General features: G+C 52.4%; 47 protein-coding genes (1 of these 47 running past the window's edge). 21 read left to right on the top strand and 26 right to left on the bottom strand.

The features are described 5' to 3' along the window. On the bottom strand, positions 1-1,376 hold the 5' portion of the coding sequence (locus WFP70_RS03280; RefSeq protein ID WP_283215233.1) for a M20 family metallopeptidase. It extends 46 nt beyond the left edge of the window; the window shows 1,376 of its 1,422 coding nt (coding positions 1-1,376); it begins with the start codon at positions 1,374-1,376; the stop codon falls past the left edge of the window. Between the two features lie 148 nt (positions 1,377-1,524). Here WFP70_RS03280 and WFP70_RS03275 point away from each other — a divergent pair, with 148 nt between their 5' ends. After that, on the top strand, positions 1,525-2,451 hold the full coding sequence (locus WFP70_RS03275; RefSeq protein ID WP_160832965.1) for a LysR family transcriptional regulator: 927 nt from the start codon (positions 1,525-1,527) through the stop codon (positions 2,449-2,451). Between the two features lie 54 nt (positions 2,452-2,505). On the opposite strand, the gene WFP70_RS03270 is transcribed toward WFP70_RS03275, so the two are convergent. Then, positions 2,506-4,101 (bottom strand): ABC transporter substrate-binding protein, encoded by a 1,596-nt coding sequence (locus WFP70_RS03270; protein ID WP_182057778.1) that lies wholly within the window; start codon positions 4,099-4,101, stop codon positions 2,506-2,508. Between the two features lie 113 nt (positions 4,102-4,214). Here WFP70_RS03270 and pepT point away from each other — a divergent pair, with 113 nt between their 5' ends. Next, positions 4,215-5,441, top strand: a complete 1,227-nt coding sequence (gene pepT, locus WFP70_RS03265) for a peptidase T (RefSeq protein ID WP_337022583.1) — start codon at positions 4,215-4,217, stop codon at positions 5,439-5,441. A gap of 176 nt (positions 5,442-5,617) precedes the next feature. On the opposite strand, the gene WFP70_RS03260 is transcribed toward pepT, so the two are convergent. Then, the gene (locus WFP70_RS03260) at positions 5,618-6,397 is read right to left on the bottom strand and encodes a transporter substrate-binding domain-containing protein (protein ID WP_058962084.1); all 780 of its coding nucleotides are present in this window, start codon (positions 6,395-6,397) and stop codon (positions 5,618-5,620) included. Between the two features lie 14 nt (positions 6,398-6,411). After that, positions 6,412-7,578 carry a methionine aminotransferase gene (locus WFP70_RS03255; protein WP_337022582.1) on the bottom strand — a complete coding sequence of 389 codons (1,167 nt, stop codon included), beginning with the start codon at positions 7,576-7,578 and terminating at the stop codon, positions 6,412-6,414. 126 nt (positions 7,579-7,704) lie between these two features. Between WFP70_RS03255 and WFP70_RS03250 the strand changes: the two genes are divergently transcribed. Continuing rightward, the gene (locus WFP70_RS03250) at positions 7,705-8,586 is read left to right on the top strand and encodes a LysR substrate-binding domain-containing protein (protein WP_337022581.1); all 882 of its coding nucleotides are present in this window, start codon (positions 7,705-7,707) and stop codon (positions 8,584-8,586) included. On the opposite strand, the gene WFP70_RS03245 is transcribed toward WFP70_RS03250, so the two are convergent. Then, on the bottom strand, positions 8,544-10,220 hold the full coding sequence (locus WFP70_RS03245) for a methyl-accepting chemotaxis protein (protein ID WP_337022580.1): 1,677 nt from the start codon (positions 10,218-10,220) through the stop codon (positions 8,544-8,546). The genes WFP70_RS03250 and WFP70_RS03245 overlap by 43 nt on opposite strands. A 213-nt stretch (positions 10,221-10,433) precedes the next feature. Further along, positions 10,434-11,951, bottom strand: a complete 1,518-nt coding sequence (locus tag WFP70_RS03240) for a carboxylesterase/lipase family protein (protein ID WP_337022579.1) — start codon at positions 11,949-11,951, stop codon at positions 10,434-10,436. A 192-nt stretch (positions 11,952-12,143) separates the two neighbouring features. Between WFP70_RS03240 and WFP70_RS03235 the strand changes: the two genes are divergently transcribed. Further along, positions 12,144-12,578, top strand: coding sequence for a DoxX family protein (locus WFP70_RS03235; protein ID WP_034830906.1), 435 nt, complete (start codon positions 12,144-12,146; stop codon positions 12,576-12,578). A 69-nt stretch (positions 12,579-12,647) separates the two neighbouring features. Here WFP70_RS03235 and hglS read toward each other — a convergent pair whose 3' ends face one another. Both hglS and WFP70_RS03225 read right to left on the bottom strand, forming a co-directional pair. Further along, positions 12,648-13,985 (bottom strand): 2-oxoadipate dioxygenase/decarboxylase HglS, encoded by a 1,338-nt coding sequence (gene hglS, locus WFP70_RS03230; protein WP_337022578.1) that lies wholly within the window; start codon positions 13,983-13,985, stop codon positions 12,648-12,650. An 88-nt stretch (positions 13,986-14,073) separates the two neighbouring features. Continuing rightward, positions 14,074-15,408, bottom strand: a complete 1,335-nt coding sequence (locus WFP70_RS03225; protein WP_160867384.1) for an MFS transporter — start codon at positions 15,406-15,408, stop codon at positions 14,074-14,076. Between the two features lie 310 nt (positions 15,409-15,718). Here WFP70_RS03225 and WFP70_RS03220 point away from each other — a divergent pair, with 310 nt between their 5' ends. Beyond that, a complete protein-coding gene (locus tag WFP70_RS03220; RefSeq protein ID WP_337022730.1) occupies positions 15,719-16,639 on the top strand; it encodes a LysR substrate-binding domain-containing protein in 921 nt (306 codons plus the stop codon). Here the strand turns inward: WFP70_RS03220 and smrA are convergent, their stop codons facing one another. After that, positions 16,640-17,206 carry a DNA endonuclease SmrA gene (gene smrA / locus WFP70_RS03215; protein WP_034830911.1) on the bottom strand — a complete coding sequence of 189 codons (567 nt, stop codon included), beginning with the start codon at positions 17,204-17,206 and terminating at the stop codon, positions 16,640-16,642. Positions 17,207-17,502: 296 nt separating this feature from the next. Between smrA and WFP70_RS03210 the strand changes: the two genes are divergently transcribed. Both WFP70_RS03210 and uspE read left to right on the top strand, forming a co-directional pair. Next, on the top strand, positions 17,503-18,255 hold the full coding sequence (locus WFP70_RS03210; RefSeq protein WP_034830913.1) for an FNR family transcription factor: 753 nt from the start codon (positions 17,503-17,505) through the stop codon (positions 18,253-18,255). A gap of 118 nt (positions 18,256-18,373) precedes the next feature. Next, complete coding sequence (gene uspE / locus WFP70_RS03205) at positions 18,374-19,330, top strand: universal stress protein UspE (protein WP_337022577.1); 957 nt, start codon at positions 18,374-18,376, stop codon at positions 19,328-19,330. Between the two features lie 46 nt (positions 19,331-19,376). Here uspE and pntB read toward each other — a convergent pair whose 3' ends face one another. Then, positions 19,377-20,765 carry a Re/Si-specific NAD(P)(+) transhydrogenase subunit beta gene (pntB, locus tag WFP70_RS03200; protein ID WP_034830917.1) on the bottom strand — a complete coding sequence of 463 codons (1,389 nt, stop codon included), beginning with the start codon at positions 20,763-20,765 and terminating at the stop codon, positions 19,377-19,379. 11 nt (positions 20,766-20,776) lie between these two features. Then, entirely contained in the window at positions 20,777-22,309 is a 1,533-nt protein-coding gene (pntA, locus tag WFP70_RS03195; RefSeq protein ID WP_034830919.1) for a Re/Si-specific NAD(P)(+) transhydrogenase subunit alpha, read from the bottom strand. Positions 22,310-22,848: 539 nt separating this feature from the next. On the opposite strand from pntA, the gene ydgH reads away from it, so the two are divergent. Together ydgH and WFP70_RS03185 are read left to right on the top strand one after the other, a co-directional pair. Next, complete coding sequence (ydgH, locus tag WFP70_RS03190; RefSeq protein WP_034830921.1) at positions 22,849-23,805, top strand: DUF1471 family protein YdgH; 957 nt, start codon at positions 22,849-22,851, stop codon at positions 23,803-23,805. Between the two features lie 211 nt (positions 23,806-24,016). Beyond that, positions 24,017-25,408 carry a basic amino acid/polyamine antiporter gene (locus WFP70_RS03185; RefSeq protein WP_337022576.1) on the top strand — a complete coding sequence of 464 codons (1,392 nt, stop codon included), beginning with the start codon at positions 24,017-24,019 and terminating at the stop codon, positions 25,406-25,408. Here the strand turns inward: WFP70_RS03185 and WFP70_RS03180 are convergent, their stop codons facing one another. Further along, positions 25,409-25,822 (bottom strand): hypothetical protein, encoded by a 414-nt coding sequence (locus tag WFP70_RS03180; RefSeq protein ID WP_038646835.1) that lies wholly within the window; start codon positions 25,820-25,822, stop codon positions 25,409-25,411. Between the two features lie 176 nt (positions 25,823-25,998). On the opposite strand from WFP70_RS03180, the gene rstA reads away from it, so the two are divergent. The 5 genes from rstA to WFP70_RS03155 all read left to right on the top strand — a co-directional run bounded on the left by rstA (position 25,999) and on the right by WFP70_RS03155 (position 31,268). Continuing rightward, positions 25,999-26,724 (top strand): two-component system response regulator RstA, encoded by a 726-nt coding sequence (gene rstA / locus WFP70_RS03175; protein ID WP_034830927.1) that lies wholly within the window; start codon positions 25,999-26,001, stop codon positions 26,722-26,724. Beyond that, on the top strand, positions 26,721-28,031 hold the full coding sequence (gene rstB, locus WFP70_RS03170) for a two-component system sensor histidine kinase RstB (RefSeq protein WP_058962094.1): 1,311 nt from the start codon (positions 26,721-26,723) through the stop codon (positions 28,029-28,031). Before rstA ends, rstB begins: the two co-directional genes overlap by 4 nt. 12 nt (positions 28,032-28,043) lie before the next feature. Further along, on the top strand, positions 28,044-29,531 hold the full coding sequence (locus WFP70_RS03165) for a carboxypeptidase M32 (protein WP_337022575.1): 1,488 nt from the start codon (positions 28,044-28,046) through the stop codon (positions 29,529-29,531). A gap of 171 nt (positions 29,532-29,702) precedes the next feature. Continuing rightward, complete coding sequence (gene asr, locus WFP70_RS03160; RefSeq protein WP_160867390.1) at positions 29,703-30,182, top strand: acid resistance repetitive basic protein Asr; 480 nt, start codon at positions 29,703-29,705, stop codon at positions 30,180-30,182. A gap of 279 nt (positions 30,183-30,461) precedes the next feature. Next, a complete protein-coding gene (locus WFP70_RS03155; protein ID WP_034821307.1) occupies positions 30,462-31,268 on the top strand; it encodes a trypsin-like serine peptidase in 807 nt (268 codons plus the stop codon). 110 nt (positions 31,269-31,378) lie between these two features. Here the strand turns inward: WFP70_RS03155 and hrpA are convergent, their stop codons facing one another. Continuing rightward, positions 31,379-35,275, bottom strand: a complete 3,897-nt coding sequence (hrpA, locus tag WFP70_RS03150; protein WP_337022574.1) for an ATP-dependent RNA helicase HrpA — start codon at positions 35,273-35,275, stop codon at positions 31,379-31,381. A 255-nt stretch (positions 35,276-35,530) separates the two neighbouring features. Between hrpA and azoR the strand changes: the two genes are divergently transcribed. Beyond that, positions 35,531-36,130, top strand: coding sequence for an FMN-dependent NADH-azoreductase (gene azoR / locus WFP70_RS03145; protein ID WP_337022573.1), 600 nt, complete (start codon positions 35,531-35,533; stop codon positions 36,128-36,130). A gap of 104 nt (positions 36,131-36,234) precedes the next feature. Here the strand turns inward: azoR and WFP70_RS03140 are convergent, their stop codons facing one another. From WFP70_RS03140 to WFP70_RS03130, 3 genes are read right to left on the bottom strand one after another with little or no spacing between them, the layout of a single operon-like run. Further along, positions 36,235-36,555, bottom strand: a complete 321-nt coding sequence (locus WFP70_RS03140) for a YdbL family protein (RefSeq protein ID WP_034821318.1) — start codon at positions 36,553-36,555, stop codon at positions 36,235-36,237. Between the two features lie 11 nt (positions 36,556-36,566). After that, complete coding sequence (locus tag WFP70_RS03135; protein ID WP_013509194.1) at positions 36,567-36,755, bottom strand: YnbE family lipoprotein; 189 nt, start codon at positions 36,753-36,755, stop codon at positions 36,567-36,569. Then, positions 36,752-39,370: a YdbH family protein gene (locus WFP70_RS03130; RefSeq protein WP_337022572.1), complete on the bottom strand. Its 2,619-nt coding sequence runs from the start codon at positions 39,368-39,370 to the stop codon at positions 36,752-36,754. Before WFP70_RS03130 ends, WFP70_RS03135 begins: the two co-directional genes overlap by 4 nt. Positions 39,371-39,535: 165 nt before the next feature. On the opposite strand from WFP70_RS03130, the gene WFP70_RS03125 reads away from it, so the two are divergent. Beyond that, the gene (locus tag WFP70_RS03125) at positions 39,536-40,528 is read left to right on the top strand and encodes a 2-hydroxyacid dehydrogenase (protein ID WP_034821521.1); all 993 of its coding nucleotides are present in this window, start codon (positions 39,536-39,538) and stop codon (positions 40,526-40,528) included. Between the two features lie 16 nt (positions 40,529-40,544). On the opposite strand, the gene WFP70_RS03120 is transcribed toward WFP70_RS03125, so the two are convergent. Beyond that, positions 40,545-40,817, bottom strand: coding sequence for a putative hemolysin (locus tag WFP70_RS03120; protein WP_034821326.1), 273 nt, complete (start codon positions 40,815-40,817; stop codon positions 40,545-40,547). Between the two features lie 188 nt (positions 40,818-41,005). Here WFP70_RS03120 and WFP70_RS03115 point away from each other — a divergent pair, with 188 nt between their 5' ends. After that, complete coding sequence (locus tag WFP70_RS03115; RefSeq protein WP_034821327.1) at positions 41,006-41,662, top strand: MgtC/SapB family protein; 657 nt, start codon at positions 41,006-41,008, stop codon at positions 41,660-41,662. 136 nt (positions 41,663-41,798) lie between these two features. Then, a complete protein-coding gene (gene nifJ / locus WFP70_RS03110; RefSeq protein WP_337022571.1) occupies positions 41,799-45,326 on the top strand; it encodes a pyruvate:ferredoxin (flavodoxin) oxidoreductase in 3,528 nt (1,175 codons plus the stop codon). A 37-nt stretch (positions 45,327-45,363) separates the two neighbouring features. Here nifJ and WFP70_RS03105 read toward each other — a convergent pair whose 3' ends face one another. Beyond that, positions 45,364-45,564, bottom strand: coding sequence for a DUF2767 family protein (locus WFP70_RS03105; protein WP_034821329.1), 201 nt, complete (start codon positions 45,562-45,564; stop codon positions 45,364-45,366). Positions 45,565-46,248: 684 nt separating this feature from the next. Beyond that, complete coding sequence (locus WFP70_RS03100; protein WP_337022570.1) at positions 46,249-47,667, bottom strand: hypothetical protein; 1,419 nt, start codon at positions 47,665-47,667, stop codon at positions 46,249-46,251. Between the two features lie 670 nt (positions 47,668-48,337). On the opposite strand from WFP70_RS03100, the gene WFP70_RS03095 reads away from it, so the two are divergent. Next, on the top strand, positions 48,338-48,730 hold the full coding sequence (locus tag WFP70_RS03095) for a YgiW/YdeI family stress tolerance OB fold protein (RefSeq protein ID WP_337022729.1): 393 nt from the start codon (positions 48,338-48,340) through the stop codon (positions 48,728-48,730). Positions 48,731-48,828: 98 nt separating this feature from the next. Here WFP70_RS03095 and WFP70_RS03090 read toward each other — a convergent pair whose 3' ends face one another. The 5 genes from WFP70_RS03090 to WFP70_RS03070 form a co-directional block, all read right to left on the bottom strand. Beyond that, a complete protein-coding gene (locus tag WFP70_RS03090; protein ID WP_337022569.1) occupies positions 48,829-49,002 on the bottom strand; it encodes a hypothetical protein in 174 nt (57 codons plus the stop codon). Positions 49,003-50,696: 1,694 nt separating this feature from the next. Next, the gene (locus WFP70_RS03085; RefSeq protein ID WP_337022568.1) at positions 50,697-50,969 is read right to left on the bottom strand and encodes a hypothetical protein; all 273 of its coding nucleotides are present in this window, start codon (positions 50,967-50,969) and stop codon (positions 50,697-50,699) included. Between the two features lie 17 nt (positions 50,970-50,986). Then, positions 50,987-52,249: a translesion error-prone DNA polymerase V subunit UmuC gene (gene umuC / locus WFP70_RS03080; protein ID WP_337022567.1), complete on the bottom strand. Its 1,263-nt coding sequence runs from the start codon at positions 52,247-52,249 to the stop codon at positions 50,987-50,989. Then, complete coding sequence (gene umuD / locus WFP70_RS03075) at positions 52,249-52,671, bottom strand: translesion error-prone DNA polymerase V autoproteolytic subunit (RefSeq protein WP_337022728.1); 423 nt, start codon at positions 52,669-52,671, stop codon at positions 52,249-52,251. The genes umuC and umuD overlap by 1 nt, the downstream gene beginning before the upstream one ends. Positions 52,672-53,908: 1,237 nt before the next feature. Beyond that, the gene (locus WFP70_RS03070; RefSeq protein WP_337022566.1) at positions 53,909-54,142 is read right to left on the bottom strand and encodes a DNA polymerase V; all 234 of its coding nucleotides are present in this window, start codon (positions 54,140-54,142) and stop codon (positions 53,909-53,911) included. 378 nt (positions 54,143-54,520) lie between these two features. Here WFP70_RS03070 and WFP70_RS03065 point away from each other — a divergent pair, with 378 nt between their 5' ends. Both WFP70_RS03065 and WFP70_RS03060 read left to right on the top strand, forming a co-directional pair. Then, complete coding sequence (locus tag WFP70_RS03065) at positions 54,521-54,733, top strand: DUF2116 family Zn-ribbon domain-containing protein (protein WP_337022565.1); 213 nt, start codon at positions 54,521-54,523, stop codon at positions 54,731-54,733. A gap of 396 nt (positions 54,734-55,129) precedes the next feature. After that, positions 55,130-55,744: an Ail/Lom family outer membrane beta-barrel protein gene (locus tag WFP70_RS03060; RefSeq protein WP_337022564.1), complete on the top strand. Its 615-nt coding sequence runs from the start codon at positions 55,130-55,132 to the stop codon at positions 55,742-55,744. Between the two features lie 35 nt (positions 55,745-55,779). Here WFP70_RS03060 and WFP70_RS03055 read toward each other — a convergent pair whose 3' ends face one another. Then, positions 55,780-56,211, bottom strand: coding sequence for a tail fiber assembly protein (locus WFP70_RS03055; RefSeq protein ID WP_337022563.1), 432 nt, complete (start codon positions 56,209-56,211; stop codon positions 55,780-55,782). Further along, on the bottom strand, positions 56,211-57,623 hold the full coding sequence (locus tag WFP70_RS03050) for a gp53-like domain-containing protein (protein ID WP_337022562.1): 1,413 nt from the start codon (positions 57,621-57,623) through the stop codon (positions 56,211-56,213). Before WFP70_RS03050 ends, WFP70_RS03055 begins: the two co-directional genes overlap by 1 nt. Positions 57,624-57,671: the final 48 nt, after the last annotated feature.

Genomic DNA, 57,671 nt, shown 5'->3' with positions numbered 1-57,671 from the left:
CTGCCCTGCTCGCCCAAATCCCACAGCAGTCGGGTCATAATTTGCAGACCTTCACGCGCAATCGACTTCAGCATATGTTCGTTGACGCCATGCTGACCGCAGGCCGGGTAGGAGTGCGGCACCCACAAGGTTGGCAGGCCGAGAATGTCTGAGAACACTTCGTTGGGCAGTGAACCGCCCAGATTCGGCAGCAGCGCCGGTTTTTTGCCGCTGGTCTCTGCCATGCTCGCCAGCACCCAATCCACCAGCGGATCGGTAGGATCGAGTCGCGTCGCCGGTGAGCCGCGCATAAACTCCACTTTTACGTAGCCAAAACCGTGCTGCGCCAGGTGCTCGCTAACATGCTGTGCCAGGTTTTCCCAATCAGTACCGACCACAAAGCGCAACTGGCACACCGCCGTGGCTTCACCGGGAATGGCATTCATCGGACGCGCAGGATTGCCGGTCAGGAACGCGAGGACTTCCAGTGTATTCCAGCCGTAGAGTCTTTCTGTCGGAGAAAGCGTCGGCTCGCCCCAGGTGGGATCAATCTCTGGGTCACCTGGCATCCCGCCCACTTCGATGTCGCTGAGGATGTCGCGCACTTGCTGAGTGAGAGAGTCAGGTTTCAGCGCATCAACCTGCAGCACGCCCCTTTCGTTCACCAGACAAGCAATGGCGTTGGCGAGTTGAGTACCCGGATTGGTCAATAAGCCGCCCCAGTTACCTGAGTGATAGGCGTTGTCACGCGCGGTGACGGTGAGACGGAAGTTGACCGCACCCCGGGAGCCAAGGAACAGGGTTGGGCGCACCGCATTGAGACGCGGGCCGTCAGAAGCGATAAACAGATCGGCTTTAAGCAGTTCAGCATGATGCTGGCACAGCTGAGCCAGACCCGGAGAGCTGATCTCCTCACCCATCTCAAACAGCATTTTGCAGTTGAATCCGAGTCGTCCACCACGTGCTTTAAATACCTGCTCCAGCGCAGCAAGGTTAACGCAGTGCTGGCCTTTGTTATCCGCGCTGCCGCGTGCGTACCAACGATCGCCTTCTTCCACCAACTGCCACGGCGATAGGCCTTCGCGCCAGTTTTCGTCATCGCCGAACACCACATCGCCATGGCCGTAGCTCAGCAAGGTCGGCAGTGACGGATCTTCGATGCGCACCGCCACCAGGAACGGGCGATGAGCGGCTTCAGGGTTATCGATAAAGTGCAGCGTAAACCCCAGTGCGATCAGCTGAGGGCCAATTTCATCCTGCAAGTAACGCTGTAATTCGTTGTCGCGATCCTGGCGCTGGCTTTCGGTGCGCTGTGCCACGCGTCGGGCCAGTGTTTCCTGAAACTCCCCGCTGTCGAACCAGGCGGTGGCTTGTTGTACCGCTTCTTTAGCTGTCATGTTTGCATGTCTTTTATTGGTATTTTGGTTTTGTCATCTTTGCGGAAACCTTGCTTTGCCACAATTATCAATTTATCGAGTATGATTTGCTTTTTTGGCAAAGCTCCGCTGCCCGATTTCGAGGCATGCACCAGCATGAGGCATTCGCATGATAAGCAACGAGATCCGCTATTTTCTGGCTGTCGCCAATACCGGTTCGCTCAGCGCGGCCAGTGAACAGCTGTTTGTGGCGGTGTCGGCCATCAGCAGGCAGATCCAGCGACTGGAAAATCAGGTCGGCGTACCGCTGTTCGATCGCCATGCGCGCGGTATGGTGCTGAATGAAGCCGGTGAAATTTACGCCCATCACGTGCGCAAAAATATGCTGGAGATGGAATACGCGCTGGCAGAAATCAAAGGATTAAAGGCCGTACGACGCACGCTGATTCGCGTGGCCTGTACCGATGGGTTGGCCTTTACGCTGCTGCCGCGCATGATTGCCGCCTTCCGTGAGGATAATCCCGGCGTGCTGTTTGATATCAAAGTGGCGAGTACGCAAGGTGTCGCCGAGTTATTGCGCAGTGGTGAATGCGATCTGGCACTGCAATTTAGCCTGCACGCTGAACGCGGTGTGGAGGTGATCGGTTCCTGGCCAGCGCCGGTGCTCCTGGTGATGCATCAGAGCCATCCGCTGGCTAGCGCAACACACGTGACCCTGAACGATGTCAGCCACTATCCGCTGGCGTTGCCGCAACAAAACACCACGGTGCGCCAGCTGTTTGAGCTGGCGAGCCATATGAGCGGCAATTTGATTGAACCGGTGATCACCTGCGATACCTTCTCAACGCTGTTCCACTTCTTGCTGCGTACACCGCTGGCCCTGACCATTTGCAGCGCCTTTACCGTGCTGCAAGAGGCGGAAACGCACGGCTTGATATTACGTTCTGTGGGAATTGATCAGTTGAGTCAGCGCAACCTGCAGCTACAGGCGCAATCAGGGCGACCTCGCAGTGCCGCCCTGAATGTGTTTATGACGTTTTTACTGCAGCAAATGAACGCGCTGGAAGAGCCGTTGCGTCAACGCTGGAAGCCATAATCGCCAGTATTTTGGCAATCTAGCGGGCCGCCTTTGGATTGCCCGCTGCCATCATCAATCCTTAATATCGACCGGATAGAAAATGTGTTTGCCAAACGGATCGACGGTATATCCGCTCACCGTTTTGCGCACCGGCTCGAAAATTGTCGAATGGGCGATCATCACGGCAGGCACCTGGTCATGCATCATCTGCTGCGCTTCGCGATACAGGGTGACGCGCTTGTCATGGTTTTGCTCAGCACGTGCTTCGGTGATGATCTTCTCGAACGGCTGATAGCACCATTTGGAGGAGTTGGAGCCGCCATTGGCCGAGGTGCAGCTGTAGAGCGGGCCGAAGAAGTTATCCGGATCGCCAGTCGCCGTGGTCCAGCCCATCAGAGCCGCCTGATGCTCGCCGCCCTTCACGCGCTTCAGGTATTCACCCCACTCATAACTGACGATGTTGGCTTTAATGCCCACCTGCGCCCAATCTGCCTGAATCATCTCTGCCATTCGTCGCGCATTCGGGTTGTAAGGACGCTGTACCGGCATCGCCCACAGTGAGATTTCGGTGCCGGGTTTTATGCCCGCTTCCTGCAGCAACGCTTTGGCTTTCTGCGGATCATAATCGTAATCTTTCAGATCCTTGTCGGCGCTCCAGACATCCGGCGGCAGAATATTTTTCGCCACCGTGCCGGTGCCTTTGAAGATCGCGTCAATTATCGCCTGCTTGTTAATGGCCATCGCCAGCGCCTGGCGGACTTTAACGTTATCCAGCGGCGCTTTAGTGGTGTTGAACGACAGGAAACCGGTGTTGAGTCCCGATTTCTGTTCCAGCGTCAGGTCAGGATTGGTGCGCATTTTTTCCAGATCGGCCGGATTAGGGAACGGCATAATCTGGCACTCGTTTTTTTCCAGCTTGGCATAGCGCACTGAGGCATCTGGGGTGATGGAAAAGACAATGCGATCCAGTTTCGCTTTGCCCTGCCAGTAATCCGGGAAGGCTTTGTAGAGAATGCGGGAGTCTTTTTGATATTGCACCAGCTCAAAGGGCCCGGTGCCGATCGGCTCCATGTCCACTTTTTCTGGCGTACCGGCCTTCAGCATCTGATCGGCATACTCCGCAGAGTGAATGGAGGCGAAGTACCAGGCCAAATCCGCGAGGAACGGCGCTTCCGCATGCGCCAGCGTGATGCGCACCGTATTGTCATCCACTTTCTCTATATTCTTGATCAGCTTCGCCAGTTCCAGGCTATCGAAATTGCTGTAGTTGCCACCGGAGACGTTGTGGTAGGGGTTTTTGGGATCCATCTGACGCATAAACGAGAAGATCACATCATCGGCATTCAGGTCGCGCGAGGGTTTAAACAGTTTGTTGCTTTGGAATTTAACCCCTTTGCGTAAGTGAAACGTGTATACCGTGCCGTCCGGGCTGATATCCCAGCTTTCAGCCAGGCTTGGCACCAGTTCTGTGGTGCCGGGTTTGAAGTCTACCAGGCGATTGAAAATCGGCACTGCGCTGGCATCCACACTGGTTCCCGAGGTGTACAGCTGTGGGTTGAAATTCTCAGGCGAACCTTCAGAACAGTAAACCAGCGTTTTTGCCGATACCCCGCCTGCTACCGCTAAACACAACGCGCTGAGTGTGAACTTTGCCATCATCTTTTTCATTGTGATCCTCGTTTTTGTTGACTTCCATGAGCCCGCATCGGTATGTATTGATAAATAACACGATTTATCCGAGGTGTGTAATGCACATCGCGCAAAGCTAATAAGGAAATGTGATGACAGAACAACTCGCGCGCCAACTGACCCAACGTTTTTACCGTTATCTGGCGGTTTCCAGCCAGAGCGATGCCAAATCCACCACGCTGCCCAGCACCCCTTCACAACATGCGATGGCGGAGCTGCTGGCGCAGGAACTGCGTGAGCTTGGATTGCAGGATATCGTCATCGATCAGCATGCCACGGTGACAGCAGTAAAACCGGGTAATCGGCCTGATGCACCGCGCATTGGCTTTATTACCCATATCGACACGGTTGACGTGGGTTTATCACCGGATATCCACCCGCAAACCCTGACGTTTAACGGCGATGATTTGTGTCTGAACGCGCAGCAAGATATTTGGCTGCGCGTAGCGGAACACCCGGAGATTGCGGCCTATCACGGTCAGGAGATCATCTTTAGCGATGGCACCAGCGTGCTCGGCGCCGACAACAAAGCGGCGGTGACGGTGGTCATGACGCTGATGGAAAACCTCAAAGGCGATCATGGCGACATTGTGGTGGCATTTGTGCCGGATGAAGAGATTGGATTGCGCGGCGCCAAAGCGCTGGATTTGGAGACACGCTTTAACGTTGATTTTGCCTGGACTATCGACTGCTGTGAGCTGGGCGAAGTGGTGTATGAGAACTTCAATGCGGCGGCGGCGGAACTGGTGTTTACCGGCGTGCCGGCGCATCCGATGTCCGGTAAAGGCGTGCTGGTGAATCCGCTCCTGATGGCGCACGACTTTATTTCACGTTTCGATCGCCTGGCCACGCCAGAACATACCGAAGGACGCGAAGGCTATATCTGGTTTAACGATATCAATGCCAACGCCAGCCGTGCGGTGTTGAAAGCATCGATTCGCGACTTTGATTTACAGGGATTCGATCAGAAAAAACAGCAGTTGGTGGAAGTCGCGGATGAGATCGCCGCGCTTTATCCTACCGGGCATGTTTCACTCACCATTAACGATAACTACAGCAACATTAGTAATGCTATTGGGGAAGATCGTCGTGCGATTGACTTGATATTTGCGGCGCTCGAACAAGTGAGTGTGGAGCCGAAAGTCATCCCGATGCGCGGCGGCACAGACGGTGCGGCTTTATCGGCAAAAGGATTGCTGACACCGAACTTCTTTACCGGTGCACACAATTTCCATTCACGCTTTGAGTTTTTGCCGGTGCCCTCGTTTGTGAAATCCTATCAGGTGGCCGAAGCGCTGTGTTATCTGGCGGCGAAATAAGCAAGAACTTTACCGGCAGATCTTAATGCTGTCAGAGGCACAGGAATGGCCCGGCAACCGTTGGGAGGTAATGCCACCCACTCCGACGTAAACGAAAAAGGCTGCCATGGATGAACAATGGCAGCCTTAATTTAATCCGGTTTTAACGCCGCAGCGCGCCAGAGTGGCGCTTGATGTTATTTCGCTGCGGTCACATCAATGCCAGGGAAGAATTTCGCCGCCAGCTTGGTGATGGTGCCGTCAGCCTGCACTTTCGTGATAGCCGCATCCAGTTCACCTTTCAGCTTGGCATCACCCTTACGCAGGCCGAAACCGATACCGGAACCGAGGATGGTGTCATCTTCAACCGGCTTGCCAACAAAGGCGAAACCTTTGCCCTGTGGCTTATCGAGGAAACCAGACTGACCCGCAGCAGACATCACCAGCGTGCCGTCAAGGCGGCCCGCCACCATGTCGTTATAAACCTGGTTCTGGTCCTGATAAGAGGTCACGGTCACGCCCTGCGGCTCCCAGTGCTTCTTAGCGTAAGTTTCCTGGATTGAACCCTGCAGCACGCCGATGTTTTTGCCTTTCAGCGACTCGGCCGTTGGCAGGACTTTCTCGCCCTCTTTCACGATCAGCATGGTCGGAATACGGTAGATGGGCTTGGTGAAATCGATGCTTTTGGCACGCGCTTCGGTGATGTTCATCGCCGAGTTGATCGCATCAAACTTTTTCGCCTGCAGTGCCGGGATCAGGGCATCAAAGCTGCTTTCCACCCACTTACAGTCGAATTTGCCAACTTCGCAAATCGCTTTACCCAGTTCGATATCAAAACCTTCCAGCTCGCCCTGTGCGTTGCGGCTTTCAAACGGCGGATATTGGGATTCCAGACCGTAGCGTAAGGTTTCCTGTGCCAGTGCGTGTGCAGAAGTCAGCATACCCAGCGCCACAAACAGTGCGTTTAACTTTTTCATTATTCTTCCCCTAATTACCCTTTAACCCGGCACAGCGCTTCCGCGCCAGCCTGCAGTGTTGCGTCGTCTTTCGCGAATGACAGGCGAATTAATTTATTGTCAGTGCCGTCCATATAAAACGCCGACAACGGAATGGTGGCCACACCGTGATCGACGATGAGACGTTTTACCATTTCACTGTCGCTTTCGTCACTGAAATGTCCGTAACTGGCCAACATAAAGAAGGAACCTGCGCTTGGCAGCAGCTTAAACGGCGAATCTTGCATCAATGACAGCAGGCGATCGCGTTTTTCCTGATAGAACGGTGACAGCTGCAGATAGTTTTGCGGATTCTGCAGATAGTGCGCAAAACCCACCTGCATTGGCGTATCGGCGGCGTACATCATGAACTGATGCACCTTCACAATTTCTTCCATCAACGCGGCCGGTGCCAGCGCATAACCGACGCGCCAGCCTGTGACGTGGAAGGTTTTGCCGAATGAAGACACGATCACGCTGCGCTGTGCCAGTTCCGGATGGGTTGCCATGCCGCAGTGGGCACGGCCATCAAACAGGATGTGTTCGTACACTTCGTCGGACAGTACCACGATATCCGTGTTGCGGGTTAAGGCCGCCAGCTGCTCCAAATCGGCTGGCGTCAGCACCTGCGCACTGGGGTTGTGCGGCGTGTTGATGATGATCATGCGGGTGCGCGGCGTGATGGTGGCGCGCAGTTCATCCCAGTTGATCGCAAAATCCGGCACCTGCAACTTCAGGCCAATCGGGGTTGCGCCCTGTAAACGCACCACCGGCGAATAGCTGTCGAACGCCGGTTCAAAGAAGATCACCTCGTCACCAGGATGCACCAGCGCCGAAATCGCCATGTAAATACCCTGGCTGGCGCTGCCGGTGATCAGCACTTCGCTGCCCGCATCATAGCGCTGGCCATAAAGCGTCTCGACTTTTTCAGCCAGCGCTTCACGTAGCGCCGGTAAACCGGTCAGAGAGGCATATTGGTTATGACCTTCGCGCATGGCTTTACTGACCAGCTCCACCAGATGCGGATCGCACGGGAAGTTCGGCGCACCTTGCGACAGGTTGATGGCTTTATGTTGTGCTGACAGCTGGCCGATGACGCTGAAAATCGTCGTGCCGACATCGGGCTGTTTGGAAGAGATGTTAACACTGCTATTCAAGGTCATCGTTGCTCCACAAGGTTGCATAACCACGTAAGGAAAGTAGATTTCTATTCAACGGCGAGACGCTTGAGTCGACAAGCGAATTGTTGTCATAATAGCCATGATTAAAAATCATAGCTTGAGGTCGTTATGTCCCGCTCCGCCCTGCCGTTGAATGCCATCCATGCTTTTCTGGTCACCGCACGCCATCTCAACCTGACACGCGCCGCCAGTGAATTATGCATTACGCAGGGTGCGGTGAGCCGTAAAATCGCCACGCTGGAAAGCTGGCTGGGATTTCCCTTGTTTGCACGCCATGCGCGTGGTCTGCATCTTACCGAGCAAGGCGCGGCGCTGTTGCCCGAACTGCAACAAGGTTATGCCATGCTGGTGAATGCCACCGAGAAAGCCAGCCGCAGCAATGCCTCAATTCGCCTGAAAGCGCCCACCTGTGCCATGCGCTGGCTGGTGCCACGTTTGGTGGCGCTGGAGCAACAGCGGCCGGAAATCCATGTGGCACTGACCACCACGCTGGACCACGCTTCACAGCTGGAAAATTATGATGCGGCGATTGTGTTTGGCACGCCGCCTGCCGGTTCCATTCGTTTATTTGATGAGCGACTGACACCGGTCCTGGGCAGCAACATCACGCCACCCGTGGGCATCGGCGATTTGGCGAGGTTTACTTTTTTGCATCCCACCAATAATTCCCGCGACTGGCAAATGTGGCTGGCGGATCAAGCGGCCACTGTGCCGATGGCACGCAATCAGCACTTTGCTACTATGGATCTGGCCATCAGCGCGGCGATTCAGGGCTTTGGTGCAACGGTGGCGGATGTGACACTGGTGCAAAATGATTTGGCGAATGGTCGCTTGATTGCCCCGTTTGCCAACAGCGTGGCCACCGGGGCAGCGTACAGCCTTTTACAGTGCGCAGAACAGGATGCGCCACCGTTCCTGCCGGATCTGGTGGCGTGGTTGTGTCAGCCTCAGAATGAAACCCACTCATCGGCGCTGGCCGACTTCGATTGAGCGACAGGCGTACTGGTTAACAGCGGACGGCGCAGAACGGTGCTGGCTGGCGCGGCCTGAGCTTTATCTAACGGCGCACTGTCCGACAGACGGAATTTCGCGACAGAAGCCTGCAACTCTTCCGTTTGACGCTCCAGCGCACTGGCCGCCGCAGAAACCTGCTCTACCAGCGAGGCGTTCTGCTGAGTCACGCTGTCCATTTCCGTGACGGCGGTGCCAACTTGCGAAATGCCCTTGCTCTGCTCTTCGGAGGCGGCCGCGATGTGCTTCATAATCTCATTCACATCCTGCACCGACTTCAGAATATCGTTCATGGTGCTGCCTGCGCTGCTGACCAACGCAGAGCCCTTATCCACGCGCTGGACGGAATCTTCAATCAGCGTGGCGATCTCTTTCGCCGCCCCGGCACTGCGCTGTGCCAGATTACGCACTTCACTGGCCACGACCGCAAAACCACGGCCTTGTTCGCCCGCACGCGCGGCTTCAACGGCGGCGTTAAGCGCCAGGATGTTGGTCTGGAAAGCAATGCTGTTGATCACGTTGGTAATCTCAGCAATTTTCTTCGAACTGCCGGAAATGCCCTGCATGGTGGTGACCACTTCCCCTACCAGACGGCCGCCCTGCTGCGCGGTGCCGGTAGCCGTTTCTGCCAGTGAACTGGCCTGACGGGCGTTGTCGGCGTTGAATTTCACCGTTGCCGTGAGCTGCTCCATACTGGCCGCAGTTTGCTCCAGCGCGGCCGCTTGCTCTTCGGTACGGGAGGAGAGATCGTTGTTACCGGATGAGATTTCTGCCGCGCCGCGATAGATATTCTCGGTTCCGCTGCGAATGGCGCTCACGGCTTCACGCAGGCTGTCCTGCATCGCACGCAGCAGCGGTACCAGTTTGCCGACACAGTTGCGGCCGAAATCTTCCACGGGCTGACTAAGATCGCCTTGGGCAATCACTGCAAAATGGTTACGTACGCGCTCCAGTGGTTTCACCAGCATCGCTACCAGATAACGGTCGGTGAACAGCAAAATCACCAGACCGAACACCACAGCAACCAAAATAATCACCTTAGTAATGTTGGTGAGTTTATCGACGGTGACACGGGTTTCATCCAGCTTAATGCCTGCGGCTTTATTAAACGCCTCCGCGCTGGTGCCAAAGGCGCGGCTCAGGGCGGGCGTCACGTTATTAGCCTGTGTGCGGTAAGCTTCAACGGTGCTCTGCTGTGCCAGCGACACCTGCGGCGCAATCCCCTCATCCAGCAATTTCTGCCAGCTGGCGATAACGCTGTTAACCGTTTCACTGTCCATCGGGCCGGGTGCCATCGCTTTGAATTGCACCAGCTGCGCTTTCATACTCTCCAGCGCCTGTTGCACCGGTGCGAAGGCATCCGCGCTTACTGCCGCGCCCGATGCACGCCCTTCCATCACGCGGGATAGACGCGTCACCACACGAAAATATTGATCGTTGCCTTTACTCAGTACCGTCATCTGATTAACCAGCTCACGGTCTATCTCATTCCCTTCGCCGAGAGCATTGAGCGAGTGCACGCTAAATAACCCGACACCGCACCACAGCAGGCAGAACAGCCCGAGAATGGTCAGCATGACGGCGCGAATAGTGAAGTTTTTTAAGATTCCCATACATAATCCCTTGGTGTGAAACGCGTAGGAGGCCCGATAAAATCGGGCATATTGCGTTTATCGGCAGTGGATTGGGAAAATGTAACGGTTTAATAAGCTAATTAATTGCTGTCTGCTTAAGCCGGATAGGAAATGTTATTACTGAAAATCAATGGATTAGCCGAAAATTTGCCTTATAAATTCATTTGCGCAATTTCACTATTAGCCTGCTCATCAAAGCTTAACGTGGCTGCGCATCATCAGACGGAACAAACGCAGCCGCCCACGCATAAAACGCGCCTTCAACACCGCTTGCGGTTTACCCTGATCACCGAGGGCTAATGTCAGGTCTTCACGGGGACGCCACACCGGCCAGTCGATTTTGCCCTGCAGCCGATAGCTAAACTCACTGGCATCCCGGGCGAAGGTCACCCAATAGGTACTGACCATGTCGGCGAAGCGTTTATCTGCGTCAGTGTAATCCCGCTCAGGCAGCGGTTTCAGTGAGGTCAGTGTGTTGAATACATAGGGGATTTCGTTGCCGTGCCAGGTGCCATGTGGATAGAGGTCGCGGGCGTTCTCTGACACATAGTCGAACCAGTATCGCCAGGCAGGCATGCCAATACTGTGTTGAGACTGCGCCACCAGTAACGGGATCACGGTAAACGCCATGTCTCGCGCCACTGCCCGGCCCAGTAAGGTATCGTCGTGAATATCGTATAGCCATTTCATCAGGCCATAACTCAGGCGATTTTTGCGACGAATTTGTTGTAACACCGTTGCAGGATCAACACCAAAATAATCCAATACGCTGGCTTCATCACTGTTACTTCCCACCATCAACGGCACCCGATGCTGTTTACCGGCCATAAAGGTTTCGAGCATCGGTTTGGGGAGCACCGCATCACCGCTGATTGCCACCGGACCTAATCCCAATGGACGTTGCAGCGGCCAGAATTGATCGGCAGGTAACTGACGAAGCTGTTCGGCAGAGGCGTGATCCGGCAGGCCAAAATGCGCTGCAACCTGTTTACCGATCTGTTGCGCCCTCCTGCGCGGCACATCCGGCAAGCTGTATGCACTCTGGACAATACCTTTGTGGAACAGCCCTTCAGCCAGCGGAGAACAGCACAAAGACAACACGCTGCGCGCCCCCGATGATTCGCCAAACAGTGTGATATTTTGGCGATCGCCGCCAAAGGCAGGAATATTGCGTTGAACCCATTGCAGCGCAGCGATTTGATCCAGCAAGGCAAAGTTATTTACCACCGCTTCTTGCGGGTATTCAGCATCCAGCGCCGGATGGGCGAAAAAGCCAAAATGGCCAAGACGATAATTGAGCGTGACCACGACGACGCCCTGCGCGGCTAAGGCTTTGCCGCGATAGGGATCAAGACTACCCGCGCCGATGGTAAAGCCTCCGCCGTGCAGCCACACCATCACCGGCAAGGGACGGGAGGGCTCAACGTCTGGAGTCCAGATATTCAGGTACAGACAATCCTCATTGAACCGGCCCGGATCGCCGCCACCCACTGCCACGCAATAATCCCGGTTTTGCCAGCTGGCATCACCCCATTGCGTGGCTTCACGTACTTCTTGCCAGTGTGCAACCGGCTGTGGCGGACGCCAGCGCAGTGCGCCCACAGGTGGCGCGGCGTAAGGTATTCCCTTGAAGACAAAAAGATCATCGTCAATCAGGCCTCTGAGTTCACCCTCTGCGGTCATGATCCTCAGACGTCGTTCGTTTTTCATCTCGGGTTCCCAGATCAAGCTTGGTTCCATTATTTGCAGGCCTTGAGCGAATGTCCATGTTCTGAAAGCATTTGCAGATTAAGCCGAATATGCTTTCGATCCATTGAACATCTCCATCAAATTATTTGGCTAACCCTGGCATGGCGAATTGCATTAAGGTTACAAGTTAACCTGGCGAGACGGAGAAGCGCGATGTTTGGTGGTATCAACCAGATGTTCAATCGGATGAGCGATCACCCGGACTTCGGTAAACTGCTGTTACGTCTGACGTTTGGCGGCCTGCTGCTGTTTCATGGCGAATTCAAAGTGATGCATGGCGTCGACTGGATCGCTCATATGCTGGCCGTTAAAGGCATGCCAGGTTTCATCGCTTACGGTGCTTACATCGGGGAAATAGTGGCACCTGTCATGGTGATCATCGGTTTAATGACGCGCCCTGCGGCTTTCATTATTGCGGTGAACATGGTTGTTGCGACCTTGCTGGTAAAAATGGGCGCGGTCTGGCATCGCACAGATGTTGGTGCCTGGTCTCTGGAAACAGAGGCGCTTTATCTGCTGGGCGCACTCGCCATCATGTTCTTGGGTGCCGGGAAGTACACGCTGGTGCGTGATTCGCGCTTGCAATAAAAATCAAAAGAAATGAAGCCGGTCTGCTGAAGTGCTGATGCCACTTCACAGACCGGTTTTCTTATGCCCTTAACGTATACCGCAACGAGCCAGACTGCGCTGCTGCATCTGCTGATACAACGCCATCTCATCCTGCACCGCTGCACCTAACGCGGCTTCAAAATCCGCCCGGCTGGCATTGCCCGCGCTACGTGCGTGCGTTTCGTCGCCTAAATTAGACTGAAATATCCCCGCTGCGCTCACTGGCAGAAAATCTTCATACACTATCGGTTCTGCCAGCACGCGCCCTTCAGCAAGCAGTTGAACCAGAGTTTCTCCCGTTTGCGGAGGATGCTGGGTGCCCTTAGCGGTCAAACGATAGCGGAACCACGCCAGTTCCTGTTCGCGCAAGGTATCTTCATCATCTGGGAAATCGCGAAACACCGCGCTCAGATGCTGTTGATGATGCTGGTTATCACTGCCGGTGCCCGCTTCCGCTAACAGACGGTCGTATAGTGTGCGGCCTTTGGGGGTTAGCGCCGCGCCGCGCTGTTCGATCTCACCAAAGCGCGCAGTATGTGTGCCGGGGGTGCCGTCATTAAAATGGACTGCCTCTTCCAGCGCTTTAAAGCTGGTTTGACGTAACAGAATCGGCACCTGACGTTGGGGGGGGCCCTCGATGAGGGTTTTAGGATCGATGCCGCGCGTGGGCATTAAGGTTTGCACGCGATCTATATCCAACGTGCGTGGGGTCAGATGGTTGATGTGGCACCCCTGGAAGCACACTACATCGGCGATTAATCGATGTTGCTGACTCAGTGCGCGGTAGGTCACGCTGTCCACAGTGGTGTGGGCATGCCAGCGGAAGGTTTCCAGCGCCTCTTTGACAAAAAGCGCCGCGTCCGCAGCGTTTAAACCGCCCTGCTGTTGGTGTTGCGAGATCAATGCGCGGCAACCCGGCGTGAAAATATCGCGCGCGGCTAAAATCGCGGCGGCTTTTTCCCTTAGCGCGGCGTCATCAATAAGTTCCAGCCGTAACAGAGAGGTAAACACGCGGAACGGATTGCGGCGCAATGCGCTGTCCGTAACCGGACGAAAAGCGGTGGAGTGAACCGGCACGCCCGCCTGGGAGAGATCGTAATATCCCACCGGTTCCATCCCCATTACCGCAAACATCTGGCGCAGTGTGCTGAGTTCTTCTGCCGTTCCCACGCGAATCGCACCGTGACGTTCCACACTGAGTCGGTCCAGTTCATCGGCGGCGGCGAGACGGTTTTTTAAAGCGGGTTGTGCTTCCAGCGTACGTTCATTCACAGCCGTGACCAGTTGCGTCAGGGTGCCATATTGCGGCACTTCCTGCTGATACATACTGGACATAGCTTGTGAGAACAGCGTGCGAATCGCATCGCTGGTGAGAAAGTTTTCCATGGTCATCACCTCGGCGTTAAGGGTTGTTGCTAATGTAGATCAACCCTTTATCGCCGTGGAGGAATTTCGTGGAACTGTGATCGCCCTGTCACTCAGCCCGGTCTGACGGGTCACCAAAGCGACATTTCAGGGCCAGCATGATCGTGGTGAGCACCGCTGGAATCGCCAGCAACAGGAAGATTTGGCTGAACGACCACCCGAGCGAAAGAAGCTCTGCGCCGACAAAAGCACTCATAATCGCACCGACACGACCCACACCGTGCATCCAGCTGGAACCGGTCGCACGCGCGTGCGTAGGGTAATAGCTGGCGGACAGCGCATTCATGCCGGTATTGGCGCCGTTAAAGCAGAAGCCGCTAAAGAAGGCGATGGCACTCATTAATCCCACTTCCGCCGGGGAGAAGCCGAGCGCGACAATCGCAATGCCGCCACAGAAGTAGATCACCGCCAGCGCGATATTGGCATTAATGCGATCCATCAGCCAGCCCGCAAAGAGCGAACCTACCGTGCCACCTGCCTGGTACATCGCCGTAACGATGGCGGCTTCCGTCACCGACATTCCCAGCGTGTTGATCAGCGAGGGCATCCAGCTGCCAATCAGATAGACGAGGAACAGCCCCATAAAGTAGCCGCCCCATAACATCAGGCTGCCGAAGAGATATCGCCGGGAAACCACCGTCGCCACTGCGCCACGCCGCACGACAACCTGTTCAGTGGACTGGTAATGGCTGTTCGGCTCAACGACGCCAGGCAGCATGCGATCCAAAATGGCATGAATACGTGCAGCAGGTGCGCGACGGCTAATCAGGAAGCGCACGGATTCCGGTAAGCCGCGCAGCAGGAAAGGCAAAACAATCAGCGGCAAGACGCCACCCATCAACATCACGGAGTGCCAGTCATAGCGAGGCAACAGCCAGGAAGCTGCAAATCCGCCCGATGCGGCACCAAAGGTGAAACCGCAGAACACCACGGTGATAATGAATGAACGTCGACGCTCTGGTGCATACTCTGCTACCAGCGTTCCAACGTTTGGCATGGCTGCACCGAGGCCAAGGCCGGTGAGAAAACGGAATAACATCATTTGATCGATGTTTTGCGCCATGGCGGTGGCCAGCGTCCACAAGCCAAAAAAACCCACGCTGAGCAGTATCATCACACGCCGCCCGTAGCGATCGGCCAATGGCCCTGCCACCATGGCACCTAAGGCCAGGCCAATCAGCGCAGCGCTGATCACCATGCCAAGCTGATGATTAGTGACGCCCCAACTGGCTTTCAATGTAGGAGCGATAAAGCCCATCAGCGCGATGTCCATGCCATCCAGCGCAACAACGATGAAGCACAGCGCAATCAGGCGTTTTTGCCAACGGCTAAGCGCACTCTGATTAATCAGCTGGCGAACATCTACGGCTTCAACGGTGGTCACGGATCAACTCCTGCACATTCATCGTTTAATCATCAGTTTTGGTAAAAAAAACGGCGCTAATGATAGCTCATCGTTAACAATAACGGGCAGGATTTTTAGGTGTAAGTGAGAATTATTCAAATTATGCGAGATTAAGCGCTTGATATTGCAATAGGTGATAATTTTGCATTGGCGCTGATTTTTACTAATTCGAGTTAAAACATCAGGTTAGCAATATCAGGGCTTTTGTTAATATAATTTTGCAGTGAAGTTAACATAATTCCAGTTTTCCCATTGCCGCCATCAGGTAAAAGTCATTATGTTTGAGGCTATGGACAAAAATTCCCTTTTCAATCAGCGCATTCGCTTGCGCCATTTACACACCTTTGTTGCGGTCGCGCAGCAAGGCACGCTGGGGCGCGCGGCAGAGACACTCAATCTCAGCCAGCCTGCGCTCTCAAAAACCCTGAATGAGCTGGAAGAACTGGCTGGCGCGCGTCTGTTTGAACGTGGTCGTCTCGGTGCCCAGTTAACGACGCTCGGCGAGCAATTTCTTGTCCATGCGGTAAAAGTGCTGGATGCGCTTAACCATGCAGGCCAAAGCTTTAACGCCCCACAACCCGGCCGACCGGTCGTGATTCGCCTCGGCGCGCTCACCACAGCGGCAATGGGTATGCTGCCACAGATTCTCGATCGCTTTCACGAGCAACAACCGAACACCACGGTACAAGTGGCGACATTACATAATAATGTTCTGCTGGCCGGGTTGCGCGCGGGTGAGTTTGATATTGGCATTGGGCGCATGGCCGACAGTGAAATGATGGCGGGTCTGAGTTATGAATTGCTATTCCTTGAGTCGCTTAAACTGGTGGTACGTCCGGAACACCCGCTCCTCAGTGACAACGTCACGTTATCGCGCGCGATGCAGTGGCCGGTGGTGATATCGCCGGAGGGCACCGCCCCGCGTCGTATCGCTCAACATATGCTGGACGAGCAAAGTTGTGCGCTTCCCGCTAATTGTGTTGAAACCTCATCCACTTCGCTGGCGCGTCAGTTGGCCCTGCGTTATGACTATGTGTGGTTTGTCCCCTCAGGCGCCATCAAGGAAGACCTTAGCCACAATGCCGTTATTGCACTGCCGATTAACTCCCCTGGGCCGGGAGAGCCGGTGGGGATTATCACCCGCAGCGGCAGTCATCTCAGCCTGAGTGCCGAAGTGTTGCTGGCGACCATTCGCAAATTTCACACCTGATTAGCGACTGCGTTTGGCGTGGCGCTCACGATTATCCAGCCGCGCCTGATCCGTTTTTCTTAAACTGACATACAGTGCCCCGGCACCTCCGTGCTGGGGCTGCGCCACGCAAAAGCTTTGCACCTCGTCAAACTGCGTCAGCCAGCGAGCCAGATAACTGCGTACGATATTGGCATGGGCTTCATCATCACGGCCTTTACCGTGGATAATCAGCAGATTGCGTAGCCCCTGCTTGCGTGCCTGCAGCATGAAACTGAACAATGACTTTCGACAGGTTTCTATCGGCTGACGCAGCAGGTTCAGGCTGGCGTCCAGGGAATATTTCCCCAGCCGCAACTTGTCCAACACACCTTGTTGAATCCCTTCTGTTTTGTATTCCAGCGGAGTCGTCAGCGGGATGATGTCGAGAAAGCCCCGCGTGAGGAAATTTTCCTGTTCGTCATTGGCTTGCGTCGGGCGCGGCGCTTTGGTCGAAGGGGAACGCAACCATTGGGTATTGGCACAATCTTTCAGTGGCGTCACATCGCCCATGGCATCCCGGAAAAGGTCTTCATCGTCTAGGTTCATGGTGTTTTCTCACGCCTGGTGGTTTGCTGAGCGCAAGTTGCCGCTCAAAAACAATATAGTAGCAAAGGATTTTTGGCATCACATCTGGCACTTTTTGCACTGAGACAAGTTATGACCAGATGTAAATATGGCAACAAAACGTTCCAGGTCAAAAAATAATGTCAGGCAAACCTTGCGCAAACTCAGGTATACCCTACGTTAGTGGGGGTTTAAGGGGAATTACTGCTCGGATGAGTTCCCTTAACGCGTAAAAATGTTAAAATTGACGGCAGTCAATAATCATCGAGCGTACCTATATGATCCCGGAAAAACGCAGCATTCGACGTATTCAGTCTGGCGGTTGTGCCATTCACTGTCAGGATTGCAGTATCAGCCAGTTGTGTATCCCTTTCACACTGAACGAGCATGAGCTGGATCAGCTGGACAATATCATTGAGCGCAAAAAGCCGATTCAGAAAGGTCAGACGTTGTTCAAAGCCGGTGATGAACTGAAATCGCTTTACGCTATCCGCTCCGGCACCATCAAAAGCTATACCATTACTGAACAGGGTGACGAGCAGATTACCGGCTTCCATCTGGCAGGGGATTTAGTGGGCTTTGATGCGATTGTCGGCGCGCACCACCCGAGTTTTGCTCAGGCGCTGGAAACAGCGATGGTGTGTGAAATTCCTTTCGAAACTCTCGACGATCTCTCCGGTAAAATGCCGGCACTGCGCCAGCAGATGATGCGTCTGATGAGCGGTGAGATTAAAGGCGATCAGGATATGATCCTGCTGCTCTCCAAGAAAAACGCGGAAGAGCGTCTGGCGGCCTTTGTCTGGAATTTGTCACGCCGCTTTGGTCAACGTGGCTTCTCACAACGCGAATTCCGCCTCACCATGACGCGTGGTGACATTGGTAATTACCTGGGACTAACCGTAGAAACCATTAGCCGTCTGCTGGGCCGCTTCCAGAAAAGTGGCATGCTGGCCGTGAAAGGCAAATATATCACTATCGAGAACCATGCGTTGCTGGCAGAACTGGCGGGTCAGACTGAACAAGCTGCGTGATTCTATGCCGGGTCGATAAATGTTAGTTTATTGATCCGGCAACAACTTTTCCCCTTCTGCCCTGCGCCAACTTAGGCTATCTTTAATCCAACTTGCTTTGGTTTGAGGAGATTGCCTTATGTCCCGGTACCAAAATATTCTGGTGGCGATTGACGCCCAACAGGACGATCAACCCGCGCTGCGTCGTGCGGTGTATCTGAATCAACGTATCGGCGGAAAAATCAAAGCTTTCCTGCCTATCTACGACTTCTCCTATGAAATGACCACCTTGTTGTCGCCTGATGAGCGATCCAACATGCGTAAAGGTGTGATCAGTCAGCGTACTGAATGGATTCGTCAACAGGCCCACGCCTATCTTGAGGCCGGTGTTGATATTGAAATTAAAGTGGTGTGGCATAACCGTCCGTACGAAGCGATCATTCAGGAAGTGATGGCGCACCAGCACGACCTGGTGTTGAAAATGGCCCATCAGTACGATCGCCTGGAAGCAGTGATTTTTACCCCGACAGACTGGCATCTGTTACGCAAATGCCCCTGCCCGGTGTGGATGGTGAAAGATCAGCCGTGGCCGGAAGGTGGCAGAGCCGTTGTGGCGGTCAATCTGGCTAGTGAAGAGCCCCATCACGATGAATTAAACCAAAAGCTGATTCGTGAAACCGTGCTGTTGGCCGATATGGTCAATCACACAGAAGTGCACCTTGTCGGTGCTTATCCCATCACGCCCATCAATATCGCCATTGAACTCCCCGACTTTGACCCCAGCGTGTATAACGATGCGATTCGCGGACAACATCTGGTGGCGATGAAAGCGCTACGCCAGAAATTCTCCATCGGCGAAGAGTTTACCCATGTGGCAAAAGGCTTGCCGGAGGAAGTGATACCGGATATCGCCTCTCATCTGGAGGCGGGAATTGTGGTACTCGGCACCATCGGCCGCACTGGCCTTTCAGCCGCGTTCCTGGGGAATACCGCAGAGCAGGTTATTGATCATCTCCGTTGTGATTTGCTGGCAATCAAACCGGACGATTTCAAATCGCCGATTGATTATGACGATGAAGAAGACGAAGACGATTAAAACAACAAAGGCGACCAGATGGTCGCCTTTTTAATCGCACTTCAGGTTACAGCGCGCGCAGGATACCTTCTACACTCGCCTTCGCATCACCAAACAACATTTGCGTGTTGTCTTTGAAGAACAGCGGGTTCTGCACCCCGGCGTAACCGGTATTCATTGAACGTTTAAACACGATAACGTTCTGCGCTTTCCACACTTCCAGTACGGGCATACCAGCGATTGGGCTGCGCGGATCTTCCTGTGCCGCCGGGTTAACGGTGTCATTGGCACCGATCACCAGCACGGTATCGGTATCGCTGAAATCATCGTTAATCTCGTCCATTTCCAGCACCACGTCATATGGCACTTTGGCTTCAGCCAGTAACACGTTCATGTGGCCAGGCAAACGGCCAGCAACCGGGTGGATGCCGAAACGCACTTTGATGCCACGCGCACGCAGTTTTTCGGTAATTTCCGCCACCGGGTACTGTGCCTGCGCCACTGCCATGCCGTAGCCGGGGGTGATGATCACAGACGTTGAGCCTTTCAGCAATTCCGCCGTGTCTTCTGCCGTGATTTCGCGATGTTCACCCTCTTCTTCGCTCTCGCCACCGACACTCACATCGGTACCAAAACCACCGGCAATCACGCTAATAAACGAGCGGTTCATCGCTTTACACATAATGTAAGACAGAATGGCACCCGAAGAACCCACCAGCGCACCGGTGACGATCAGCAGGTCGTTGCTGAGCATAAAGCCCGCAGCCGCTGCCGCCCAACCGGAGTAGGAGTTGAGCATCGACACCACAACCGGCATATCCGCACCGCCAATCGACGCCACCAGATGCCAGCCGAACACCAGTGCAATCACCGTCATCAACAACAGCGCGACGACTTGTGAACCGGTGCTATTCGTCTGTACAAACCACAGCATCAGCAAGAAGGAAACCACCAGCGCTGCCAGGTTCATTTTATGACGATGTGGCAACATCAGCGCTTTCGACGAAATCTTGCCGCGCAGTTTACCAAACGCCACGATGGAACCGGTGAAGGTCACCGCGCCGATAAAGATGCCGAGGAACACTTCCGTCAGATGGATATTTTCCATCACCGGCGCCAGGCCTGGTGCATGATCGATGTAGCTGTTGAAACCCACCAGCACCGCAGCCAAACCGACAAAGCTGTGCAGAATCGCTACCAGCTCTGGCATTTCAGTCATTTCGACTTTCTTCGCCAGACGCACACCGATTGCACCCCCGATCACCATCGCCAGTAGGATCCACGCCACGTTGCCGCTGTTGGGGCCGAAGATGGTCGCCAGCAGCGCAATCGCCATGCCGCTGACACCAAAGATGTTACCCTGCTTTGACGTCTCGTGTTTTGAGAGGCCAGCCAGGCTGAAAATAAAAAGAATTGCGGCAACAATGTATGCTGCAGTCACTAATCCGCCAGACATGTTGTTACCCCTTAATTCTTACGAAACATTTTCAGCATGCGCTGGGTGACGGTGAATCCACCGAAGATATTGATGCTGGCAATCAGTACCGCGACGAAGGCAAGGAAAGTCACCCACCCGCCGTGTCCCATCTGCAGCACCGCACCCACCACAATAATGCCGGAAATGGCGTTAGTGACGGACATCAATGGCGTATGCAAAGCGTGACTGACGTTCCACACCACGTAGTAACCGACGACACAGGAGAGTGCGAAGACAGTAAAGTGGGAGAGGAATTCAGGCGGTGCCACGTTAGCGAGGCAGGCAAACAGCACCACAGCCAATGCCAGCAGCAGATATTTGCGCCACGGTGAAACCGGCTTGGCTTCCACTTTTGCTTTTGGCTCAATGGCCGCCTGCGCCGCTTTCGGTGCAGCAGATACCTGAATCGGTGGTGCTGGCCAGGTGACTTCGCCGTCACGAATCACGGTGACGCCACGTACCACAACGTCTTCGAAGTCGACGGTGATTTCGCCGTTCTTCTCTTTGCACAGCAGTTTCAGCAGGTTGACCAGATTGGTACCGTAAAGCTGAGAGGACTGTGTTGGCAGACGGCTAGGCAGATCGGTATAACCAATGATCTTCACACCGTTGCTGGTTAGAGTCACCTGATCAGCTACCGTGAGATCACAGTTACCGCCGGTTGCTGCCGCCAGATCGACAATCACGCTACCTGGCTTCATGCTGGCAACCATTTCAGCGGTAATCAGCTTCGGTGCCGGTTTGCCCGGGATTAAAGCGGTAGTGACGATGATATCGACTTCTTTCGCCTGCGCGGCAAACAGCTCCATCTCTGCCTTAATAAAGGCTTCTGACATCACTTTGGCATAGCCATCGCCACTTCCGGCTTCTTCTTCGAAATCCAGCTCAAGGAACTCGGCGCCCATACTCTGCACCTGTTCTTTCACTTCTGGACGGGTATCAAACGCACGAACGATAGCCCCAAGGCTGCCCGCTGCACCGATTGCCGCCAGACCCGCCACGCCCGCACCGATGATCATCACTTTGGCGGGTGGTACTTTACCCGCTGCGGTGATTTGGCCGGTAAAGAAGCGACCAAATTCGTGAGCCGCTTCTACAATCGCACGGTAACCCGCGATGTTCGCCATGGAACTCAGCGCATCCAGTGCCTGGGCACGAGAAATACGTGGCACAGAATCCATCGCCATGACGGTAACCTGACGTGCCGCCAGTTTTTCCAGCAGTGCCGGATTTTGTGCGGGCCAGATAAAGCTAACTAAAGTGCTGCCCGCGCGTGTCAGTTCGATCTCCTGATCGTCTGGCGCATTCACTTTTAACACGATGTCAGACTGCCAGACACTTTCGGTGGTGCTGACAGTGGCACCAGCGGCGATAAAGCTCTCATCGTCAAAACTTGCGCGAATACCTGCGCCCTGCTCGACCGTGACGCTGAATCCCAGCTTGATCAGTTGCTCAACGGTCTTTGGCGTTGCAGCAACGCGCGACTCATTGGCTAACCGCTCTTTGGGTATCCCAATTAACATACTGTTTCCTTTCAACAATTAAAGGATGAGGTTCTGTAAGTGGCACAAGCCCATAAGGCTGAAACAGCGTTTCAGCTTTTTATGAGCAAAATGCGCAATGTAACAAAGTCTTTATAACCTACTGAAAATGTGAAAAGTGATCCACAGCGATAACGCACACTTATGACATTCACACTAATATTCAGAAGCAAAGATTGAATGCCACCTTTTGCCACTAGTTTTGCGACATAATAAAAAATATTCTGCTGCGCAAAATCGTGTCATGTCGAATTTAGTATTTTTAAAAACCTTTATTTAACAATACTTTAACCATTATGATGCTATGTGTTACCAGAATAAGTGGTAAAGCGGTCAAAAAAAAGCCATAGCATAGGTAAATGACATGTCGATGAATAATTTGCGGATATTGTCAATCTTATGCGCATAAATTGGCTGAGACAGGTTGATTATTACATGCAATAATCAGCGGCTAATCTGTTATACATCAAGAGTCCAGCACGTTTTCGTACTCATTTTGCGTAAGGCGAAGGATCATTTTTATGAAGCTGAAGAACACCATTCTGGCGACCACCTTGTTATCACTGTTGGCAGCAAATGCATTTGCCGCCAAAGAGTTGACGCCAGAACAAGCGGCCGCGTTGAAACCATTCGAACGTATTAATATCAGCGGTCGTTTCAATGCCATCGGTGATGCTACCGATGCCATCTCTAAAGCAGCCGATGAAAAAGGCGCTGACTCCTTCTATGTGCAGGGTATCAACGATACCAACGGCAACGGCGGCAACTGGCGCGTCACGGCTGATTTGTACAAAGCTGATGCCCCAAAAGCGGATAACACCACCCAATACCGCACCTTTAGTGGTGTGAAAGAGTTGCCAAAAGCCGAAGCGTATCGTTTAGAGCCATTCGATACTGTTTCTGTTAGCGGTTTCTTCGCCAGCCAGCCAGATGTGAATGATGCCATTGCCAAACAGGCGAAAGACAAAGGCGCGGCATCCTTCTTTATTGTGCGTCAGGTTGATGCCAATAACGGCGGTAACCAGTACGTGACCGCTTATGTCTATAAAGCGGATGCACCAGAACGTAAGGTGCAGAATGTTTCAGATTCGATTCCTGCCGATTCTGAAGCCGGCAAAGCAGCACTGGCTGCTGGTGGCGCTGCAGCCAGCAAAGTGGCCATTCCGGGTGTTGCCTCGTCTGATAGCCCTAGCCGTAGCGTAGGCCGTTTCTTTGAAACGCAGAGTTCAACCGGTCAGCGTTATACCGTTAAGCTGGCAGATGGCCGTAGCGTGCAGGAAGTGAATGCGATTACTGCCGCACAGATGCAGCCGTTTGATACTGTGACCTTCTCCGATCACTTTGGTACACCGACTGAAGTCTCTGAAGCCGTGGCTAAACGTGCAGCAGATAAGGGTGCGAAGTACTATCACATCACCCGTCAGTGGTCGAGCCAGAGCGGTGGTAACCTGACCGTGACCGCGGATCTGTTCAAGTAATTCTCCTGCGGGGCGGCTTTTGTCGCCCTGCTCATCTATTTGCATAGTCTGTGCGCAGATCTGCATAATCCCGCATTGCCTTCCCTTTTCGCTCTCCGTAAAATCCTTCGCCTGTTTTCAGGGTATTCCGTTTTAAATCCGGCCTATTGCCACGTTACACCCCAGCGGAATCGTCACTACCCAGCATACTCTGCTGCCCAGGAATGGTGTTTTGGATAAAAAATTAGGTTTGAGCGCGCTCACTGCGCTGGTACTCAGCTCGATGCTCGGTGCGGGTGTATTTAGCCTGCCGCAAAATATGGCTGCCGTCGCCGGTCCCGCGGCTCTGTTGATTGGCTGGCTGATCACCGGTGTCGGCATCCTGTTTCTTGCGCTAGCCATGCTGCTGCTGACGCGCTTAAAACCCGAACTGGACGGTGGGATTTTTACCTATGCACGCGCGGGATTTGGTGAGTTAGTCGGATTTTGTTCCGCATGGGGTTACTGGCTCTGTGCGGTCATCGCCAACGTTTCTTATCTGGTGATTGTCTTTTCGGCGCTGAGTTTTTTCACCGATTCGCCTGACCACGTGGTATTCGGCGATGGCAATACCTGGCAAGCGATGCTCGGTGCGTCGGTACTTTTATGGCTGGTGCACTGGCTGGTGTTACGAGGTGTGCAAACGGCTGCCAGCATCAACCTGCTCGCTACCCTGGGGAAACTGGTACCGCTGCTTCTGTTTGTGGTGTTGGCTTTACTCGCATTCAACTACGATCGCTTCCACTTTGACTTCAGCGGCGCCGCGCTGGGCCAGCCACTCTGGCAGCAAGTCAAGCAGACCATGTTGATTACTTTGTGGGTCTTCATTGGTGTGGAAGGCGCCGTGGTTGTCTCCGCGCGGGCACGCCATAAGAAAGATGTGGGACGCGCCACCATGCTGGCGGTTATCGCGGCACTGCTGGTTTACTTACTGGTGACCCTGCTTGCACTGGGCTTGGTGCCGCGTGCAGAGCTGGCGCAAATGCGAAATCCCTCCATGGCCGGCTTGATGCAGCATCTGTTGGGACATTGGGGTAATACGGTGATTGCGGTGGGTCTGATTATTTCCGTGTGTGGCGCGTATTTAAGCTGGACAATTATGGCAGCAGAAGTCCCTTTTCTGGCGGCACAGCAAGGGGCTTTTCCCCGCAGCATTGCGCGACAGAATCGTCACAATTCGCCAGCCGCTTCGTTGTGGCTCACCAACGGCAGCGTGCAGGTTTGTCTGATCCTGATTGCGGCCACTGGCGCGGATTACAATACGCTGCTGACCATCGCGTCAGAGATGATTCTGGTGCCGTATCTGCTGGTGGGGCTGTATTTAATTAAAGTGGTTCGCGGACAAAAAAATCCGCTGGCATTGGCGGTAGGATTGGGTGCCAGTGCCTACGGATTCTGGCTGCTTTATGCTTCTGGCCCGCTGCACCTGCTGTTGTCTGTGGTGCTTTACGCGCCGGGATTACTGCTGTTCCTTTACGCGCGACGCGGCGGCCGTGGTAACAGAGTGTTGTCACAACTTGAGCGCATCGCGATTGGATTACTGATTGCGGCAGCACTGCCAGCGATGTGGCAGCTCACGCAGTAATTAGTGAGGCTGAACCGGGATGGAAACGCACAGCAGGTCATCCTGCTGTGTCAGATTGAGCGCTTTACGATATTCCTGATGAATCGCGTCCAGCTGATCTTCTGACAACGGATAAGGCAGTTGGATGTCAAAACGGCTGATGTGCTGTTGTTCCGCGAGGGTAATCAGTCGCGCGATATTGATCTCGTCGCTGACCTGCGTTGAAATGATTTGTAATGCTAATTCTTTCAGATGATCGTCGCTTGCCGCTAAGCCGTGTGCAGATTTACGCGTCACCATGCCAAAAATCGGCATGACACCGTAAATGGCGTCAACGAAACTCCAGCGTTTTTTGCAGGAAGCAGAGAGAAAATCGCTGTAATTGAAGCAGATGCGGTCACTGTATCCGGCTGAAGCCAGCTCTTTATCAGACACCCTCGCACTCCTCCTGGTTTTCGTTACGGTTCCGAACCTTGCGCTACAACGCGCCGCTAATAATGGCACATTTCACCGTAATTATACCAGTCAGGCAGGGATATTTCGTGCGATAGCGTAGAGCTCAAGACCAGGAAAAGTTATGCTGCTGTCATTCTCATCACTTACCGTGAAATATGAACAAAATTGTCTATGTGGAAGATGAGCCAGAAGTCGGTGAATTGATCGCCGCTTATCTTGGCCGCCACGATATTGAAGTGACTGTTGAAACGCGCGGTGACCGTGCTGAAGCGACTATTTTAGAAGCCGATCCCGATCTGGTGCTACTGGATATCATGTTGCCGGGCAAAGATGGCATGACCGTTTGCCGCGACTTGCGCGCGCACTGGTCAGGGCCGATTGTGCTGCTGACCTCGCTAGACAGTGACATGAACCACATTCTGGCGCTGGAGATGGGCGCCAACGACTACATTCTGAAAACCACGCCGCCCGCTGTTCTGCTGGCACGCTTGCGTCTGCATCTGCGCCAGGCGCAGGGTTCTCAGCCTGAAGTGGCGCCCGCTATTCAAAGTTCACAGCGGGTGTTGCGTTTTGGTTCACTGACCATCGACTCCCTCAATCGCCAGGTCACGCTGTTTGACGAGAACATCACCCTTTCCACCGCCGATTTTGATCTGCTGTGGGAGCTGGCCACGCATGCAGGCCAGATCCTGAATCGTGATGCCTTGCTGAAAACCTTGCGAGGGGTGAGCTATGACGGCATGGATCGCAGCATTGATGTGGCGATATCCCGCCTGCGCAAAAAACTGTATGACAGTGCCACCGAGCCGTTTCGTATCAAAACCATCCGCAATAAAGGTTACCTGTTCGCGCCTCAGGCCTGGGATACCCGCTCCGCATGAGAAAGCTCTTTATCCAGTTCTATCTGCTGCTGTTCGTCTGCTTTCTGGTGATGACTTTGCTGGTGGGCTTGGTGTACAAGTTCACCGCTGAGCGTGCGGGCCGCCAGTCAATGAATGATTTGATGGCGAGTTCGCTGTTTTTAATGCGCAGTGAATTGCGTGAGATCCCCCCGCGTGACTGGAATAAAACCATCCGCAATCTCGATCTCGATTTGTCTTTTGAGTTGCATATCGAACCGATGAGTAAATATCAGCTGGATGAGCCTGATATGCGCCGCCTGCGCGCCGGTGAGATCGTCGCACTCGACGATCAATACACTTTCCTGCAGCACATACCGCGCAGCCATTATGTGCTGTCAGTCGGCCCGATCCCTTATCTGTTTTATCTGCATCAGATGCGCATTCTGGATATCGCGCTGCTGGCGTTTATCGGCATGTCGTTGGCGCTGCCGGTGTTTATCTGGCTAAGACCGCACTGGCAGGAGATGCAGCGGCTGGAGAAAGCCGCGCAACGTTTTGGTCGCGGTGAGTTGGATGTGCGTACCCATTTTGAAAGTACATCGAGTCTGCACAGCCTCGGCGTGGCGTTTAACCAGATGGCGGACAATATCAATACGCTGGTTGCCAGCAAAAAGCAGCTGATTGATGGCATCGCCCATGAGTTAAGGACACCGCTGGTTCGACTGCGCTATCGCCTGGAAATGAGCGATAACCTCAGTGACGCCGAGTCGGCTGCGTTGAACCGCGATGTCGGCCAGTTGGAGAGCCTGATTGAAGAGCTGTTAACCTATGCGCGCCTCGACCGCCCGCGTGTCGATCTTAACCTTCAGTCGTTTGATTTGGCGCAGTGGTTGCGTGTGCATATCGAAGATGTGCAAACCATGAATCCTCAAGCGCATATCGCGCTGGATATTCCGCAACTTGAGAATGTGGGTTCCGCCGATACCCGTTTGATGGAACGCGTACTGGATAATCTGGTGAACAATGCGCTGCGTTATGCCCAACAGCGGCTGCGCGTCAGTCTGTGGTTTGACGGCGCCATCGGTAATTTACAGGTTGAAGATGATGGTCCAGGTATTCCACCTGAAGAGCGCGCACGCGTTTTTGAACCTTTTGTGCGTCTCGACCCTAGTCGCGATCGCGCGACCGGCGGCTGTGGGCTCGGGCTGGCGATTGTCCACTCTATTGCACAGGCACTGCAAGGACAGGTCACTATTGAGAGCAGTCCGCTCGGTGGTGCCAGCGTTCGCTTCTGCTGGCCGGTTGATCTACCCTTGCGAGATATTTCGCCCCGTTTACCGTCATAAGGAGCTTTAATTGTGACTTCTGCTTATCAGGAACTTAGCAAAACTTTCCAGCGCCTGGCACGCTTTGGCCATCTTGGGGCTATTGCCGGTGTCGATATGCAAACCACTATGCCACCCGGCGGCAGCCAGGCGCGCGGTGAAGCCATGGCGGAACTCAGTGTGTTTATGCATGAACTGTTGACCGATAAACGCCTTGGCGGCTTATTCGATGCCGCCCAGCAGGAATCGTTGAACGACGTAGAGCAAGCTAACCTGAGCGAGATGCAGCGTGCGTGGCAGCAGGCAACGATTCTGCCTGCTTCGTTGGTTGAAGCCAAATCGCTGGCCGGTTCGCGTTGTGAGCATGCCTGGCGCCAACAGCGCCCTGCCAACGACTGGCAAGGCTTCTCGGCTAACCTAAAAGAAGTGGTGAAACTCAGCCGTGAGGAAGCCCAGTTACGCGCCGAAGCGCTGGGTGTCTCTCGTTATGACGCGTTATTGGATGTGTTCGAACCGGGCATGACCAGTGCACAACTCGACAATACCTTTGGCGAATTAAAAAGCTGGCTACCCTCGCTGCTACAGAAAGCCGTCGAGAAGCAGCAGAAAACCGCCATCGCGGCGCCGGTGGGTCCCTTTGCTGTTGAAGCGCAGAAACAGCTCGGCTTAAGTGTGATGAAAACGCTGGGCTTTGATTTCAATCATGGTCGCCTGGATGTCAGTGCCCACCCCTTCTGTGGCGGCGTGCCGGAAGATGTGCGCATTACCACGCGTTACAATGAGAGCGACTTCCTCAGTGCCATGATGGGCGTGATCCACGAAACCGGTCATGCACGTTACGAGCAGAACCTACCAAAGCAATGGCGTGGACAACCGGTGGCCCACGCTCGCTCGACTGCCATGCATGAATCACAAAGCCTGTTTTTGGAGATGCAGTTGGGCCGCAGCAAGGCGTTCCTGCAGCATATTCATCCGCAGGTCGTCGCCCTAATGGGTAACCAGCCCGCATTAGCGCTGGATAACTTTGTTCGCCAGACACAACGCGTGAAGCCGGGCTTTATCCGCGTGGATGCCGATGAACTGAGCTATCCAGCTCATGTGATTCTGCGTTACGAAATCGAACGTGCGTTGATTGAAGGCGAGATTGAAGTTGATGACATCCCTGCGCTGTGGGATGAGAAAATGCAGCAGTCTCTGGGGATGGATACGAGTGGCAACTACCGTGATGGCTGCATGCAAGACATTCACTGGACTGATGGCGCCTTTGGTTACTTCCCAACATACACGCTGGGTGCCATGTACGCCGCCCAGCTGTTCCAGGCGGTAAAGCGCGCTATCCCACAAGTTGATGAGCTGATCCGTAACGGGGAGTTGCAGCCGGTGTTTGATTGGTTACAGCAGAATATCTGGCAGCACGGCAGCCGCTTCCCGACGCAGCAACTGTTGGTGAATGCCACGGGTGAAACACTGAATCCGCACTATTTCCGTCAGCACCTTGAACAACGCTATCTCTCTGAGTAAACTGCGCGGCGGCCCGACCGGCCGCCCCTTTTCGCTTCCTTAACCCGCCTTTGTACATTCCGTTACACGCCGATACCAATGCCTCACGGAAAGACCGAATTGTTTTTCTTATAGTTCTTTCACCGGCCCCGCAGTGGGCTACACATGAAAATATAGTTCGAGGATTTTGCGATGAAAAAATTAGTTGCACTGGTGATCGCCGCTGCTATGGGTATGTCTTCTGTTGCTTTCGCTGCTGAGACCACTACAGCTGCTCCGGCTGCTGCCGCTACCACTACCGCAGCACCTGTTAAGCACAAAGCAGTTCATCATAAGAAAGTTGCCCAGAAAGCTCAGGCAGCTAAGAAACACAAAAAAGTAGCGAAGAAAGCGCCAGCTGCTCAGAAAGCTCAGGCTGCTAAAAAGCACCACAAAAAAGCAACCAAGCCAGCTGCACAGAAAGCCCAGGCTGCTAAAAAGCACCACAAAAAAGCAACCAAGCCAGCTGCACAGAAAGCCCAGGCTGCTAAAAAGCACCACAAAAAAGCAACCAAGCCAGCTGCACAGAAAGCTCAGGCTGCTAAAAAGCACCACAAAAAAGTAACCAAACCAGCTGCACAGAAAGCTCAGGCTGCTAAAAAGCACCACAAAGTGAAAAAAGCGGCTAAATAATTCGGCCTCTTAGCGCCAACACCGCATTAACGATTGAAAACACCCGGTTATGCCGGGTGTTTATTTACTGGAGTAGCGAAAAATGGTGCGTCGCTATCGCTTCGAAATTATCCTGATTGTGATGATCCTGTGCGGCATTGTTGCAGCCAGCTTTTTTATCTAGTCGTTGTAGCGTGCTGATTACTCCAATATTTCTCCCTTTTTTCCCGCTCTCCGACTATAGTTATCGCTCAAGCGTGATGACAATAACCTCTTCTTATTCTCGCCATTGAGAGAACTATGCGCCTGGCTATCCTGTTACTTGTTGGAATTTTCAGTTTTAACCTCGCAGCACATGCCGATGATGAAGATGGGCCAAGCCCGGAAGACATCAAGACGCTATTTTTTGGCAAAGACCACCGCAAAGCCATTACGGATGTGAGTGCCGCTCCCTGGGATGCCATTGGCCAACTGGAGACCGAAAGTGGCAACCTCTGCACGGCCACCCTGATATCCGCCCATCTGGCATTAACCGCTGGACACTGCCTGCTCGCCCCTCCGGGTAAATTTGATAAACCGGTGGCGCTGCGTTTTATGTCAGGTGCTAAAGGCTGGCGTTACGAAATACATGATATTGATGCGCGTGTAGAACCTTCACTGGCGCGCAGGCTACAGGCCGATGGTGAGGGCTGGATCGTGCCACCAGGCGCGGCACCTTACGATTACGGGCTGGTTATTTTGCATAATCCGCCGTCGGGTATCGTACCCATCCCCTTATTTGACGGCTCACGTAGCGATTTAACCGATGCGTTGAAAACCACCGAACGCAAAGTGACACAAGCCGGTTACCCTGCTGATCACCTCGACACGCTCTATTCTCACAGCGACTGCCTGATTACCGGCTGGGCGCAACGCGCGGTGTTGTCGCATCAATGTGATACGTTGCCAGGCGACAGCGGATCGCCGCTGCTACTGAAAAGTGGTGATGGCTGGAAACTGATTGCGGTGCAAAGCTCTGCACCCGCACCGGCGGACCGTTATCGCGCGGATAACCGTGCCATCGCGGTGACGTCGTTTAAAGACAGTCTGGAAGAGCTGGCGAAATAAGATTTTCGCCAAAGAATCGCGCACCTTCTTCGCGCCAGGGAGTTTCATGCGCAGTCAGCGATGTTTCACTCACAGAGGCGCAGAAATAGCGCCTCTGTGCTTTGGGTGACTCAGCTAATTTGTTCCATCGCCTGCAGAATACGCTTATCAGAGATAGGATAAGGTGTGCCCAGCTGCTGAGCAAAATAGCTAATCCGTAACTCCTCAAGCATCCAGCGGATCGCCTGAACTTCAGCATCATCCTGACGCTGCGGGGGCAGTTTATTGCGCCATGTTTGCCACGCCTGCTCTGTGGCCTGCACCTTCAGCATGCGCGCACGATCGCTGTAAGGGTCAGTCGGCAGTTTTTCAAGGCGGCGCTCGATGCCCTGTAAATAGCGCAACGTATCGCCCAGATGCTGATAGCCATTACCGGTGACAAAGCCGCGATATACCAGGCCACTCATTTGCGCTTTAATATCAGACAGTGCCAGCGCCAGCGTCATGTCGACACGACCCTTCAGGAACTTGTTGATATTGAACACGCTGGTCAGAATCTGCTCGACCTGTTTGGCAATCGTCACCACAGTTTCGTTCAATTCAGCACGCACTTTGTCACGCAGTTGCTCGAAATTCTCCTGTTGCCATGCCGGACCGCCCGCTTCCGCCATCAGTTTGTCGACACCACAAGCGATGCAGTCATCAATCAGATCCAGCACTTTGCCGTAAGGATTGAAGTACAAGCCAAGTTTAGCTTTGTTGGGCAGTTTCTCATGCAAATACTTGATTGGCGACGGGATGTTCAGCAGCAGCAGGCGACGCTGGCCTCGCCACATCATCTTTTGCTGCTCAAGCTCGTTGTCGAACAGGCGAATGGCGACACTGTCTTTCTCGTCGACCAGTGCGGGCCAGGCTTTAACCTGATAGCTGCCGCGTTTCTGCTCGTAACTTTGCGGCAAATCACCAAAGCTCCAGATGTGCAGTCCGCTCTGCTCCAGCCCATCGTCTGCGACTTTCGACAGCGTTTCCTGCACTTTACCTTTCAATACCTGCTTTAATTGATGCAGATCTTTGCCTTCCTGCAGCTTGCGATTGTGTTCATCCACAATGCGGAAGGTCATTTTCAGGTGATCGGGCACCTGATCCCACTGCCAGGCTTCACGATCAATGGTCACCCCGGTCATGCGGCGGAACTCGCGCTCCAGCGCATCCAGCAGCGGTAACTCCATCGCTTTTACACGACCAAGGAAAGCTTCTGCGTAGTTCGGTGCAGGCACCAGATTACGGCGCGTCGGTTTTGGTAACGATTTAATCAGTGCAATCACCAACTCACGGCGGACACCGGGGATCTGCCACTCAAAACCACCCTCTTCAACCTGATTCAGCAACGGCAACGGAATGTGAACGGTAACACCATCGGCATCCGCGCCAGGCTCAAACTGATAGCTCAGTTTCAGCTTCAGATTGCCCTGATGCCAGAAGTTCGGGTAATCGAGCTGGCTGACTTTATCCGCGCCATCTTTGATCAGCATCTGCTTATCAAAACTCAGCAGGTCAGGATTGTCCTTGCTCGCCTGTTTCCACCAGGTGTCAAAGTAGCGAGCTGAGACCACATCAGCGCCAATGCGGCGGTCGTAGAAAGCAAACAGCGTTTCATCATCGACCAGAATGTCACGACGACGTGATTTGTGTTCCAGATCTTCCACTTCACTGCGCAATTTGAGGTTGTTGCGCAGAAACGCATGACGCGTCTGCCAGTCGCCTTCCACCAGCGCGTGGCGGATAAACAGCTCACGACTGAGTGGCGCATCAATGCGGCTGTAGTTGACCTTACGCGCCTGCACAATTGCCAGGCCATACAGCGTGACTTTTTCTGTCGCCATCACCGCGCCCTGGGCTTTCTCCCAGTGCGGTTCGCTGTAGCTACGTTTAATCAAATGCTGGGCCAGCGGTTCGATCCATTCGGGATCGATACGTGCGGCCACGCGGCCCCACAACCGGCTGGTCTCCACCAGTTCCGCGACCATGGTCCACTTCGGCGGCTTCTTAAACAGGCCGGAGCCAGGGAAAATGGAGAAGCGGGCATTACGCGCGCCGGTGAATTCCTGCTTCTCATTGTCTTTCTGACCAATATGCGACAGTAATCCAGTCAGTAAAGCGCAGTGCACTTCACGATAGGGCGCGGGTTCGCTGTTAACCGGCATACCCTGTTCGCGTACCACCTGACGCAACTGCGTGTAAATATCCTGCCATTCACGCACGCGCAAATAGTTGAGAAAGTCGGTTTTACACTGACGCCGGAAGTGATTGCCCGACAGCGCTTTTTGCTGCTCCTGCAGATAATTCCACAGATTCACAAATGAGAGGAAATCCGACTCTTTGTCAGCAAAACGCCGATGTTTTTCATCGGATGCATGCTGTTTATCACTTGGGCGCTCGCGCGGATCCTGAATCGATAAGGCCGCAGTGATGATCATCGCTTCACGCACACAGCCAAATTTTTGCGCTTCCAGTACCATGCGTGCCAGACGCGGATCGACTGGCAATTGCGCCAGCTGGCGGCCAGACGTCGTCAGCTTGTAGGTTTCATCCTCACTTAGCGTGATAGCGCCCAACTCTTCCAGCAAGCGCACGCCATCCTGAATATTGCGCTTGTCGGGTGCTTCGACAAACGGAAATGCGCCGATATCGCCCAGGCCGAGCGCCGTCATTTGCAAGATAACCGACGCCAGGTTGGTACGCAGAATTTCCGGATCGGTAAACGCCGGACGACTGAGGAAATCGTCCTCAGAGTAGAGACGGATACAGATCCCTTCCGACACACGTCCGCAACGCCCTTTACGTTGATTGGCGGATGCCTGAGAAATCGGCTCGATCGGCAGGCGCTGCACCTTAGTACGATAGCTGTAGCGGCTAATGCGCGCCGTACCGGGATCGATAACGTATTTAATGCCCGGTACGGTGAGTGAAGTCTCGGCCACGTTGGTGGCCAGCACGATGCGGCGTCCACTGTGTGACTGGAACACCCGGTTCTGTTCGGCATTCGACAGCCGCGCATACAGCGGTAGGATTTCGGTATGCGGGATATCGCGCTTCATCAGCGCATCGGCGGTATCGCGAATTTCACGCTCGCCACTCATAAAGATCAGGATATCGCCACGGCTCTCGTGACCTAACTCATCGACCGCGTCAAAAATCGCCTGCAGCTGATCGCGATCGGTATCATCCGCGTCTTCCACAATCGGGCGATAGCGCACTTCGACTGGATAGGTGCGACCTGAGACTTCAATCACCGGCGCATTATGGAAGTGACGCGAGAAACGCTGCGGGTCGATGGTCGCCGAGGTGATGATCACTTTCAAATCGGGACGGCGTGGCAGCAGCTCACGCAGATATCCCAGCAGAAAATCGATGTTCAGACTGCGTTCGTGCGCTTCATCGATAATGATGGTGTCATATTGCAACAACTGACGATCCTGCTGGATTTCCGCCAGCAGAATACCGTCGGTCATCAGCTTCACCTGAGTGGTGTCGCTAACCTGATCGTTAAAGCGCACTTTGTAGCCAATAGTGCCGCCGAGCGAGGTTTCCAGCTCATCGGCAATACGATTGGCAACGGTACGTGCCGCCAGACGGCGCGGCTGCGTATGACCAATCAACCCTTTGACACCACGCCCGAGCGCCAGACAAATCTTCGGTAGCTGGGTGGTTTTCCCTGAACCGGTTTCCCCGGCCACAATCACCACCTGATGATCGCGAATCGCCTCGGCTATTTCTTGCTGCTTTTGACTGACCGGCAGATTTTCCGGGAAGGTGATGCGTGGCGTGGCCGCCGTGCGCTGGGCAATGCGCAGTTCAGCGGCAGCAAATTCGGCTGCTAGTTCTGTTGCAATGCCCTGCTGCGCGGCTGGATTTTTCACCTTCGCTGCGCCATGCAAACGGCGCTGCAAGCGCTGGCGGTCGCGCAGCATCAGATTATCGAGCCGCGTCCAGAGTGGGGCCAAAGGGGAAGTGACGGATGATGACATAGTGGTGTGTTACCTGTGGTCGCGGCGAGCCTGGCAAAGTGCGCTCGATGCCGGCTGAAATTTCCCGGCGGATTCAATCAATTATTGCCCGGCATAATAGCACACTCTGGACAACCTCACCTGACCGGACGTGCGACCTTATTCAATAATTTCGAACATAGGTCTCGAAATATTGCGCTTTTACCTCTCGGAGGATCTCCGTAGAGTGTAACGCATTGAGCGGTAAGCCAACCGCGTAACGCACAGGAAAATACCATGAGCAAAGTTTTAGTTCTGAAATCAAGCATTCTGGCCGGTTACTCTCAGTCAAACCAACTGGCTGACTTCTACGCTGAAGAAGCGCGCGCCAAAGGTAATGAAGTGACTGTTCGCGATCTGGCTGCTCAGCCCATTCCGGTTCTGGATGGCGAGTTGGTTGGCGCACTGCGTCCTTCTGATGCTCCGCTGTCTCCACGTCAGCAGGAAGCCCTGGCGCTGTCTGATGAGCTGATTGCAGAACTGCAAGCGAATGACACTGTGGTTATCGCTGCGCCAATGTACAACTTCAACATCCCTACTCAGCTGAAAAACTACTTCGACCTGATTGCGCGTGCTGGCGTGACTTTCCGTTACACCGAAGCAGGCCCGGAAGGTCTGGTCACCGGTAAACGTGCCGTGATCCTGTCAAGCCGTGGCGGTATTCACAAAGATACCCCAACCGATCTGCTGACCCCATACGTGAAATTGTTCCTGGGCTTCATCGGCATCACCGATGTGAACTTCGTGTTCGCTGAAGGTATTGCTTATGGTCCAGAAGTGGCGACCAAAGCGGCTAACGACGCAAAAGACGCCATCAAGCAAATTGTTGCTGCGTAATCTTAAGAACGTGATGAATACCCGAGAATAATGGGTATGATGCCATCTTTGCCGGGCCTGAGTGCCCGGCTTTTTTATGGCTGTGACTCAGATAATGATGGGTTTTACTTACGTAACCACTGCCCGTTGATACCGCGCACATACTCACCGCTGCCCGCGCGACTCACCAGCTTTTCGCCCGCGATACGTGCCACTTCACTGGTGCTCAGATTGTTCTGCTGCGCGACGCGCTGATATTGTTGCATACGGCCATCATTAATCCGTTTCACCAGCGCCAGGGTTTCATCATCCTGTTGTCGCGCCGCCACATAGCCACTGAGTGTTTCCCCCACGCGTCCCTGCTGCCGCGCCTCGTCCAGCGTAAGCGCCCACGCTGAAGGCACCAGCAGCAGCGCCAGCAACAATGCCATCGCTTTCGATTTCATCATGCCGCTCCTCAAAACAGGCCGCTTTGGTTTTTCAGCAACGCTTCCACATCTTTATCGACCTTGATGTGGATTTCATGTTCGATCTTCACGTTCATATTGATGGTGATCGGCTCTTTCGGTGCCGCCACTTCAATGCGCGGCACGCAACCGATCAGCGGCAGCCCAGCTGCCAACACCAGCAATGCCCTGAGGCTCATGGTTGGGGATCCTTCTTCGATGGCAGGGTGGCATTTTGTTCCACCCAGGATTGCAAATTATCGCCAAAGCGCAGGCTGCGCCACAGCTGGAACAGATTTTCCTGATGCCGATAGTTGAGGTTAATCGACTGTCGTCGATTACTAAACTGACTGGTGCCTTTCACTTCGGACTGCATCGTGAGATTGCCGAAGTTATCGAGGTCCAAAGTGGCCCATGAACGGGAAATCTCCATGTAACGCAGCCAGTCCATGGCGGCTCCCGCAGCAAAGTTATTACTGACGATGGCATCCGCCATATCTTTATCCATGCGGAAGGTCAGCGGGCCGCTGTTGGCAATCCAGCCCTTTTCAATCAGCCATTGCGGATTATTCACCCACAGCGGTAGCTCGCCATTCACTTTGCCCGACATGGCGAACTGCTTGGGTTTGATCGCCGTGATCAGCTTGCTGAGGTTGATTTCACGCAGCGAAACGCGCGCGGGTTCATGCTGCGGCATGCGCAGTTCAGGCATGCTGACATGGCCGCCTAAGAGATCGAGATTCACGTTACTGAGCGTTAACGGCTGGCGCTCTTGCCATGGATAGTGGCCCTGCAGATCGGCAGTGATGTTCTGCAACGCAAACTGGTTTTTGACTTCCGCGATGCGCAGTGAAACCGGACCGCGACGCCCTAACTGCCATTGGTGATCCTTGAGGCGGAACGGTAGCGTGAAGTCGATGCCATTGATTTCACTGTCCGGCATCCACACGCTGCCCTTTTTCACTGCCCAGAAACCACCGGCTTCGAAGCCCTGTTTCGACGCCGCAGAAAACGCCATTTGCGCTCTCAGTTCACCTGACTGAATGCGCATCTTCAAATCGCTACTGAGCAACGGCTGGAACACCGTCAGTGACTGAGCTGGCCACCAGGCTTCACCGCGCAAACGTTCACCATCCCAGCGCCCGTGTACCCGCACCGGGCCGATATCCTCAGCAGTAAGTTGCCCACGCCAGATAAAGCGACTCGGATCGCTGCCTTTGGCCTCAAAACTCAGTTCTGAAGGCGGCAGCCAGCCGCCATAGCTAAACTGCGTCTGACCAGATTTCAGGGTAAAACCCCCGTTGAAAGCCGGATGCGCGACGTCTCGTTGCCAGCGCACCGGTGCGGTTAAGGTCAGGCGCGGTTTGTCGACTTGCACCATGCCATAGGCTAATTGATCAAAGCCGGTATTGAGTGTGTCCAGACTGATTAACGTATCCTGCCAGCTACCCGTGCCCTTCACATCCCATTTGGCATTGAGCGGCTGCATCATTCCATCGCCCCAGTATCGCCAGTTCCAGCGTCCGCTGTCTGGCCAAAAATCGCTGGCGCGTCCATCAAGATGCAGCGTGAAGCGACCGAAGTTGGGATCGTGAGCTTTTAGAATTGCTTGTAATCTGCCATTGATACCGCGCGAGGCAAGTGTCACGCCCGCTAACGGCCAGCGTGCTTCATCCACTTCCAGCGTCGAAAGCAAGCGTCCACGCAGGCGCAGCAGCGCACCTTGCTTAAATGTGATTTGCGGATCGGTCAACATGCCGTGCAATATGCCCGGCATGCTGCCGAACAACTGCAGGTCGGCAAACTTACTTTCGCCGGTCAGCTGGAACGGTAACGCGCTGTCGGTAAGGCTCAATGTGCCCGGCCCGACACTCAGCACCAGGTTACCCTTGCCCCCGCGTCCCTGAGTTAGCAGGTTAAACCGACCGCTGATCTGGGTGTTTTCCAGTCCCTGCTGCCAGTTGTCGAGGGTGAGCGCCAAACCACCGGACAGCGGCTGATCGGCTTGCGGCCAGCGCCAATGTCCCTGAGTGATGCGTATCTGCTGCGCATCGACCTGCCACGGCAGTTGCAGCAGCGGCTGATCGTCACCCTGCTGATTGACCGTGAGCGTGCCCTGCTGCTGCTGCCAGTTAAGCGTCAACGCCAGCGGCTGCGGCCACTGCGCCAGATTGACATCACCGCTGAGTTCGCCCGCCACCGGCAAACCGTTAGCAAAGGTGGGCAGCGTAAGATCACCGTGCAAATCGAGCGGTTTTGGTAGCAAAGGATGACTGATTTGGAGTTGTGCGATCTGCAGTTGCTGCCCCTGCAAACGTGCATCCAGTTGCAGGTTATCGCCCTGATAATGTAACTGCTGGACGCTTTTATCGAGGCTGAGATCAAAACGGCCGGCATATTGCTGCCAGGGTAAAATACTCAGTTGCTCCAGATGGATATCGGCACCCGGTAACATGTGTTGCCATTCGGCCAGACTGCGCGGCGCACCGCTGGAATCGCTCTGTGGCAGGGCTTGCAGGCATTCACTGTTGAGCTGTACGGCCTGTGCACTGAGCTGCCAGCGTTTATGTTGCCAACCCAGCGCGACATCTTTGACATTCGCCAACTCGCAGTCACCAGCCAGATAGCTTACCGCCGGAAAATGCACGCCGCCGTTATGCCAGCGCGGTGAACCATTGAGCTCAACGCGGGTATTTTCCGGCAGCCAGATGCCCGCCAGACGCGGCAACCATTGCGTCAGCGTCAGCAGTAATCCCAACAGCAGCAATATCAGCGCCAGTAGCGCAGCAAGTGTTCGACGGAGGCCCCGCGACATGGCAGTTAACTATCCTGTTCTTTACGCAATCCTGACGGAGATGATGTCATGTTATGCCCGGCAAATGAAGGTGTTAGCTATATAGCCTGGCTGAAGATCAGCAAAATGATGCAGAAAACGTTATTCTGTGATGATACCGACGTTGCATTTTTCAGGAGCGAAATAATGAAAGTTGCGGTTTACAGCACCAAACACTACGACCAGAAATACTTTGAACACGTCAATGCCAGCTTTGGATTTGAGCTGCAGTTTTTTGACTTCCTGCTGAGCGAAACCACGGCCAAAAATGCGGCGGGCTGCGATGCGGTGTGCATTTTCGTTAATGATGATGGCAGTAAAGGGGTGCTGGAGGAGCTGGCGGCACTGGGCGTGAAAACCATCGCGCTGCGCTGTGCCGGATTTAATAACGTCGACCTTGAAGCGGCTGCCGCCCTCGGTTTGCAGGTGGTACGCGTACCGGCCTATTCGCCGGAAGCGGTGGCTGAACACGCGGTGGGGTTGATGATGACGCTGAATCGCCGCATTCACCGCGCCTATCAACGCACGCGTGATGCTAACTTCTCGCTGGATGGCCTGACCGGTTTCAATATGCACGGCAAAACGGCGGGTGTGATTGGCACCGGTAAAATCGGTGTGGCGACCATGCGCATCCTGAAAGGCTTTGGCATGCGTTTACTGGCGTTCGATCCTTATCCAAGTGCTGCTGCACTCGAACTGGGTGCCGAGTATGTCGATCTGAAAACGCTGTTTGCCGCATCCGATGTGATTACGCTGCATTGCCCAATGACGCCTGAAAATCATCATCTGCTCAATGCACAAGCCTTTAATCAAATGAAAGATGGGGTGATGATCATCAACACCAGTCGTGGTGGCCTGATCGACTCACAGGCAGCCATTGATGCGCTGAAGCAGCAAAAGATAGGTTCACTCGGTATGGATGTGTATGAAAATGAGCGCGATCTGTTCTTTGAAGATAAATCGAACGATGTGATTCAGGACGATGTGTTCCGTCGCCTGTCAGCCTGCCATAACGTGTTGTTCACCGGCCATCAGGCATTCCTGACAGCCGAAGCCCTGACGGCGATTTCCGAAACCACGCTCAGCAATTTACAGCAGCTTGAACGTGGCGAAGACTGCCCGAATCAGGTGAAAGCGTAAAGATGTGGCGCCTGCCTCAGCGGGCGCACTGTCCACCCATCAGCGCCTGCTCGTCACAACGACGGCCATTGGCTAACTGACACATGCCAATACGCGATCCATCCAGCTGTCGTGAAAACGCCAATGTTCCCCCGGCATTACTGCAATTCACTTCGGCCATAGATGCCATAACAACATGCGGTTGAACGTGTGCTGCGGTAGCCTGTTGCGGTGGTTCGTCATCACTGTTGCTGCTGCAGGCAGAAAGTAACAGTGCTGCACCGGCCAGCAGTAAGGTAGCGGCTTTCATCGGTCGGGCTCCGGGGAGTTGGGCGTTAAAGAGCCCCCAGCATATGTCAGGTGCGTTAAGGGATCGATAGGCGACACAGCTTTTTACAAATTTTTTTATCGCCTTTTGCAAGCAGAATTATCCTGATTGGACCTGATCAGCCTTTTTTCACCGAAACAATCCTATTTATCAATGCATAAGGAGGAATCATGCTAACAGACATGTTGATCCGTATTGCGCTCGCCGGCATTTTGGGTGGATTGATTGGCCTCGAGCGTCAGATGCGCGCCAAAGAGGCCGGATTACGCACCCACATTTTGGTGGGTATTGGCAGTGCCATGTTTATGCTGGTGTCTAAGTATGGCTTCGCCGACATGCTTGATAGTGATCACGTGGCGCTGGATCCCAGCCGAATTGCCGCACAGGTCGTAAGTGGGATGGGCTTCCTCGGCGCCGGTACCATCATCATCCAAAAACAAGTGGTCAAGGGTTTAACCACCGCCGCAGGTTTGTGGGTCACCGCCGCGATTGGCCTGGTGATTGGTAGCGGCATGTATGAAATCGGTATTTATGGCACGGTGCTAGCGCTGGTGGTGTTAGAAACTTTCCGTCGAATTAGTCATTGGCTGATTGGCCGCCATCACACGCTAATGGTGCACCTTAAACCCAAAAGCGTGCCGCTGGTGTTGCTGGTGCTGCAACGCGAGAATATCCGTTACGGTCACATTGCTGTGGTAAATCGGGATGAGGAGAATGGCCTGTGTGAACTCAGCGTTGAGGTGACGTTGTCACGCAGTGCCGCTATTCACACCATCTACGATAAAGTGATGGAAATCAAAGGCGTTCAATCATTAGAAATGATGTAAAAATCAACAACCTTAGATGGCAGTGCGCTCACCTGTCGCCACCACACAGATGAAAAAGTCCGACCAAATTGCTTTGCTAAACTGAATCATTACCCCCGTAAAGTTTCGGGTTTCTCAGCGTAGCAAAGGACGATTTATGATTACCGTCGACGGCAACGGTGCGGTGGCTTCGGTCGCTTTCCGCACCAGTGAAGTGATCGCCATTTATCCCATCACGCCCAGTTCCACCATGGCGGAACTGGCCGACAGTTGGTCTGGCGAAGGTCGCCGCAATATCTGGGGTGATATCCCTCGCGTGGTGGAGATGCAGTCAGAAGGCGGCGCGATTGCTACCGTGCACGGTGCGTTACAAACCGGCGCCCTTTCCACCACGTTCACGTCATCGCAGGGCCTGCTGCTGATGATCCCGACGCTGTATAAACTCGCCGGGCAGCTGACGCCGTTTGTCCTGCACGTTGCTGCGCGAACTGTTGCCACGCATGCGCTGTCGATATTTGGCGACCACTCTGATGTGATGGCGGTGCGCCAGACCGGTTGCGCACAACTGTGTGCTTCCAGCGTGCAGGAAGCACAGGATTTCGCGTTGATTTCTCAGATGGCTTCACTCAATAGCCGTGCGCCCTTTATCCACTTCTTCGACGGTTTCCGCACCTCACATGAAATCAACAAAATCGTTCCTATTAGCGATGAAACCCTGCAAGCACTGATGCCAGCACAAGCGATCGCAGAACATCGTGCACGCGCACTGACGCCGGATCGTCCAACTATTCGCGGCACCTCCGCCAATCCTGATACCTATTTCCAGTCACGCGAAGCCACTAACCGCTGGTATGACGCCTGCACCGGCCATGTTGAAGCCGCTATGGACGCGTTTGCCGCTAACACCGGCCGCCAGTATCAACCGTTTGAGTTTTATGGTCATCCGCAGGCTGAGCGCGTGATAGTAATGATGGGTTCGGGCTGCGGCACCGCCGAAGAAGCGATTGATGTTCTGTTGCAGCGCGGCGAAAAGGTCGGATTGGTGAAAGTGCGCCTCTATCGTCCGTTCTCAGCGGCGCATCTGATCAAAACTCTGCCTGCTTCGGTTCAGCGCGTGGCGGTGCTGGATCGCACTAAAGAGCCCGGCGCACTGGGTGAACCGCTGTTCCTGGATGTGATGACCGCATTGGCTGAAGCCTTTAGCTGGGGTGAACGCCCGACGCTGCCGAAAGTGATCGGCGGACGCTACGGTCTGTCATCGAAAGAGTTTGCCCCTGATGCCGTGCTCGCTGTGTTCCGTGCGCTGCTGCGTGAACAACCGCCCGCGCGTTTCACCGTGGGTATTTATGATGATGTCACGCACTTATCGCTGCCGATGGAGGCCAACATCGTGCCGAACCGGGCACGACTGGAAGCGCTGTTTTACGGTCTCGGCAGTGACGGCAGCGTGAGCGCCAGCAAAAACAACCTGAAGATCATCGGCAATGCCACGCCGTGGCACGTGCAAGGCTATTTCGTTTATGACTCGAAAAAAGCGGGCGGCCTGACCGTTTCGCATCTGCGCGTCAGTGAACATCCCATCCAGTCGGCGTATCTGGTGCAACAGGCTGATTTTATTGGCTGCCATCAGCTGCAGTTCATCGATAAATATTCGATGCTTGATCAGTTGAAACCGGGCGGCATTTTTCTGCTGAATACGCCTTATGCCGCTGATGAAGTCTGGTCACGCCTGCCGCAGGAAGTGCAGAGCCAGCTTAATGACAAGCAGGCGCGGTTTTATGTCATCAATGCGGCGCGTATTGCGCGTGAATGCCAGCTCGGTGCGCGCATTAATACCGTGATGCAAATGGCGTTCTTCCAGTTGACGCAGATTTTGCCCGGCGACAGTGCATTAACCGAACTGCAAAACGCCATTGCACGCAGTTACAGCAGTAAAGGCGAGGAGCTGGTGCAGCGTAACTGGCAGGCGCTGGCGATGGCTAAACAGGCGCTGGAAGCGGTGCCGCTACAGGCGGTTGATCAGCAAAGCCCGCACCGCCCGCCGGTGGTATCCGATAGCGCACCGGATTTTGTCAAAACCGTCACCGCCGCCATGCTGGCAGGATTAGGCGACAAATTGCCGGTGTCCGCACTGCCGCCAGACGGCACCTGGCCCGTTGGCACCACACAGTGGGAAAAACGCAACATCGCCGAAGCGATCCCCATCTGGCAACCCGACCTGTGTACGCAGTGTAATCACTGCGTAGCAGCCTGCCCGCACGCGGCGATTCGCGCTAAAGTTGTTGCGCCTGCAGCCATGGACTCAGCACCCGATTCACTCGCTTCTCTCGACGTCAAATCACGCGATATGCGCGGCCAGAAATACGTGTTGCAGGTAGCACCGGAAGATTGCACCGGCTGTAATCTGTGTGTCGAAGTGTGCCCGGCCAGCGATCGCCAGCATCCGGAGATAAAAGCCATCAACATGCAATCCCGTCTTGAGCATGTTGAAACTGAAAAGGTGAATTACGATGCGTTTCTTGCGCTACCGGAGATCACGGCGGAACAGCTGGAACGCATTGATATTCGCACCTCACAACTGATCACCCCGCTGTTTGAGTATTCGGGTGCCTGTTCCGGCTGTGGGGAGACGCCGTATATCAAGTTGCTGACGCAGCTGTATGGCGATCGCCTGTTGATTGCCAACGCCACCGGTTGCTCATCCATATATGGCGGTAATCTCCCCTCCACCCCTTACACCACTAACGCTGAAGGACGCGGACCGGCATGGGCCAATTCCCTGTTTGAAGATAATGCTGAATTCGGGCTCGGTTTCCGCCTGAGCGTTGATCAGCAGAAACAGCGTGCGCTACGTCTGTTAGATCAGTGTGCGCCACAGTTGCCTGACGCTTTAGTGGCAGCATTGAAAGAGGAAAATGTCCTGCCCTCTGTTCGTCGCGAGCTAATCGTTGAACTGCGTCAGCAGCTGGCGGCTTCATCATCAGCGCACGCAGGCGAATTGCGGGTTATCGCCGATGCGCTGGTGGAGAAATCTGTCTGGCTGATTGGAGGCGATGGATGGGCCTATGACATCGGCTATGGCGGTCTTGATCATGTGATGAGCCTGAGCGAAAACGTCAACGTGCTGGTTCTCGACACCCAGTGCTATTCCAATACCGGCGGACAAGCCTCCAAAGCCACGCCGCTCGGCGCAGTCACCAAGTTTGGCGAGCAAGGGAAGCGCAAAGCACGTAAGGATTTAGGCGTTGCCACCATGCTGTATGGGCATGTGTATGTGGCCCAAATTTCGCTGGGCGCGCAGTTGAATCAGACGGTGAAAGCGATTCAGGAAGCGGAGGCCTGGCCCGGCCCATCGCTGATCATCGCCTACAGTCCGTGTGAAGAGCACGGTTACGACCTCGCCTACAGCCATGAGCAGATGCGATTGTTGACCACCAGCGGATTCTGGCCGCTGTATCGTTATGACCCTCGACGTGCAGAACAAGGTAAAGCGGCACTGGCGCTGGACTCTCGCCCGCCCACCTCGGTGCTGGAAGAGGCATTGATGAACGAGCAGCGTTTCCGCCAGTTGCAAACCCGTGAACCGGAAGCCGCCGCGCAGATCTGGCAGGATGCAACCGAAGCCGCCAATCAACGCTATCAAAGACTGGCGGAAATGGCCGGTAAAACAGAGAAAAGTGACTAAATGAACTAAGCCCGGCGCGCTGGCCGGGCTTAATGATTTAACAGGGTTGAAGCTGAATAATTGCCATCTCAACCGCGCGATTGGGCGAGCCGGTTAACTCCCGATAGCGCAGTTGCAGATTACGCAATTCTGTCGCTACCACCTCTTTTTCTGTTGCTGATCCACGCTGTGCCAGCTCGAGATAACATTGCCCGACTAGCCGGCACGCTTCTTCAAAAACCATGTCGTACGTTTGCATCTGCCTCTCCTCACCTTTAGAAACTAAAAAAATACTTCATCCATCCTGTCAGGCAGCGATGCGCACAATCTTTACCCAGATCAATAAATGGGCATATTGTTCTGGCAGAGTGTGCGGTTTTATCGCAGGAATCCGTGAAAAGAGATCACATCAGACTGGCATTCGCCTGCGCAATCCGTACCATACGCACTCATGTCATAAGGGTTTATTGCCGCTGAAGCTTTATTCAGCCGCCAACGACCCTTGCGTTCATTCTCAAGCGTGAAAATAATGTCAGAAAATCAAGAAGTAACGAAGAAAGAACAATATAATCTGAATAGATAAGGCAATTCGGCTAAGTATCTGGCTAGTTTAAAAATTCATTGAATATCACTCAGTTATCTTACCGCCTTAGTACGCTATCGTACTCCTACTGCCATTATTAATACCCGTTTTAGTGCCCTAATTGAGTGTTTTGCCCCTGTTTTTGCCCCTTCTTTCCTCCATCCGTAAGTAAAGTGTTCCCCCCCAGTTATTGCTTTTTACCCATCAGTGGATATATAAAATTCATGTTGTAGGTATTCGTACTCACTTCACTGCCTGTTTGCATTTTAGTTGGACATCACCAGCGATAATCAGCACTAAGTTGACCGGCAGCTTTGTGCCAACAGCGGACGCACAAGGCGGGTGCGTCCTTTTCTTAAGCTACATCGGGCTCTTATAAGGGGAATGAGAATTTTTGAAACGCGGTTGTTCATGCTTCGGACTGTAAGTTCTTGCATCATCATCTATCACAACTTTACTTCCAAGAATATCTCTAGCCTCTCCTAACGACCACACAGTTGAAAGATCATTAGTCAAATTTCGATAGAGAGCACGAAAACCTCTGGGTTTTTTAAGATCATATAAAAACTCAGGGACTTTAACTCTGAAGTTAAAGGCTGGTAGTTTTGGAAGAGAATTAAGAGCTGCAACAGTGTTGTAAACATGTACAAGCTTAGTTACAGGTACACCTTGTCTAGTCTTAAGTCCATACTTAATTCGCATATCATTTGATTCTTTTGAAATTTCAGTAAGTAATGAACCTACGGCCTTATTAGCTTGAGGCAATTCATTTTCATCAAACAAGCGCCTTATTTCCCGCATTTTCTCACGAGCCCTAATAAATTCGTCATTGTTCCTTATATTATAAGCCGCCTCAACAATACAACTTGGATCACCAGTTTCTTTTGCGAGCCATGCCGAAAATAAAGGAAGCGAAGTTGCAGTGGCTACTGCTTTACCACCAGATTGAATATCAATTAAATCATGACTTAGCGAAGTGGAAAAATGTTCCACGATATGTTTAGCATAGTCAAAACCATACTGACAGTTTTGGCTTAAATATGTTTGTTGATACGCCTGACGTAATGGGTATAAAAAAGTATCTGCTTGAAGGTGCTTAGCTGTGAGGGAATAAAATACTGATCGATTAGCCAGCCATACAAGTGAGGCAACGAATGCCTTGATTGCATCTGTTGCTTCACCAGCAGATGTACCATCACCCCATCTTGCTCCGGGAACTTTGTAGCCCTTGCGAATAGGGTTGCCAAATCGATCGAGGAGTTCAACATCGCCACTTGTTCTATTACCAGACTCAGCAGCATCCCCTAGTTCTGAAAAAATGGCGGCAGCTATATTACCATATTTTTCAAACTCCCTACCTCCATCAGAGAGATTCTTCAGTGTTAGATGATAAACACTTGAACTAATGTCCCATGTACATATGATATGTGTCTGAAGAAGTTCAATTAGTTTTTTAAAATCGTCATTAACAAATGTTCCGCCTCTAATTTTAGGTTGTAATGCATCAGCGATTCTTTTTGCTTCACTTTCAATTGCATCCAGACCATATTGTGCTTTATCAAGAAAGGAAATCTCTTTGAAATTTGAAATCCTACCTTCACGATACTCTGGAATATAATCATCCACCGCGATCATACGATCATAGAACAAAATTGACTGTATATAGTTCTCGAAAGCGATTATATCTGTATCTACCGAGTCCTTCGATTTGGTTTTGACAAGCCCCTCTATTCTTTGGACTGCAGTTAAAGTTGAATTATCAATCAGTGCGTATGTCATTTAAATTCCTTAAATAAACAAAACCAGTAATGATCACCCAAAAAATCAATAATCTTATTTCATCGAAATCATTTTTTTAGCATATATCATTTTATACACGCTAGAAAAGTGATCGCTGAAAATAGTATTGACCACATTATCAGAGTTTCCATCGAAGATAACCGAAATCTTTCTCGGTAGCAGATATCGTAAGATTGGCCGTTCCTCGCTCATAGCTGACCTTAGATCTCACGTGAACTTTATCGATGTCCGCAGACATCAACTTTTTCGCCAGTCAGTCTCCCAACCGCCTCTATTGCGTCTGGATCACCATGCCAGGCCATGCAACTTAAACAATCTCCGCCACAGTCTAAATTCAATGTGTCTGGTGTTTTACTCATTGGCTGATTACAGGTCTGGCAATTGTTTTCTTTCACTGGAAGTGGCATCCGATTTTGACTTTCATTTCTATGTTACCTGACATATCACTCTTATGTCCGCAGTTCGCTCTCAACAGTCATTCGGACGATGCTTCGTCAAGCACCTCAACCGCTACGGCCAAATCAAGTTGGTGGTCGTCAAGTTAAATGCAAGTGAGTACTCAAGCCAGATGCAATTACGCATATAGGCCCGGTTACTTTCGTTATGATGTGCCAGGCTTAAAGACGATGCCTCATCAATGGAGATTAAAATGAATAAGGTTGCCTGGATTGCAGTGATGTTGCCTCTGAGCTTTGGTGCTTACGCCGAAACGGGCGGTTTTGAAGCAGGTAAAACGCCTCCGCCGCAGAGTAAAGAGGATGCGGGCTATAAAGGATCGGAAGATACTGGTGAAACGCCTGTGACGCTTATTAAAGACTTTCGCCAGGGCGGATACGTAACATTGGAAGGTTACATCACTAAAAAAGTGAAAGGTGACATCTATCAGTTCCGTGACAGTAGCGGCACGGTCAACATTGACGCTCCGGTCAGCACCTTTAAGGGGAAAACCTATAACGCTGAAGACAAAGTCCGCGTCAGTGGAAAGGTCTATGGTAAAGGGGAAAGTGCGCACCTTAAGGTGGCCAGAATTGATGAACCCTGAACCCACATCAAACGTCATAGTTGCGCAAGTTTAGCTCTGAGGGTGTAACCGGATTATTCTTCGACATGATGAGCCGCCCCCTGGGGCGGCCACGGACCTTAAGGTTCTTCAAGTTTCTCACTGATGATACGGTAGCCCATATCGGTCAATTCGCCGTATGTCATGGGTTTATCATGTAGTGGTTGCAGCCATCCTTCAGGGGGATTATGTGAAAGTAACCAGACTTCCGGATCTTCCTCCCCTCGCTTTAGCCAGTAATAACCTGCTTCCATTAGTAAATCCTCCAGAGTAACCGGCCTGCTTAACGAGTATTCGAAGCTCTAACCGGGTTTAATCGGCCACGACCCGGAGGCGGTGATGACCGAAGAATAACTGTGTGTCTTCCTGCTGCGCGGCTAACGATCGCTAAATTGTGCTGCACATTTTCACGTCATGAACAGCATTATTGTTCAATTCAATGACACATAGCAGTGTTATCGCCTTACAATCGATGGATTATCTGACACAGACAAACTATTTAACACGCTAAAACACCATTAAATCAGATCAAATACGTTTAAGCCTAAGCGTAGGCCACATACAGCGATTTCACACAATATTCATTGTTCTCAATCTGTGTGAAAAAAAAGCATCGACTTCTCATATACCTAAATCAGGATAGGCTGAACATTCCACGCTTTCACTTCTCCCACGCCCCAGTAACGCATTCTGGCTTCTCTGGACTTTTACTGAATGCTCTATCAATGGCGAGTGACTTGAAAAAATTTGTCAGGATTAGCTTCGAAGCTTACGGTGGCGGATTAGTAGCAATTAAGATGGCCTAACTACGGAGTAAAGAGGTTGAAGGATGTAAGGATTCGGAACAAACGGCAGAGGCGCCGGTTACGCTGATCTAACATTTCCCTCACGGGGCAATGTGTGTTTTGAGGGGAAAATTATTTAAAGTGAACAGGGGCACCTATCAGTATCGTAACCGCAATGGCACGGTAAACCTTAATGCTTGAGGGGGTTGTGGAAATATTGAGTCATGACCCTGTTTTCCCGCTTCGCATGCAATCCCCTTATCACGAACTAAACTAATTTTTATCGCTGCCACTTTCCTGTGTAAGCGATAAAACTCCGATTGATCATGATTCGCACTCTTTGTGCAAGCCCGGCTCGCCACCAGCCCCGGGCTTTTCTTTTGTATGAAGCTTTCATATACACTTCGGATTTTCTGAACCTTCAGGAAATTCATAACGAACAAAATAGGAACGTTTTAAAAAACTATCAAATCAGAATTACTAACCGGACTGGAAGTGCCTTTATTATCCCAAACTTTGCCTGCGATTTAATTCACTCGCGGTGCTACCTTTTCTCCTGCATGGTCTACATTTGTCTGTAAATAAAATTCCTCCTGAATGAGAAAACAGGTCCCATTGAGAAACCTGACGATTCCTGCACTAACGACTGTGCTTTTGCTCGCAATAATTTTTCTGGTACAGGCACAATGGATTTCCATGATGTGGTAAATCGTCTTATCATGGCAGCACAATAAAAAGACAAAAGGTTATTAGACACTTTACGCACAGGCTGAACTCAAGGGCAGCCTGTGCTTTTTTTGCATCGAGGCCTGAAAATATGATGAAAAGGCTACTTTCATGAGTGACACGTTTGCATCAATTCACCTCAGTTAAAGGAATCAGACTCTCCACCGGAATATTTTCTTGCGTTTAGATCGTCTGTCCATTGGCCTTCTTCCACTCCCCCCTGACTGAATCTCCTTCTCCCAGACATCATTTTACGACGTCACATCGACTAATCTCGCTCTTTACTGCCGCTTCGCTAGCGTTTAATCAGTACCAGCCTATCTTCAATAGGTCGCCTTTTACTTCCCTGTTCAGACGACACTACTCTCATTGGAAATGTTTGGCATAGATTGATGCCGCCCGGGGGACTGGACTCTCCCGGGCTTTTATTTACTGCATCACAAACTATCTTGCACTTTTATGGCCGTGACCTCATGCGTCACAACGCCAAAGATAGCCATATCTTCCAGTAAATCATCTTCCAGAATCAGTCCTTCATCCGTTATGACCCGGTGTGGATGTGTGTAAAAGTTTCCCCACTCATACATACCTGACATATCCAATAAAACAGTGTCCCCATTTTCCGGCCGGAGTTCCTCATCAATGATGCAAGTCCGCCCTCTGAATTCGATCAGATAGCGGGTCTGACTTGTGCGTAAGAGTTGCTGCAACGGGCTCAGCAAAAACGTCACTTCGCAACGGGAAGGTCCGAAAAGCGCGTGGTGTACGCGGGTGACAGCATGTCCCGTTTCATGGCCCATGTTTTCTGCATCCCCTGTCCTGCAAACCATAATTTCCCCTTTCCACTCTGGTTAAGACCGTCAACGACACGCATCAGCACTTCACTGTTAACCTGGGGCTTGAATTCGTCAAAGAGATTGAGCTGAGAAACGCCCTGGCTGTAGAAATCACCGAGCATCACGCCTGCTTTCATAAAGCGGCATCCATCCAGCCAGATGCGATCCAGTGACTCCATGGCGACGCGGATAATGTCCCGCGTGTCGTTGGAAGGTGTCATCAGCGTGCCCATAGCCTGATTACCGTAAAATGTCTCCCCCACCGCGTGGGGGCTGGTCCGGACGAACACGGCGATCTGCCGGCAGTACTGCCGTTCACTTCTCAGCTTTTCGGTCGCGCGCTCAGCATACGCGCATACCGCCTGACGCATGTCCTGATAGTCTGTGATGCGTGATCCAAAGGAACGCGAGCAGACAATCTGCTGTTTCGTGGGCGCGAACTCCTCCAGTTCGAGACAGGGTTCGCCGCGCAGCTCCCTCACCGTCCGTTCCAGCACCACATTGAAATGCTTCCGGATGATATAGGTACTCTGCTCTGACAGGTCTTTGGCGGTGATAATGCCCATCGCATTGAGCCTTTTGCTGATGCGCCGGCCAACACCCCAGACATCTTCAACCTTCACCAGCTCCATCAGCTTGCGCTGACGATCTGTGTTGGACAAATCCAGCACGCCACCGGTCTTCGTCCACTTTTTGGCGGCGTGATTGGCCAGCTTGGCCAGCGTTTTGGTCGGTGCGATTCCGACCCCGACTGTCAGGTGCGTATCGCGCTTCACGCGCGCGCGAATTTCACGCCCGTACTCCTCCAGCACACGGCAGTTACGTACCCCGGTCAGGTCCATAAAAGCTTCATCAATAGAGTAAATTTCAACTGAGGGTGCCATATCTTCCAGAGTGGTCATCACTCTGTTACTCATGTCGGCGTACAAGGCGTAGTTGGAACTGAATACGTGAACTTTATGACGCCTGAACTCGTCTTTGAGCTTGAAGTACGGTGCCCCCATAGGCAGCTGCAGGGCTTTCGCTTCTGCCGATCGCGCGATGACACAGCCGTCGTTATTCGAGAGCACTACCACCGGCTTACCGCGCAGATCCGGCCTGAACACCGTCTCGCAACTGGCATAAAAGGAATTCACATCCACGAGGGCAAACATTACCGGCCCATCGTTTTAATGGAATGACGCACCACGCCGAAGATTTCAAACTGATCGGCATCGGGGATCGGAATGATCGCATGCGCGGCGTTCATCGGTTTCAGGTGCAGGAAGGGTCTGGTCATCAGCTGCTTGACCGTGAACTCACCAGAAATGGCGGCCACGATGATGTCTCCATGTTCCGCCGTAACAGAACTGTCGACCACCAGCATGTCACCGTCGTTGATCCCCCCTTCAATCATTGAGTCGCCGCTCACCCGAATGAAATAGGTCGAGCTGGGATGACTGACCAGCAGATTATTCAGGTCAAGCCGCTGTTCGACATAGTCCTGGGCCGGGGAAGGAAAGCCACAGGGCACCCGGGCGATGAAGAGCGGTAACTCAAGGATGGCGCGAATGTCTGCAGGTCTGAAGAATTTCATAAGGGTGATCTCAAAATTACTGTATACATAAACAGTAATATCTAACACCGCTTTTAATCAAGACAAACTGAGCAGGAATTTAAGAACCTGTTGGTGTGGATAGAAATTTTGTTACCTGCCGATGGAGGGTGCTAAAAAAGCGCGTGGTGAAATTCTACACCTCTCGTATCAGGACCATACCATTTTAAACAAACAGGTCTGACGTGATCCCTTACACGACGAAACATCGCGCTGACTCGCTTCGCTTAACTCACTGTAAATCATCATTAATCAAACAATAAATAATGCCTTATTGGAAATATCTGGAATTTAATGGGTTTATCTAACACATCCTACCACCCACTATTAATTGGTCTATGTTGTGTGGGTCAATCATTGATTGGCAGCACAGCACACAGGATGCGTTTCATACGAGAGAGACATTCCTTAGCCACTGCTTTTTTGCCCGCCTTGTGCGGGCTTTTTTTTATTCATCAATACCGCAACACTGCATCTCAGGGTTGAAGACTGAAAGCCACCTGAGTCGGATGTTGACTCTGCAGTTGCCTGTTATTTCCCATTTCAGGTAAAACATCGTCATTTCACCAACGGCTTCGCTTTTGGTCATTTATGTTGTGCACTACGCTTAATGTGCAAAATATCTGTCCTGCTATGCTGCGACAAAAGTGTCATGTTCAATGAGTGAATATGAATACGACAGTATCGGTAATTCTGCGATGACCGAATGTGCGGCATGTCGCAGTGCCTTCACTGTTAAGCGCTTATAACTAAGGTGACTTATGGATGTTTCACCAGGATTCGTTGTCGTAATGAATATCATGGCTGTTGCTGTGCTGGCGATCGGCCTGTCAGAGTATCTGGACTGGTTTTGAAGTGCTTAAACCTGAACTTTGCAGGACACAACACGATAAACGTATTCATTGCAAAACCGCCCGTGACATTTAGCGGTGGGTGATGAATTCGGGTGGGTAATTCATCGATTCAAATTCTCGTGGTCAGACAGACTGGAGGTTGAACATGCGATACCTGATCATACCGGCCGTCACGACTGTGCTGGTTCTGGTGATTGTGTTTCTCGTACAAACTCAGTGGGGACCTACGCCCTGGTGACTCGACGCATCAGAGCGGGCAAATAAAAATAACAATGTGATGTCAGCACTCTGCATGAACTGGACTCAAAGCTGGTTCATGCTTTTTTTTGGCCTCTTCACTCCCCCGTAATCAGTGTCCTGCGGATTTATCCGTTGGGATTAAAGACCTGGAAAATCCTCTCTTCGCCTTCCCTCACAGAGATATCTCTGAACGTTGTCGTGTGCATCTCGATCCATTTGTTGGCGGCCCGCAACGAATAGTGCCAGTTAAGGCGATCGAGCTCCTTCACAAAGTCGAGCGTGGAGATGGTGTAACGGCCAGCGGCATCGCGTTTTACCGCCTGCCTGAAGGCAATCATGATTTCATAGTCGCGGGGCATGTGGATGCCCTCCAATCAACACTGTACATAAACACAGTATTGATGAGTTGATGATGCTGATCAAGCCGTTTGGTTTGAGTCTGAAGTAAGGTTGCTGAATAAAAAGGAATTTAAGCGCGAGGAGAACTTTTAGCTGAGAAGAGGCGAGATGAGGAAATTCCATAACCTCTCTTTTCGGCGGGTCCATTATGGCTGAAGGGGGTTATGTCACGTCGGTGAATCGAGTGAAAAAGCAGCGAACACAATGCTAATTAAAGGCTTGAGCCGCTTGTTCTGAACAAATGAACTAAGCTGAATGTCTACGCAAAAATGACATCTGAGAACTGAGGCAGAGAAGTCCTCAGTGATACAACACAATGACCACAAGGATTTTGATTTATGGACGACGTTGACCTGGCTCAGGAACGTGAAGAAGCACATCTGGCGGCATCTTTGTCTGCCCGAATGCCACGCCTGGTGAGTCGAAATGGTAACTGTATCTGGTGCACTGATGAGCCAATAGTGGCTAACACCGCTTTCTGTTCAGCAGAATGTGGCGAGGATTATCATAAGCACCAGCGTGAGATGAAGCAGAGAATCATGGCTGACTGATCATATTTAAGCGACACCAAAACAATTGCGCTGGCCTGAGGAAGAACCGAACCGTTGAACTACTCACCCAGTCTGGAGTCTGTGACAGCCAATGGCTCGGTGATTCAGCCGCAATCATAAGGGATGCCCGGCATGAACACCGGGGTCTTTAATTGTATATTTAATACTCACAAAAATGCCGATTATTTGCTCTTAATTTTTAAACCTGATCGCTCTGTTTAACAATTATTATATACCTTTCAGTTCAGGCCATTAACTTTCCTGAATAAGTGCGCCCTGATATTTAGCAAATAGCTTATTATCAGGATTATGAATTCCCGCTTACACATACTATCCCTTCCTTAAAACCACTGAGCATCAGTTCGGCGCTCAGCTTTATTAGCACTAAGGGGAAGTATGTTGGTCAGGAAAGTAATATTGGCTGCGATGGGGGCAGTAATGCTTTGTTCATCAGCAATGGCAGAAGAAATGTCCGGCCGCACTACTTTGTCTCTCGGTTATCAAAGAGGCTACATTAAAGGCTTTGGTAAACTGCACGGAAATAATATTAATCTTCAATACGAAACAGATTCTCCATGGGGTGCGATGGGTTCTTTCACTGCAATGAAAAAAGAATGGGGGGATGACAGTTTCTCTCAAGAATACAGAAAGAAAAGTATATGGAATACAACGGACAGATTAGACGATATCAGAAATGCCAAGTATTACTCGGCCATGATAGGACCAACTTATCGTCTTTCAGACAAAATCAGTTTTTTTGCCTTGGGGGGGATTTCGCACTCAAAGGTCGATAATCCTCTGAAAGTATATCCAGGCGATGCACACCATAAACCCGGTAATATGAAAAACGGTTCTGAGTCGTCGAACAGATTCGCCTATGCTGCAGGTGTAACGGTTAATGCCACTGACAACCTGGCACTGACAGTGGGTAATGAAGGCTCAAGTGCCTCTTTTGAGGTGAAGAATCATCCGATGAGCAGCATGTTTGTGAATGTGGGATACCATTTCTGATCACTTAACCTATGGCTCATGCACAATGGGCCATCTCATTGTATATCTGGCGGTTCAGGCCACTGTTCAGGCCCTTCATTACGACATGTATATCTGTAAACTTCAGCGAGATGCTTTTTCCATGCAATGAGTTTGAGGTTCTCATCGTCAGTTAACCCGTAAATCTCTTTTACAACGTTTAATTGCCGAATTTCGGCATCCGCTATATTAAGTAACGCTTGCTTCTTTTCCTCATTCTCTGCAGCGAGATTTGGATTTAGTTTCCGTTTTACATCAACCCAGCAAGGTTTTCCATTACCCTGCACCCCTAATTCTTTGCCAGAAGGAGGAATGCTGCTAAATTCCCTCCAGGTTTCATCCGTCACTTCAATAATATCATCCACCCAGTTGGTATACTTAAGATAAACACTCTTTTCTTCCATCCAGAAAAAAGATTTTGTAGAAGGGCTAAATCCAAATGTCATCATTACATTCCAAAAGCCACCCAAAAAAAGCAAACCTCACCAGAGCCGAGATGAGGCATGAAACTTACATTGTTTACATTCGTGACATACATATTATCTGTACTGCGTTTATTTTTTCCACCTTGCGAGAGGTGTACGCTAAAACACGCCACCGGAAATTTAACAGGAAAAAACATTTTACCCTTGTCATGTGAAAACGTTCCTTTTCCACCCTGTATTTTTAAGCCGCTACTAGGGTCTCTGAAGCACCAGGCGTCCTTATTTTGATACTTTTTAGACTTGGAGGCCTTTAGCCAGATAGATAGACTCCCCTTCCAGCACGGTCCTTTTACGTCACCTTCCGTTGTCACTTCTGCCTCACCCATCTGAAGCGCCTTGCCGATTTTTACCTTTCCACCAATATCCACGTCGCCTGTGATTTCACCGCCGGCAATAGGAAAAAAGCGTTCATCGGCTTCATGCCGGCTATAACTGTCGCTGGCCGAGCACAAAATCCAGGCGCTGAGCGTGCTGTTCCATTCGACTTCAACGGTACTTTCCTGACGAATCTGGTCTGCTTTCAACTCACCGTGTTTCGTGGTCAGGATGCGGCTTTCCGGCAGTTGGTCAACAGCTAAATAAGAGGGGCCGGTATTACTGCGTCGCGCACGAAAATACAACCGTATCCCATCGTTGAGTGACCTGATTATGGGCCTGAAACTGACCTGATAGTGGTTTTCGGTGCCAGTGTCCTCACCATAGGTCAGTTGACGTTGCTGGACCGCAGTCACCAGCCCTTCTTCTGGTAAAAATGGTGCGCCCGGAGCCTGTGTGATAAATCGGCCTTCAATAGACGTGGCGCCATGGGGAACTGAAATCACCCAGGCTGCAACATGACCGTTGTCTGGCGGTGGCGTGAGCTGCTTGCCCGTGGCCGCAGGGATCCCTGGCCTGACGCTGACAATACACTTACCCGAGCGAATGGTTTTCTGTGCAGTACCCGTGTTGTCAGGGCCGCTGTAAGCCACTGCCGGGTTCGCAGCATTGTAGTAAGGCAGCACAGTAGGACCGATATCTTCGTCGCTGTAAGCCACCTGAATAAGATAGTTAATGCTGTGGTCAGACGTTACCGGTGCAGGTAAATGGAACGTTTCCGACGCTGCCTTTAACCCCTGCTTCAGTATCACCTCTGTATCAGGAGGCAGTGACGAAAAGGCGACACCATCCACACTCTGCAGACTGTAAATTTGTCCTTCACCCACCGTGACTTTCATCGGCTCTGTAATGACCGGCTTGCAGGCCAGCCCACTGAGGTATGTGTGATGCCCAAGGAGGGCTGAAGCAAGTTTCGCTAAGCCAATCATGGCAAATTTGTTGGTATTCAGTAGATCCGTTTCAAGTGGGATAGCCCCGGGATAAACAATCTGACGATCCATGAAATATTCCTCAAAAAAAGGCCACCTGAGGGTGGCCATCCAGATGTA

Source organism: Pantoea sp. USMM079, from assembly GCF_037153115.1.
GTDB lineage: Bacteria > Pseudomonadota > Gammaproteobacteria > Enterobacterales > Enterobacteriaceae > Pantoea > Pantoea communis.
This window is presented reverse-complemented; position numbering and strand designations above follow the sequence as displayed.

What these genes read in the sequence shown, in the direction of transcription:
- WFP70_RS03130 (WP_337022572.1), bottom strand. Translation starts at nt 39,370, where the DNA reads ATGTCGCGGGGCCTCCGTCGAACACTTGCTGCGCTACTGGCGCTGATA.
- WFP70_RS03210 (WP_034830913.1), top strand. Translation starts at nt 17,503, where the DNA reads ATGATCCCGGAAAAACGCAGCATTCGACGTATTCAGTCTGGCGGTTGT.
- WFP70_RS03070 (WP_337022566.1), bottom strand. Translation starts at nt 54,142, where the DNA reads ATGCCCCGCGACTATGAAATCATGATTGCCTTCAGGCAGGCGGTAAAA.
- WFP70_RS03060 (WP_337022564.1), top strand. Translation starts at nt 55,130, where the DNA reads ATGTTGGTCAGGAAAGTAATATTGGCTGCGATGGGGGCAGTAATGCTT.
- WFP70_RS03090 (WP_337022569.1), bottom strand. Translation starts at nt 49,002, where the DNA reads ATGGAAGCAGGTTATTACTGGCTAAAGCGAGGGGAGGAAGATCCGGAA.
- WFP70_RS03120 (WP_034821326.1), bottom strand. Translation starts at nt 40,817, where the DNA reads ATGAAAGCCGCTACCTTACTGCTGGCCGGTGCAGCACTGTTACTTTCT.
- ydgH (WP_034830921.1), top strand. Translation starts at nt 22,849, where the DNA reads ATGAAGCTGAAGAACACCATTCTGGCGACCACCTTGTTATCACTGTTG.
- WFP70_RS03065 (WP_337022565.1), top strand. Translation starts at nt 54,521, where the DNA reads ATGGACGACGTTGACCTGGCTCAGGAACGTGAAGAAGCACATCTGGCG.
- WFP70_RS03255 (WP_337022582.1), bottom strand. Translation starts at nt 7,578, where the DNA reads ATGACCTTGAATAGCAGTGTTAACATCTCTTCCAAACAGCCCGATGTC.
- WFP70_RS03240 (WP_337022579.1), bottom strand. Translation starts at nt 11,951, where the DNA reads ATGAAAAACGAACGACGTCTGAGGATCATGACCGCAGAGGGTGAACTC.
- WFP70_RS03055 (WP_337022563.1), bottom strand. Translation starts at nt 56,211, where the DNA reads ATGATGACATTTGGATTTAGCCCTTCTACAAAATCTTTTTTCTGGATG.
- WFP70_RS03135 (WP_013509194.1), bottom strand. Translation starts at nt 36,755, where the DNA reads ATGAGCCTCAGGGCATTGCTGGTGTTGGCAGCTGGGCTGCCGCTGATC.
- rstB (WP_058962094.1), top strand. Translation starts at nt 26,721, where the DNA reads ATGAGAAAGCTCTTTATCCAGTTCTATCTGCTGCTGTTCGTCTGCTTT.
- WFP70_RS03050 (WP_337022562.1), bottom strand. Translation starts at nt 57,623, where the DNA reads ATGGATCGTCAGATTGTTTATCCCGGGGCTATCCCACTTGAAACGGAT.
- WFP70_RS03275 (WP_160832965.1), top strand. Translation starts at nt 1,525, where the DNA reads ATGATAAGCAACGAGATCCGCTATTTTCTGGCTGTCGCCAATACCGGT.
- WFP70_RS03245 (WP_337022580.1), bottom strand. Translation starts at nt 10,220, where the DNA reads ATGGGAATCTTAAAAAACTTCACTATTCGCGCCGTCATGCTGACCATT.
- WFP70_RS03105 (WP_034821329.1), bottom strand. Translation starts at nt 45,564, where the DNA reads ATGCAAACGTACGACATGGTTTTTGAAGAAGCGTGCCGGCTAGTCGGG.
- umuD (WP_337022728.1), bottom strand. Translation starts at nt 52,671, where the DNA reads ATGAAATTCTTCAGACCTGCAGACATTCGCGCCATCCTTGAGTTACCG.
- WFP70_RS03125 (WP_034821521.1), top strand. Translation starts at nt 39,536, where the DNA reads ATGAAAGTTGCGGTTTACAGCACCAAACACTACGACCAGAAATACTTT.
- WFP70_RS03250 (WP_337022581.1), top strand. Translation starts at nt 7,705, where the DNA reads ATGTCCCGCTCCGCCCTGCCGTTGAATGCCATCCATGCTTTTCTGGTC.
- nifJ (WP_337022571.1), top strand. Translation starts at nt 41,799, where the DNA reads ATGATTACCGTCGACGGCAACGGTGCGGTGGCTTCGGTCGCTTTCCGC.
- WFP70_RS03100 (WP_337022570.1), bottom strand. Translation starts at nt 47,667, where the DNA reads ATGACATACGCACTGATTGATAATTCAACTTTAACTGCAGTCCAAAGA.
- WFP70_RS03235 (WP_034830906.1), top strand. Translation starts at nt 12,144, where the DNA reads ATGTTTGGTGGTATCAACCAGATGTTCAATCGGATGAGCGATCACCCG.
- WFP70_RS03260 (WP_058962084.1), bottom strand. Translation starts at nt 6,397, where the DNA reads ATGAAAAAGTTAAACGCACTGTTTGTGGCGCTGGGTATGCTGACTTCT.
- WFP70_RS03270 (WP_182057778.1), bottom strand. Translation starts at nt 4,101, where the DNA reads ATGAAAAAGATGATGGCAAAGTTCACACTCAGCGCGTTGTGTTTAGCG.
- WFP70_RS03095 (WP_337022729.1), top strand. Translation starts at nt 48,338, where the DNA reads ATGAATAAGGTTGCCTGGATTGCAGTGATGTTGCCTCTGAGCTTTGGT.
- rstA (WP_034830927.1), top strand. Translation starts at nt 25,999, where the DNA reads ATGAACAAAATTGTCTATGTGGAAGATGAGCCAGAAGTCGGTGAATTG.
- uspE (WP_337022577.1), top strand. Translation starts at nt 18,374, where the DNA reads ATGTCCCGGTACCAAAATATTCTGGTGGCGATTGACGCCCAACAGGAC.
- smrA (WP_034830911.1), bottom strand. Translation starts at nt 17,206, where the DNA reads ATGAACCTAGACGATGAAGACCTTTTCCGGGATGCCATGGGCGATGTG.
- pntA (WP_034830919.1), bottom strand. Translation starts at nt 22,309, where the DNA reads ATGTTAATTGGGATACCCAAAGAGCGGTTAGCCAATGAGTCGCGCGTT.
- azoR (WP_337022573.1), top strand. Translation starts at nt 35,531, where the DNA reads ATGAGCAAAGTTTTAGTTCTGAAATCAAGCATTCTGGCCGGTTACTCT.
- WFP70_RS03140 (WP_034821318.1), bottom strand. Translation starts at nt 36,555, where the DNA reads ATGAAATCGAAAGCGATGGCATTGTTGCTGGCGCTGCTGCTGGTGCCT.
- WFP70_RS03155 (WP_034821307.1), top strand. Translation starts at nt 30,462, where the DNA reads ATGCGCCTGGCTATCCTGTTACTTGTTGGAATTTTCAGTTTTAACCTC.
- asr (WP_160867390.1), top strand. Translation starts at nt 29,703, where the DNA reads ATGAAAAAATTAGTTGCACTGGTGATCGCCGCTGCTATGGGTATGTCT.
- pntB (WP_034830917.1), bottom strand. Translation starts at nt 20,765, where the DNA reads ATGTCTGGCGGATTAGTGACTGCAGCATACATTGTTGCCGCAATTCTT.
- WFP70_RS03220 (WP_337022730.1), top strand. Translation starts at nt 15,719, where the DNA reads ATGGACAAAAATTCCCTTTTCAATCAGCGCATTCGCTTGCGCCATTTA.
- pepT (WP_337022583.1), top strand. Translation starts at nt 4,215, where the DNA reads ATGACAGAACAACTCGCGCGCCAACTGACCCAACGTTTTTACCGTTAT.
- WFP70_RS03115 (WP_034821327.1), top strand. Translation starts at nt 41,006, where the DNA reads ATGCTAACAGACATGTTGATCCGTATTGCGCTCGCCGGCATTTTGGGT.
- hrpA (WP_337022574.1), bottom strand. Translation starts at nt 35,275, where the DNA reads ATGTCATCATCCGTCACTTCCCCTTTGGCCCCACTCTGGACGCGGCTC.
- hglS (WP_337022578.1), bottom strand. Translation starts at nt 13,985, where the DNA reads ATGGAAAACTTTCTCACCAGCGATGCGATTCGCACGCTGTTCTCACAA.
- umuC (WP_337022567.1), bottom strand. Translation starts at nt 52,249, where the DNA reads ATGTTTGCCCTCGTGGATGTGAATTCCTTTTATGCCAGTTGCGAGACG.